Source organism: Pseudarthrobacter sp. 05T312 (genome assembly GCF_056396685.1).
Map to the genome: position 1 here is coordinate 1 of NZ_JBFTLY010000025.1, position 46,562 is coordinate 46,562.

44 protein-coding genes are annotated in these 46,562 nt (G+C 65.6%); 25 read left to right on the top strand and 19 right to left on the bottom strand.

What is annotated here, in order from left to right:
- The 7 genes from AC1DIP_RS21280 to AC1DIP_RS21310 form a co-directional block, all read right to left on the bottom strand.
- A partial coding sequence (locus AC1DIP_RS21280) for an amino acid permease (protein ID WP_477734996.1) occupies positions 1 to 828 on the bottom strand: 828 nt, incomplete at its 3' end.
- A gap of 45 nt (positions 829 to 873) precedes the next feature.
- Positions 874 to 1,827 (bottom strand): glutaminase, encoded by a 954-nt coding sequence (locus AC1DIP_RS21285; protein ID WP_477734997.1) that lies wholly within the window; start codon positions 1,825 to 1,827, stop codon positions 874 to 876.
- Positions 1,824 to 3,419: a PucR family transcriptional regulator gene (locus tag AC1DIP_RS21290; RefSeq protein ID WP_477734998.1), complete on the bottom strand. Its 1,596-nt coding sequence runs from the start codon at positions 3,417 to 3,419 to the stop codon at positions 1,824 to 1,826. The genes AC1DIP_RS21285 and AC1DIP_RS21290 overlap by 4 nt, the downstream gene beginning before the upstream one ends.
- Before the next feature lie 244 nt (positions 3,420 to 3,663).
- The gene (locus AC1DIP_RS21295) at positions 3,664 to 4,422 is read right to left on the bottom strand and encodes a maleylpyruvate isomerase family mycothiol-dependent enzyme (RefSeq protein WP_477734999.1); all 759 of its coding nucleotides are present in this window, start codon (positions 4,420 to 4,422) and stop codon (positions 3,664 to 3,666) included.
- Positions 4,422 to 5,246 carry a fumarylacetoacetate hydrolase family protein gene (locus AC1DIP_RS21300; RefSeq protein ID WP_476209162.1) on the bottom strand — a complete coding sequence of 275 codons (825 nt, stop codon included), beginning with the start codon at positions 5,244 to 5,246 and terminating at the stop codon, positions 4,422 to 4,424. The genes AC1DIP_RS21295 and AC1DIP_RS21300 overlap by 1 nt, the downstream gene beginning before the upstream one ends.
- Positions 5,246 to 6,376 (bottom strand): cupin domain-containing protein, encoded by a 1,131-nt coding sequence (locus AC1DIP_RS21305; RefSeq protein WP_476209164.1) that lies wholly within the window; start codon positions 6,374 to 6,376, stop codon positions 5,246 to 5,248. Before AC1DIP_RS21305 ends, AC1DIP_RS21300 begins: the two co-directional genes overlap by 1 nt.
- A gap of 120 nt (positions 6,377 to 6,496) precedes the next feature.
- Positions 6,497 to 7,303: an IclR family transcriptional regulator domain-containing protein gene (locus AC1DIP_RS21310; protein WP_476209166.1), complete on the bottom strand. Its 807-nt coding sequence runs from the start codon at positions 7,301 to 7,303 to the stop codon at positions 6,497 to 6,499.
- 48 nt (positions 7,304 to 7,351) lie between these two features.
- Between AC1DIP_RS21310 and AC1DIP_RS21315 the strand changes: the two genes are divergently transcribed.
- The 4 genes from AC1DIP_RS21315 (at position 7,352) to AC1DIP_RS21330 (ending at position 11,709) form a co-directional block, all read left to right on the top strand.
- The gene (locus AC1DIP_RS21315) at positions 7,352 to 8,647 is read left to right on the top strand and encodes an MFS transporter (RefSeq protein ID WP_477735000.1); all 1,296 of its coding nucleotides are present in this window, start codon (positions 7,352 to 7,354) and stop codon (positions 8,645 to 8,647) included.
- Positions 8,640 to 9,887 (top strand): FAD-dependent oxidoreductase, encoded by a 1,248-nt coding sequence (locus AC1DIP_RS21320; protein ID WP_477735001.1) that lies wholly within the window; start codon positions 8,640 to 8,642, stop codon positions 9,885 to 9,887. Before AC1DIP_RS21315 ends, AC1DIP_RS21320 begins: the two co-directional genes overlap by 8 nt.
- A 117-nt stretch (positions 9,888 to 10,004) precedes the next feature.
- The gene (locus tag AC1DIP_RS21325; RefSeq protein WP_477735002.1) at positions 10,005 to 11,045 is read left to right on the top strand and encodes an LLM class flavin-dependent oxidoreductase; all 1,041 of its coding nucleotides are present in this window, start codon (positions 10,005 to 10,007) and stop codon (positions 11,043 to 11,045) included.
- A 37-nt stretch (positions 11,046 to 11,082) separates the two neighbouring features.
- The gene (locus AC1DIP_RS21330; protein WP_477735003.1) at positions 11,083 to 11,709 is read left to right on the top strand and encodes an alpha/beta hydrolase; all 627 of its coding nucleotides are present in this window, start codon (positions 11,083 to 11,085) and stop codon (positions 11,707 to 11,709) included.
- Positions 11,710 to 11,724: 15 nt separating this feature from the next.
- Here AC1DIP_RS21330 and AC1DIP_RS21335 read toward each other — a convergent pair whose 3' ends face one another.
- The 5 genes from AC1DIP_RS21335 to AC1DIP_RS21355 are packed head-to-tail and all read right to left on the bottom strand — an operon-like array spanning position 11,725 to position 16,698.
- Positions 11,725 to 12,339: a TetR/AcrR family transcriptional regulator gene (locus tag AC1DIP_RS21335; RefSeq protein ID WP_477735004.1), complete on the bottom strand. Its 615-nt coding sequence runs from the start codon at positions 12,337 to 12,339 to the stop codon at positions 11,725 to 11,727.
- Between the two features lie 50 nt (positions 12,340 to 12,389).
- Entirely contained in the window at positions 12,390 to 13,571 is a 1,182-nt protein-coding gene (locus AC1DIP_RS21340; protein ID WP_477735005.1) for an NAD(P)/FAD-dependent oxidoreductase, read from the bottom strand.
- Entirely contained in the window at positions 13,568 to 13,765 is a 198-nt protein-coding gene (locus AC1DIP_RS21345) for a ferredoxin (RefSeq protein WP_440170081.1), read from the bottom strand. Before AC1DIP_RS21345 ends, AC1DIP_RS21340 begins: the two co-directional genes overlap by 4 nt.
- Positions 13,762 to 14,931, bottom strand: coding sequence for a cytochrome P450 (locus AC1DIP_RS21350; RefSeq protein WP_477735006.1), 1,170 nt, complete (start codon positions 14,929 to 14,931; stop codon positions 13,762 to 13,764). The genes AC1DIP_RS21345 and AC1DIP_RS21350 overlap by 4 nt, the downstream gene beginning before the upstream one ends.
- A 42-nt stretch (positions 14,932 to 14,973) precedes the next feature.
- Positions 14,974 to 16,698 carry an MFS transporter gene (locus tag AC1DIP_RS21355; protein WP_477735007.1) on the bottom strand — a complete coding sequence of 575 codons (1,725 nt, stop codon included), beginning with the start codon at positions 16,696 to 16,698 and terminating at the stop codon, positions 14,974 to 14,976.
- 201 nt (positions 16,699 to 16,899) lie between these two features.
- On the opposite strand from AC1DIP_RS21355, the gene AC1DIP_RS21360 reads away from it, so the two are divergent.
- The 6 genes from AC1DIP_RS21360 (at position 16,900) to AC1DIP_RS21385 (ending at position 23,740) form a co-directional block, all read left to right on the top strand.
- Positions 16,900 to 17,913, top strand: coding sequence for a phosphotriesterase family protein (locus tag AC1DIP_RS21360; protein ID WP_477735008.1), 1,014 nt, complete (start codon positions 16,900 to 16,902; stop codon positions 17,911 to 17,913).
- A gap of 38 nt (positions 17,914 to 17,951) precedes the next feature.
- Complete coding sequence (locus AC1DIP_RS21365) at positions 17,952 to 18,905, top strand: phosphotriesterase family protein (RefSeq protein ID WP_477735009.1); 954 nt, start codon at positions 17,952 to 17,954, stop codon at positions 18,903 to 18,905.
- A gap of 67 nt (positions 18,906 to 18,972) precedes the next feature.
- A complete protein-coding gene (locus AC1DIP_RS21370; RefSeq protein WP_477735010.1) occupies positions 18,973 to 20,100 on the top strand; it encodes an FAD-dependent oxidoreductase in 1,128 nt (375 codons plus the stop codon).
- Positions 20,101 to 20,104: 4 nt separating this feature from the next.
- The gene (locus AC1DIP_RS21375; RefSeq protein WP_477735011.1) at positions 20,105 to 21,052 is read left to right on the top strand and encodes an alpha/beta hydrolase; all 948 of its coding nucleotides are present in this window, start codon (positions 20,105 to 20,107) and stop codon (positions 21,050 to 21,052) included.
- Positions 21,049 to 22,017: an MBL fold metallo-hydrolase gene (locus AC1DIP_RS21380; protein ID WP_477735012.1), complete on the top strand. Its 969-nt coding sequence runs from the start codon at positions 21,049 to 21,051 to the stop codon at positions 22,015 to 22,017. Before AC1DIP_RS21375 ends, AC1DIP_RS21380 begins: the two co-directional genes overlap by 4 nt.
- Entirely contained in the window at positions 22,010 to 23,740 is a 1,731-nt protein-coding gene (locus AC1DIP_RS21385) for a CocE/NonD family hydrolase (RefSeq protein WP_477735013.1), read from the top strand. The genes AC1DIP_RS21380 and AC1DIP_RS21385 overlap by 8 nt, the downstream gene beginning before the upstream one ends.
- A gap of 3 nt (positions 23,741 to 23,743) precedes the next feature.
- Here AC1DIP_RS21385 and AC1DIP_RS21390 read toward each other — a convergent pair whose 3' ends face one another.
- On the bottom strand, positions 23,744 to 24,796 hold the full coding sequence (locus AC1DIP_RS21390; protein WP_477735033.1) for a LacI family DNA-binding transcriptional regulator: 1,053 nt from the start codon (positions 24,794 to 24,796) through the stop codon (positions 23,744 to 23,746).
- Between the two features lie 216 nt (positions 24,797 to 25,012).
- Here AC1DIP_RS21390 and AC1DIP_RS21395 point away from each other — a divergent pair, with 216 nt between their 5' ends.
- From AC1DIP_RS21395 to AC1DIP_RS21445, 11 genes are all read left to right on the top strand, one after another.
- Entirely contained in the window at positions 25,013 to 26,371 is a 1,359-nt protein-coding gene (locus AC1DIP_RS21395) for an ABC transporter substrate-binding protein (RefSeq protein WP_477735014.1), read from the top strand.
- A gap of 6 nt (positions 26,372 to 26,377) precedes the next feature.
- A complete protein-coding gene (locus AC1DIP_RS21400) occupies positions 26,378 to 27,388 on the top strand; it encodes a carbohydrate ABC transporter permease (RefSeq protein WP_477735015.1) in 1,011 nt (336 codons plus the stop codon).
- Positions 27,385 to 28,308: a carbohydrate ABC transporter permease gene (locus tag AC1DIP_RS21405; protein WP_477735016.1), complete on the top strand. Its 924-nt coding sequence runs from the start codon at positions 27,385 to 27,387 to the stop codon at positions 28,306 to 28,308. The genes AC1DIP_RS21400 and AC1DIP_RS21405 overlap by 4 nt, the downstream gene beginning before the upstream one ends.
- Before the next feature lie 2 nt (positions 28,309 to 28,310).
- Positions 28,311 to 29,159 carry a sugar phosphate isomerase/epimerase family protein gene (locus AC1DIP_RS21410; protein ID WP_477735017.1) on the top strand — a complete coding sequence of 283 codons (849 nt, stop codon included), beginning with the start codon at positions 28,311 to 28,313 and terminating at the stop codon, positions 29,157 to 29,159.
- Positions 29,156 to 30,319 (top strand): Gfo/Idh/MocA family protein, encoded by a 1,164-nt coding sequence (locus AC1DIP_RS21415; protein ID WP_477735018.1) that lies wholly within the window; start codon positions 29,156 to 29,158, stop codon positions 30,317 to 30,319. Before AC1DIP_RS21410 ends, AC1DIP_RS21415 begins: the two co-directional genes overlap by 4 nt.
- A 4-nt stretch (positions 30,320 to 30,323) precedes the next feature.
- On the top strand, positions 30,324 to 31,229 hold the full coding sequence (locus AC1DIP_RS21420) for a sugar phosphate isomerase/epimerase family protein (protein ID WP_477735019.1): 906 nt from the start codon (positions 30,324 to 30,326) through the stop codon (positions 31,227 to 31,229).
- Positions 31,230 to 31,231: 2 nt separating this feature from the next.
- Positions 31,232 to 32,635, top strand: a complete 1,404-nt coding sequence (gene uxaC, locus AC1DIP_RS21425) for a glucuronate isomerase (RefSeq protein ID WP_477735020.1) — start codon at positions 31,232 to 31,234, stop codon at positions 32,633 to 32,635.
- On the top strand, positions 32,632 to 34,074 hold the full coding sequence (locus AC1DIP_RS21430; protein WP_477735021.1) for a mannitol dehydrogenase family protein: 1,443 nt from the start codon (positions 32,632 to 32,634) through the stop codon (positions 34,072 to 34,074). The genes uxaC and AC1DIP_RS21430 overlap by 4 nt, the downstream gene beginning before the upstream one ends.
- 36 nt (positions 34,075 to 34,110) lie before the next feature.
- Complete coding sequence (gene manD / locus AC1DIP_RS21435; RefSeq protein ID WP_477735022.1) at positions 34,111 to 35,340, top strand: D-mannonate dehydratase ManD; 1,230 nt, start codon at positions 34,111 to 34,113, stop codon at positions 35,338 to 35,340.
- A 38-nt stretch (positions 35,341 to 35,378) separates the two neighbouring features.
- Positions 35,379 to 37,658 carry a gluconokinase, GntK/IdnK-type gene (locus AC1DIP_RS21440; protein ID WP_477735023.1) on the top strand — a complete coding sequence of 760 codons (2,280 nt, stop codon included), beginning with the start codon at positions 35,379 to 35,381 and terminating at the stop codon, positions 37,656 to 37,658.
- Between the two features lie 304 nt (positions 37,659 to 37,962).
- The gene (locus AC1DIP_RS21445; protein ID WP_477735024.1) at positions 37,963 to 38,475 is read left to right on the top strand and encodes an SRPBCC family protein; all 513 of its coding nucleotides are present in this window, start codon (positions 37,963 to 37,965) and stop codon (positions 38,473 to 38,475) included.
- Positions 38,476 to 38,487: 12 nt separating this feature from the next.
- Here AC1DIP_RS21445 and AC1DIP_RS21450 read toward each other — a convergent pair whose 3' ends face one another.
- On the bottom strand, positions 38,488 to 38,874 hold the full coding sequence (locus tag AC1DIP_RS21450) for a DUF7793 family protein (protein ID WP_476209221.1): 387 nt from the start codon (positions 38,872 to 38,874) through the stop codon (positions 38,488 to 38,490).
- A gap of 146 nt (positions 38,875 to 39,020) precedes the next feature.
- On the opposite strand from AC1DIP_RS21450, the gene AC1DIP_RS21455 reads away from it, so the two are divergent.
- Together AC1DIP_RS21455 and AC1DIP_RS21460 are read left to right on the top strand one after the other, a co-directional pair.
- Positions 39,021 to 39,557, top strand: coding sequence for a GNAT family N-acetyltransferase (locus tag AC1DIP_RS21455; RefSeq protein ID WP_477735025.1), 537 nt, complete (start codon positions 39,021 to 39,023; stop codon positions 39,555 to 39,557).
- A gap of 144 nt (positions 39,558 to 39,701) precedes the next feature.
- Positions 39,702 to 40,736 (top strand): zinc-binding dehydrogenase, encoded by a 1,035-nt coding sequence (locus tag AC1DIP_RS21460; protein WP_477735026.1) that lies wholly within the window; start codon positions 39,702 to 39,704, stop codon positions 40,734 to 40,736.
- A 367-nt stretch (positions 40,737 to 41,103) separates the two neighbouring features.
- Here AC1DIP_RS21460 and AC1DIP_RS21465 read toward each other — a convergent pair whose 3' ends face one another.
- The 5 genes from AC1DIP_RS21465 to AC1DIP_RS21485 form a co-directional block, all read right to left on the bottom strand.
- Positions 41,104 to 41,307: a hypothetical protein gene (locus tag AC1DIP_RS21465; protein WP_477735027.1), complete on the bottom strand. Its 204-nt coding sequence runs from the start codon at positions 41,305 to 41,307 to the stop codon at positions 41,104 to 41,106.
- A gap of 46 nt (positions 41,308 to 41,353) precedes the next feature.
- On the bottom strand, positions 41,354 to 41,707 hold the full coding sequence (locus AC1DIP_RS21470) for a hypothetical protein (protein ID WP_477735028.1): 354 nt from the start codon (positions 41,705 to 41,707) through the stop codon (positions 41,354 to 41,356).
- A gap of 269 nt (positions 41,708 to 41,976) precedes the next feature.
- The gene (locus AC1DIP_RS21475; protein ID WP_477735029.1) at positions 41,977 to 42,414 is read right to left on the bottom strand and encodes a hypothetical protein; all 438 of its coding nucleotides are present in this window, start codon (positions 42,412 to 42,414) and stop codon (positions 41,977 to 41,979) included.
- A gap of 164 nt (positions 42,415 to 42,578) precedes the next feature.
- The gene (locus tag AC1DIP_RS21480) at positions 42,579 to 43,529 is read right to left on the bottom strand and encodes a hypothetical protein (protein ID WP_477735030.1); all 951 of its coding nucleotides are present in this window, start codon (positions 43,527 to 43,529) and stop codon (positions 42,579 to 42,581) included.
- A 230-nt stretch (positions 43,530 to 43,759) separates the two neighbouring features.
- The gene (locus tag AC1DIP_RS21485) at positions 43,760 to 44,143 is read right to left on the bottom strand and encodes a HesB/IscA family protein (RefSeq protein ID WP_477735031.1); all 384 of its coding nucleotides are present in this window, start codon (positions 44,141 to 44,143) and stop codon (positions 43,760 to 43,762) included.
- A 957-nt stretch (positions 44,144 to 45,100) separates the two neighbouring features.
- Between AC1DIP_RS21485 and AC1DIP_RS21490 the strand changes: the two genes are divergently transcribed.
- Together AC1DIP_RS21490 and AC1DIP_RS21495 are read left to right on the top strand one after the other, a co-directional pair.
- Positions 45,101 to 45,808: an HIRAN domain-containing protein gene (locus tag AC1DIP_RS21490; RefSeq protein WP_477735032.1), complete on the top strand. Its 708-nt coding sequence runs from the start codon at positions 45,101 to 45,103 to the stop codon at positions 45,806 to 45,808.
- A 176-nt stretch (positions 45,809 to 45,984) separates the two neighbouring features.
- A complete protein-coding gene (locus tag AC1DIP_RS21495; protein WP_476881457.1) occupies positions 45,985 to 46,311 on the top strand; it encodes a histone-like nucleoid-structuring protein Lsr2 in 327 nt (108 codons plus the stop codon).
- The last annotated feature ends 251 nt before the right edge of the window (positions 46,312 to 46,562 follow it).

Here is a 46,562-nt window from a genome sequence, read left to right on the forward strand (position 1 = left end):
GATGCGGAAGACTACGGAGTTGATGGCCTTGGGCATGATTTTTTCGGGGTTTTCGGTTTCGCCGGCGGCGGTGCCGACGAGTTCGATGGAGGCGTAGGCGAACAGGACGCCCTGCATGAGGATGATCATGGGCAGCAGTCCGTTGGGGAAGATCCCGCCGTTATCGGACAGGAGGCTGATGCCGACCTGCTGGCCGTCGACGGGGGTGCCGAAGATGACGAAGTAGGTGCCGATGAGCAGGAAGGCGACGAGGGCGGCGACCTTGATCAGGGCGAACCAGAATTCCATTTCGCCGAAGACTTTCACGGAGACCAGGTTCAGGGCCAGGACCACGATGAGGGCGGTCAGTGCCCAGGCCCACTGCGGGACCTCGGCCATCCAGGGGACGTAGTTGCCGAAGAAGTGCATGTAGAGGGCGGCGGCGGTGATGTCCACGATGGTGGTGGTGGCCCAGTTGATCCAGTAGAACCAGCCGGAGACGAACGCGGCTTTTTCGCCGAAGAATTCACGGGCGTAGGAGACGAACGAGCCCGAGGAGGGCCGGTGGAGGACCAGTTCGCCCAGGGCGCGCAGGATCAGGAACGCGAAGAACCCGCACACCGCGTACGCGATGACTAGGGACGGGCCGGCCGCGTTGAGCCGGCCGCCGGCGCCCAGGAACAGGCCGGTACCGATCGCACCGCCAATCGCGATCATCTGGATCTGCCGGGGCTTGAGGTTCTTGTGGTAGCCCTTGTCCTCCGCGTGCAGGGAGGTCTCGGACGCATGCGCGTGACCACCATCAATAACGTGGTCGAACTCAACCTCTTCATTGGGGTTGTTGGGCATGGGTATTCCTTTCGATCCGGGGAAGATCTTGCTGGATGGGGAAACTTAGAAGACTGACCAGCCGGTGCGGTCGGAGAGGTCGGCCAGGGCGGCGGTGCCGGCAAGGGAGTTGCCTTTGGCGTCCAGGCGCGGGCTCCAGACGCAGATGGCGCACTGGCCCGGGACGATCACCAGGATCCCGCCGCCTACTCCGCTCTTGCCGGGCAGGCCCACTCGGTACGCGAACTCGCCGGCGGCGTCATACATGCCGCAGGTCAGCATGATGGAGCCGATCCGCTTGGCCTCGCTGGGAGACAGCACCCTGCCGGTTGTTCCCTGGCCGTCGTTGGCGAGGAACAGGCCGGCCCTGGCCAGCTGGACGCAGGTCATCATGATGGAGCACTGGCGGACGTAGTTCTCCACCACTGCCGCGGCCGGCTGGGTGAGGTTGCCAAAATCCTTGAGGAAGTGCGCCAGGGCCAGGTTGCGGCTGCTGCTGGCCAGCTCGCCGGCAGCAGCGGCTTCATCGATGAACGGTGCGTGGGAGCCTCGCTCCGCCTCATGGCTCCCCGCTTGTTCGGTGAGGAACCGCAGGAGCTGCGTGGCGGCGTCGGGCGTCTCTTCCAGCAGGTGGTCGGTGACCACCAGGGCGCCGGCGTTGATGAACGGATTGCGGGGGATGCCCTTCTCGGCTTCCAGCTGGACCAGCGAGTTGAAGGACGTTCCGGAGGGTTCGCGCAGCACCCGGGACCAAAGAGCGGTGGATCTGCCGCCCTGCAGGGCCATGGCCAGGGTGAACACCTTGGAAATGCTTTGGATGGAAAAGGGAACGCCGGCGTCCCCGGAGCTGAAGACCTCGCCGGAGGTGGTGGCGACAGCGATGCCGAAGCGGTCGAACGGGACCGTGGCAAGGAAAGGGATGTTTCCGGGAACGCTGCCGGCGTTCTGCCTGGGCCGGTGGCGCCGGACGATGTCCTCAAGGAGGACGCCCAGGGGCGGTGCGCTGAGTATGGTGCTCATTTCCTGCCTGAATTGTCGGTGGAGGCGGCCCACTCCTGGAGATGGAGCAGGGCCACCAGTGAGTCGCGGGGGTTGCCGAAGTCCAGGCCGGTGACCCTGGCCGCCTTGGCAACGCGGTAGTAGACGGTGTTTTTGTGCAGGTTCATGTGTTTGGCGCATTTGGAGACGTCGAAGCAGGCGTCGAAGTAGGCCTGCAGGGTTGCTGCGAGTTCGGCATCCTCCTGGAGCAGCGCCGCCATGCTGCGGTGCCGGAAGGGTGAGCTGTGGAAGTTACGTACGGCCTCGCGGTAGAGGATTTCCGCCTCGAAATCGTCAACGGTGGCCACCGTGCCCGGTGTGGCGTTCCGCACGCAGGCCAGCAGCGCTTCAGTGATGCCGGTGACCCCGTGGATGGACAGCAGGTCCGGCGCCAGCGGTCCGACGGCGGCGAAGGGAATGATGCCCAGGTGCTTGCGGGCATCCTTGACTACCGCTTCGGCAAGTGCCCTCAGCCCCGCCTCCGCCGTGCTGGACTGCAGGTCCGGCAGGATGAGGGCCGTGTCACCGTTGAACTGGCCGACGACGGCGGATGCCTTGTACGCGGCGGCGTGAATGGAGGCCAGGTTGGCCAGTTCGCCGTGTTTAAGCGCGGCGTCGTCAGCCCGGGAGTCCGCGTCGGACATACCGATCAGGAGAAGCGCCGCGGGACGCTCCGAGGGGATCTTTCCGCTGTGGGCGCTGGCGGCGGCCTCGGCGGGCCCAGACAGGATCCGTGCCACCCGGTCCTCCCGCATGTGAACGGACTGCTGGTTGCGGTAACGGATCAGTTCGGCGGAAACCCTTGCTGCGGATCCTGTGAGGACGTACTCGACGTCCGCGCCGAAGCCTTCTCCGGTCTCCTGGAGCCAGATGTAGCCCATGATCCGCTCCCCGGCGAAAAGCGCGATGGCCACCCGTTCGCGCAGCCCGTCCTGGGGCCGGGCAGGCACGCGGACCGGCTGCCGGGTGCGGTGGAGTTCGCGGTAGGCACCCAGGTCCTTGAGCAGCAGCTCGTACTTCCGCGGGCCGCGGCGGGACAGGATGGACGCTTTGCGGAGTTCGTCGATGTCGTTGGTGACCGTGGAGTACGCCAGGACCTTGTTGGCCGCGTCCTCGATCAGCACGTGGCTGGAGGTGAGCCTGGCCGTGGTCTGGGCGATGGCGAACAGGTCTTCCTCGAGCAGGGTGAGGACTTCGCTCTCGTAGCTGCGCGGCTGGATCCGGTCTTTTGCGATGGAGAGCAGGCGGTCCCAGTCGGCGGCCGGATCAACCAGCAGCAGGCCCGAGCCCGCTGCCTGCAGGAGTTCTTCCGCTTCGGCGAGGTCTTCGCGGTTGCCCTTGACGGCTACCACCGGGGGCGGCTCCTTCAGGAGCCGCCGGAGGGCCGGCAGGGCCGAACGGCCGCGGACACCGATGAGCAGGACAAACGCGCCGGCAGCCTCGACCGACTCGTCGTCGGCGTCGACAATAAGGAACCGTTCAATGGCCGGCGCCGAGGGGGCTGGACGGAGGATGAGGCTGGCGAAGCCAAGGGGAAGATCCGAGAGGATGTCATCCACCGTAACCGCGGCCATGGGTTTTCCTTTTGCGTCGATCCCGCCGGACGGCTCTGTCCGGTCACCTCATGCTATCCAGCGGCCGCCGTCCTGATTATGGGCCCGGCCCCAAACGCGGGGACGGATTTTTGGTTTCCAGCCCGAGGCGTCGGCCCGCTGCGCGGGAGGATCCCGGGCAGCAACGGCAAAAGGCGGGCCAGCGGATGCTGGCCCGCCTTGGGTGCGGTGTGGCAGATGGCTTGCCCGGGCACTCGATCTGCAGCTAGATCCAGGCTGGGGCCGGGGGCGCTGGGGTGACCGATCCGCCGTCGTGCTGTGCCGTGGTGCCGTCGGTGCCGCGGCCGGTGGCCCACTGGGTGATGGCGGCCAGGGAGCCGGACACCACGGTGGGGGAGGCGGCGGCCGTGTCACCGAAGACCAGCGCGGAGGGTTGCCCGGTGACCTTGACCACGAGGTCCTTATCGGTGCCGCGGGTGTGCCAGGCGCCGGTGATGTCCGTGAGGAGCCGTTCCAGGACGGGTGCGGGGATGTCCTTGAACGTGGCTCCGTTGGCGAGGTCCACGGCGTGCACCCACACTTCCCTGGTGCGCATCCAGACGGTTTCTTCGGCCGGGACGGTCCTGCCCTGGACGGTTTTGACCTTGTGGTGCCAGTTGTCGGCGGGCAGGTCGCGCCATTCGACGTTCAGGTGCACGGCGGAGTGGTCGAACAGGTTCCGCAGCGCGATGGGACTGAGCGTGGCGCCGAAGTCGATCTCGTGGTTGCGGATCTCCACCGAGGGGTACATGGGGGTCTCCACGCCGGTGGCTGCCCATTCGACCAGCCGTGCCACGGCCCGCGCGTTGTAGCCCACGTGGGCCACAACGTGCCGGCGGGTCCAGCCCGGCAGGAGCGAGTCCCCGTCCAGTTCCGCGTCCGTGAGCTCGTTGAGCTTGCGGGCGAAGAACGCGGTGCCGCGCCGGGCCTGCAGGAGCCCGTCGAGCAGGACGGGATCGGTGGTCTGGTCGTGCCGGGCGACCATCAGGCTTCCTTGACCACGCGGTTGGTCAGCTGGCCCAGGCCCTCGATGGTGGTGACCAGGACCTGGCCCTCCTGCAGGTAGCGCTTGGGGTCCTGTGCGTGGCCCACGCCGCCGGGGGTGCCGGTGGCGATCACGTCGCCCGGGTTCAGGGTGATGATGGTGGAGATGTAGGAGACCAGGAACTCCGGGGTGAACACCAGGTCCGAGGTGGGGGTGGACTGCTGGACTTCGCCGTCCACGGCGGAGGTCATCAGCGGGCCGGCGGTGAACTCGTCCTTGGTGACCAGGGCCGGGCCGAACGGGGTGGACTTCTCCCAGGTCTTGCCCTGCAGCCACTGGATGGTGCGGAACTGGTAGTCGCGCATGGAGACATCGTTGAGTACGGAGTACCCGGCGATGTGGTCTGCGGCTTCGGCTTCGGGGATGCGGCGGCCTGCCTTGCCGATGACGACGGCGAGTTCGGCTTCCCAGTCCACGGTGTCCGATTCCTGCGGCAGGGCCAGGTCATCGTTGGGGCCGATCAGGGATTCGGCGTACTTGGCGAACAGGGTGGGGTGCTCGGGGACTTCCCGGCCCATTTCCTTGATGTGGTTGCGGTAGTTGTGGCCCACGCAGATGATCTTGCCGGGGGCGGGCACGACGGCGGCGAGGTCGGCGCCGTCCAGGGCGTGGGTGGCGCCGTTGGCCGCCTTCGCGGTGGTTTCCCAGGCGGGGTCCTTCAGCAGGGCCCCGACGTCGGAGAAGCCCGGGATCTCGGTGAGGGTGTCGCCGTCCTGGCGGACCGCCCTGGTGCCGTCAGCGGTGCGGAGGGTGAGGAGTTTCATTACTTGGTGCGTCCTTCGATGTAGGTGCGGTTGAAGTTCAGGCGCTCAAAGATGGGTGCGTCGCTGAACCGGAACAAATCAAATTCGGATTCGGCCTGCAGGGACCAGGCGGCCCAGGAGGGGACCACGAACAGGTCGCCCTTGGCCAGGACCCTGGTTTCGCCATTGAGGGTCACCGTGCCGGTGCCGTCGAAGACCTGCCAGACACTGGAGCCCACCTCGCGGACGGTCTCGGTCCAGGCTCCGGCGCGCAGGCGGTGGAACTCGGCGCGGATGGTGGGCATGACATCCCCGCCGGTGGTGGGGTTGGTGTAGCGGACCGCGGCGTGGCCCTGGGACACGGTGGCGGGGTGGCCCTCGTCTTCGAGGAGCAGCTGCTCGCGGAGCGCGGCGTCGGTGTACTTCCACCGGTACGCGGCGATGGGGGAGTTGGTGGTCTGGTCCAGGCCGGAGAGCGGGCGCAGGCCGGGGTGGGCCCAGAGCCGCTCGGAGCGGGAGATGTCCGGGGTGGCCTCGTCGGTGACGCGCTCAGTACCGAACTCGAAGAACCCGGCATCGGCGTAGTGGACGAACGGGATGTCCAAGCCATCGATCCAGGCCATGGGCTCATCGGTGTCGTTGTGGTGGCCGTGGAAGTTCCAGCCCGGGGTGAGCAGGAAGTCGCCGCGGGACATCCGGACGGGATCACCGTTCACCACGGTCCACACGCCCTCGCCTTCGACGACGAAACGGAAGGCGTTCTGGGAGTGGCGGTGCTCGGGGGCGGTTTCGCGGCCGCCCAGGTACTGGATCGCTGCCCACAGGGTGGGGGTCGCGTACGGGGTCCCGGCCAGGCCGGGATTGGCCAGCGCGATCGCCCGGCGCTCCCCGCCGCGGCCCACAGGCACCAGGTCCCCGGCGCGGGCGGCCAGCGGGTACAGGTCATCCCACCGCCACACGTGCGGAACTGCCTTGGGGGACGGAACCATGGGCATCAGGTCCGCGATCTCCGTCCACAGCGGAATCAGGTTTTCCTTGTCGAAATCCTTGTAGAGCTGCTCCAGCTGGGCAGCCTCCTCCGGGGTGGGCTCGGGAACATGGTGTTCCTGCGCCACGGATTCGTGCGTTTGGTTTTCAGCGCTGATGGACACTGGCCTTCTCCTTGCGTGCGGACTGAGTGCGACGTGGATTCGACCCTAGGTAAGGCTGGCTGTGATCTCCAACATATTCTGTCTGCCAGAATTACGCCCCCAGACCCTCTGCCGGGAGTCTCAGCCGCTTCCCGCCCCGTCCACGGGATTGGCTGCGATGTCCAGCTCCAGCTGGCGGCGGGTTTCCATCATGACGCCCACCAGCCCGGCGTCGAACAGCGGCCGGAACCTGGCCACCGGAGTCGCCACGCTCAACGCGCCCACCACCATGCCCCTGCCGTTGTGCAGGGCCATCCCAAAAGCGCTGATGCCCTCCTCGGTGCCCTCGAAGTTGGCGGCGAATCCGTTGCTCCGCACGGACTCAAGCTCACGCAGGAACGCCGGGTACTCGGCGTCGGAGATGTAGTCTCCGGCGAGCTCCGCGTTGGGCCCACGGAACAGCTGCTCCACCACCGCGGGATCCAGTTCGGCCAGGATGGCCTTCCCGCCGGATGCCTTGTGGGCGGGAAGCAATGTTCCCTGCCGGTCACCCACCCGCAGGATGTTCGAGCTTTCCACGGTGTCCAGGAAGCGGACCTTGGTACCCACCCGGATCATCAGGTTGACGGTCTCGTTGGTTCGCGCGCACAGCACTTCCATGTGGGGCCGCGAGATGTCGCGCAGCTGCCTGGTCCAGCTGAACCCGGCAGGGCCGGCGCCCATGGCCGGGCCCGGCACGTAACGGCGCGTCTCATCCTGGACGGCAAACCCGCGGTACACCAGCATGGCCAGCAGGCGGTGCGCCGTGGACGGGGCCACGCCGAGTTCCGCCGCGGCGTCCTTGAGCCGCAGGCTGCCCACGTCCCGCAGGAGCTGCAGGAGCTGCAGGGCGTTGTCCACCGCCTCGATGGAGTAGGTGGGCTTCCGCCGGGCCGGAAGATTCTGCATGACAGAATCTTATGTGCGTGGCGGTATGACTGCCAGCACAGTGGTGGGATGAATCACACAACTTCCGCTGCAGCGCCGCAGCGCATGGCCGCCCCCGCCCCGGGCGCAGGCCTTTCCGGGTTTCCCCGGCGTTCCGTGCTCGCCGTCCTGGTGTGCTGGCTGCTGGTCGTTTTCGACGGCTATGACCTGATTGTCTATGGCACCGTACAGGGCTCGCTCATCAGCGACACGGGCTGGGGCCTGACGAAGGCTACCGCGGGCACCATCGGCTCGATGGCCTTCATCGGCATGATGATCGGGGCGGTCTTCGCCGGCCGCATGTCCGATACCTGGGGCCGCCGGCGCACCATCATCGGCTGCGCCGTCGTCTTCTCCCTCTTCACCATCCTCTGCGCCTTCGCGCCCAACGCCCCGGTCTTCGGCGGCCTGCGGCTCCTGGCAGGCATTGGCCTGGGCGGCCTGGTTCCCTCGGCCAACGCCCTGGTGGCAGAGCTGGTCCCCGAAAAGTGGCGGTCCACCATCGCCACCCTGATGATGTCCGGCGTCCCCATCGGCGGTTCCATCGCCGCCCTCGTCGGCATCCCGCTGATCCCGGCCTTCGGCTGGCCCGTCATGTTCCTGGTGGCCGTCGTCGCCCTGTTGGTTGTCATCCCGCTGGGCATCCGCTACCTGCCGGAGACGCTGGCGCCGGGCCACAAGGGCGCAGCCCAGGGCCAGGCCGCCAAGGAAGCCGTCGGGTTCGGGTCCCTGCTCCGCGCGCCCTACCTCGGCACCAGCCTGCTGTTCGCCATCGGCACCCTGGTGACCCTCTTTGCCTGGTACGGGTTGGGCACCTGGCTGCCCAACCTCATGCAGCTGGCAGGCTACAACCTCGGCTCCGCCTTGACGTTCGCCCTGGCCCTCAACCTTGGTGCGGTGGCCGGTTCGGTGCTCACCGCCTGGGCCGGGACCCGGTTCGGCCCCATTCCCACCGCAATCGCGGCAGCGGCCGTGGCCGCCGTCGGATTGCTGGTCCTGGTCACCGGGCCGCCCGTCGCCGTCGTCTACCTCATGCTGGTGCTTGCCGGCGTGGGCACGCACGGCACCCAGTGCCTCATCATCGCCGCCGTGGCAAGCCACTACCCGGCGCACCTGCGCGGCACCGCCCTTGGCTGGGCGCTCGGCGTGGGCCGGATCGGGGCCGTGGCAGCGCCCCAGGCCGGCGGGCTCCTGCTCGCAGCTGGCCTGGGCGTCAACTCAAACTTCCTGGCATTTGCCGGAGCAGCCGCCGCAGCAGCAGTCCTGCTCGCGGCCGTCGGTACCAAAATCAAGAAATCAACAGCAGTAGGAGTTCCCAATGTCTAACGTCAAAGATTCCACCGATGTCCTGGTGGTGGGTGGGGGCATGGCCGGACTGGCCGGAGCGCTGGCCCTGCGCGAAAACGGCGCCGACGTCACGCTCGTTGAGGTGGCACCGGCCTTCGGTGAAGTTGGTGCCGGACTGCAAATGGCCCCCAATGCCTCCCGCGTCCTCAAGCGGTGGGGCCTGCTGGAAAAGGCCCTGGAAATCGGCGTCCAGCCCAAGCACCTGGTGTTCCGCGACGCGGTCACGGGGGAGGAACTGACCCGCCAGACGCTGGGCGGCGAGTTCGAGGAACGCTACGGCGCCCCCTATGTGGTGATCCACCGCAGCGACCTGCACCGAATCCTGCTCGAAGCCTGCCAGGAAGCCGGCGTCACCCTGGTGAACGACGTCCTGGTGCAGAAGGTGGAAACCGACGGCCGCCGGGCCCGGGCCTACAGCGCCAAGGGCGAGGTGTTCGAAGCCGACGCCATCCTGGCTGCAGACGGGCTGAAGTCCACCCTCCGCGCCACCGTTGCCAATGACGGACCCGTCAACTCCGCCTACGTGGCGTACCGCGGCACCGTGCCCATCACCGAGGACACCCCCGCCGCGGACCTGGAGGACGTCATCGTCTACCTTGGCCCGAACTGCCACCTGGTCCAGTACCCGCTCCGCAAGGGCCAGCTGCTCAACACGGTGGCAGTGTTCAAGTCGCCTTCTTTTGAACGCGGCGAAGAGCAGTACGGCGGCGTGGACGAACTCCAGGCGGCCTACAAGGACTGCGTCCCCGCCGTGCAGGAAGCCCTGAAGAACCTGGCCACCGGCATCCGCTGGCCCATGTACGACCGCAACCCGATCGAGACCTGGGTTTCGGGCCGGATGGCGCTAATCGGCGACGCTGCACACCCCATGCTGCAGTACTTGGCCCAGGGCGCCTGCCAGGCGCTCGAGGATGCTGCCGTGCTGCAGGACGCCGCCAGCAACCGCGTCTTCACGGCCGAAGGCATCGACGCCGGTGCGTGGGAGGACGCCTTCCGCGAGTTCAACGAAACCCGCGCAGCCCGTACCGCCCGTGTCCAGCGCACCGCCCGGATCTGGGGCGAGTCCTGGCACGTGGACGGCGTGGCCCGCGTCCTGCGGAACATGCTGTTCAAGGGCCGCGGCGACAACAACTTCCAGTACAACGACTGGCTGTACGGCCGCAACGAGCCCGGCGCACCGGCCGAGGTTCCGGCCGGAGCCAAGCTGGTGGAAGCCTAAGCACCGCGAGCCAAGGCGGGCGTACGACGGCGGGTGGCTCCCGGCGTCGTGCGCCCGCCTTTTTGGATGCAAGGGAAGGTGCAGGAATAGATCTACAAAGTTGAATGTTCAACCAATATGGACTTTGGCATTTTTACTTTTGGTGAACTGTCCCGCAACGGACAAACCGGGCTGGCCCAGTCGCCGCACCAGCGGCTGGAAGAAATCATTGCGCTGGCCAAGCTGGCCGACCAGGCGGGCCTCAGCTTCCTGGGCCTGGGCGAGCACCACCGCAGCGACTTCGCCCTGTCCGCCCCCGAGATGGTGCTGGCCGCGGTTGCCCGCGAGACCACCAACCTGAGGCTGGGCACCGCCGTGACGGTGCTCTCCACCCACGACCCGGTGCGGCTCTTCGAACAGTTCGCCACCCTGGACCTCATATCCGGCGGCCGCGCCGAGATCATCGCCGGGCGCGGCGCCTTCATCGAGTCCTACCCGCTGTTCGGCTACGACACCGCCGATTACGACGCCCTCTTCGACGAAAAGCTGCGCATGCTGCTGGAACTGCGGGACAACGCCACCCTGACGTGGCAGGGCACATTGACCCAAAACATCCCCGGCATGGACATTGCCCCGCGGCCGCTGCAGGAAAAGCTTCCCGTCTGGGTGGGAGTGGGCGGGACGCCGGCGAGCTTTGCCCGGGCAGGACGCCTGGGCTTGCCCCTGTTTGTTGCGCTGCTGTCCGGACCCGAAAGGTTCCGCCGGCTGGTGGAACTGTACCGGCACGCCGCTGCCGAAGCCGGGCATGGCGCCGCCACCCTGCCGGTGGGTGCCGGCGGCCACTTCTACGTGGCGCCCACCTCGCAACAGGCACGCGATACCTTCTATCCCTATTACCGGGCCTACTTCGAACAGAACATGCCCCGGCCCGTGGACCATTTCCCGCGCTCAACCTTCGATGACTGGTCCGAACCGGGCGGCGGCCTGCTGGTGGGGAGCCCGCAGCAGGTGGTGGAGAAGATCCTGGCCATCCATGAGGCCCTGGGCACCAGCCGGTACATGGCCCAGATCGGACTGGGCGGGCTTCCGTTCGCCGAAACAGCGCGTTCCATCGAGCTGCTCGCCACCGAGATCATGCCCGCCGTCAACCGGGAAATCGGGGCCCCGGCCCCTGCCTGACCCAAGCCATTTCCACCACCAACACCGAGGACACGATATGCACGCACCGTTCGCCGAACCCACCGTCGCCTGGCAGAGCCCCGACGATCCCCACCGTCCGCTCGTGGTGCTGCTGCACGGGCGCGGATCGGATGAATCGGGAATCATCGGACTGGCCAACCACCTTCCCGCGGGCCCCTCCTACGCAGCTGTCCGGGCGCCGATCCCGGCAGGGGGCGGGTTCGCCTGGTTCGCGAACCGGGGGACAGGCCGGCCCGTCGCCGAGTCGCTGGCCCAAACTATGGAATGGTTCCGGACCTGGCTGGAGCCGATCGCGCCGGAAGGACGGCCCGTGATCCTGGTTGGCTTCAGTGGCGGTGCGGCGTTCGCGGGCGGGCTGCTGCTGGCTGATCCGCAGCGTTTCGCGGGCACCGCCGTCCTTTACGGGACGCTGCCGTTCGAGGCTGGCGTCCCGACGTCGCCCGACCGGCTTGCCGGCGCCCCGGTGTTCCTGGCCCACGGTGAAGCCGACACCGTCATCCCGGCTGACCTGCTGGCCCGCACGTGGGACTACCTCCTGGGGGCCTCCGGGGCAGACACCCACGCCCGCAAGGACCCGGGCGGACACGCCCTCACCGCGGAAACTGCCGCCGAGCTTGGTGCGTGGATCTCCGAACGGGCCTAGCCTCCGCTGCCTTGGTCAGCCTTCGTCGCAGAGCAGGTGGTACCAGCTGTCCGCCAGTACTTCCAAGGCGTGCTCACGGTTTGGCTCCATCTTGCGGCGGGTCCACAGCGTGGCCACGTAGTCGAGCTGCGTGAAGGCCAGGGTGCCGCGGATGTGGCGGGTTTCCCCGGCGAAGCGCCCGGCGGACTGCATGCCCCGGACCATGTCCGTGATGACTTCCTCATGCCAGTGCTCCACCATGGTGCGCACCTCCGGGTCAACCGCTGCCGCCTCGTCCAGGACATCCAGGTAGGGGCGGAAGACCGGCCACAGGGCTGCCCGGGACTCCAGCCAGGACAGGATGCCGGCCAGCTTGCCGTCCCGCACCACCTGCACCAGGTCCGGGGCGGTGGATCCGCTGCCGGGGCCGTCGGCGCGCTCCAGGACCGCGTTCACCCGCGCCATGAAATCCCGCATAAGGTCTGCGCGCGTGGGGTAGTACGCGTAAAAGGTCACACGGGTGGTTCCGGCTGACGCGGCGATCTCATCAATGGTGGTGGCGGCGTAGCCCTTTTTGGTGAAAAGCTCCAGCGCCCGTTCCACGATGGTGTCCCGCGTGAGCTGCTTCTGGGCTTCGCGCAGCGATGGCATAGCGTCAATCCTAACGTGGAGTCCGGGCGCTGGAACCGGAGATGGTGGCCTCAGGCCGTCACGGGTTCGGCGGCCCGGGCCACCTGTGATCCCGTGTTGGCCAGCCGCCGCAGCTTGGGGATGGGGATGCGGTAGTTGATGGCCGCGGCTGTTCCGGAACCATCCGCGTGCTCCCACCGAAGCAGCGCCGAATCGGCGCCGGCGCCCTGTTCCAGGAAGTGCGGAGTTCCGTCCACGGGCGTGAAGCCCACCGATTTGAGCGACAGTCCAAAGGCTTCCGTCCAGAAATAGGGCTGGAATTCCAGCGGCGGAGCCTCATCCCCCAGGAGGAGGCCGACGGCGGCGGCCTTGGCCTGGTCGATCGCACTGGTCCACAGCGGTACCCGGCTCAGTCCCCGCTGGGTGGGAAAGAATGCCACGTCGCCGGCTGCGACAATGTCTGGGCGCACACGGCCGCGGGAATCGACCCGCAGGACGCCGTCCGTGAGCAGGCCGGAGCCTTCCAGCCATTCAATGTTCGGCACGTCGCCGACCGCGCTGACCAGCACGTCCGCCTCCAGGACCGTTCCGTCGGCCATTGCCACCTGCGGGGTGGGCCCTGACCGGAGGAGCCGGGCCTTGGAGCCATTGACGATCCGGAGTCCATTCGTGCGGGCCGCCGTGGTGAAGATGCCGGACAGGTAGGTGCCCAGCTGCCGCACCAGCGGTTCGCCATCGGTGACCAGGGTGACGTCGCAGCCGCTGTGCAGGCAGCCGGACGCCACCTCCATGCCGAGCGGACCACCGCCCACCACGATCACCGACGGCCGGCCGGCCACCAGTTCCTTCAGCCGGACGGCGTCCTCCAGGGTGCGCAGGGTCAGCTCGCCGTCGCAGCCTGCCTCTGCGCTCCCGGCCAGCCGCCTGGCGCGGGAACCCGAAGCGATCACCAACTTGTCGTACGGCAGGCTCCCGCCGCCGTCGAGCTTCACCACGCGTGCCCCGGCATCGAGACCTGTGGCGCTGACCCCCAGCAATTCGTCCGCGCCGTGCGTCGGCGCCGGCAGCTCGTGCGCCGCCAGCCCGTCGCCGCCGTGGAGCAGCGCCTTGGACAGGGCGGGCCGGCTGTAAGGGGAGTGGCGCTCGGCGCCCACCACGGTCAGCTCGCCGTCGAAGCCGGCTGCCCGCAGCGAGTCGCAGGCAGTCAGGCCGGCGATGCCGTTGCCGACGACGACGATCCGGCGTGCCGTCACGCCGCCACCAGTTTCAGGGCTGCCACGGGGCAAACGCGGACCGCGGCCTTCGCTGCCGCTTCGGCCTGGTCCCCCTCCACGTCCGGGACGTCGATGACCAGTTCGCCGTCGTCGTCCAGGTGCATCAGCGCCGGCGCTGCTTCCTCGCAGAGGCCGTGGCCCTCACAGCGCGGCCGGTCCAGTTCGATCCTCATGCTGCTTCCACCTCCAGTACCTGGAGCTGTTCGAAGCTCCTGGTGATATTGCTCGGAACCCGGTACCCCTCGCCCAGGGACAGTGATTTCACCCGCCGGGCCAGGGCTTCAACGATGGCGTGCCCTTCCAGGCGTGCCAGTCCCTGGCCGGCGCAGCCGTGCGGACCGTAGCCGAAGGACAGGTGGTCCACTGGGTTCCGCTTGACGTCGAAGGTGTCCGGGTTGTCGTAGTGCCGGTGGTCCCTGTTGCCGGCACCCAGGAGGATGCCGAGCTGGGCGCCTGCCGGAACGGTCACGCCGTCGAGCTCCACCTCGCGCGTGGTTGTGCGGCCCCAGATGTGCAGTGGGGTCCAGTAGCGGAGCACCTCGGCGAAAGCCGCGGGAACCAGTTCGGGGTTGTTGCGGACCAGCTCAAGCTGCTCCGGGTGCCGGCCAAACAGGGCGACGATGTTGCCGATGGAGGCGATGGTGGTGTCGACGCCGGCACCCAGGTATTGGTGGATGATGTGGCCTGCCGAGCCCTCGGGGATCTCCCCGCGGGCTTCGGCGTCGAAGATGCCGCGGCCGATGGAGCCGGGAGCCAGGTCCTCCGCGGTGACCGACGAGCACCAGCCGTAGAGTTCGCCGGCGACGGGGAAGCTCTCCTGGGTGCGGTGGTTCAGCGGGCCGATCACTTGCATGGCGGCCTGCCCCCAGCGCAGCATGTTTTCCTTGACGTGGCCGCCGAAGCCGATCAGGTCCGCCACGATGTCCAGCGGGAAAGCGCGGGCCAGGGAATCGATGGCCTCAAACGAGCCGGTGGACACCAGTTCGGCCACCAGCTTGTCCGCCTTCTCGTCAATGGTTACCTTGAGACCGCGAAGGGCCCGGGGTGTGAGGTTTGCGGACAGAGTCGCCCGCAGTTGGGTGTGCATGGGCGGATCCGAGGCCAGCGACGTGCCCTGCAGTGCCTCGTTCACCATCGGGTTGAAACCAAGCGAGGTGGAGGAGAAGGACTCCGGGTCCGCCAGGACGTCCCGGATGAGGTTGTACCGGGTGACGGCGTACAGGTTGTTCTTTGGCAGGTGGACCACGCCGCCCAGCTCACGCAGCGCAGCGTAGGTGGGGTAGGGGTCCACCGTGATGTCGTCATCCCAGATGTCGATATCGGATTCGATGGGGTTCACAGTTGTCTCCTCGCGGATAGTTGGGGGTTTTTGGCCGGGCATTTATGCCTGGACGGCCTCGGCGTTGGCTTCTGTGGTTTCGGCGATGGCATCGGCCGTGGGGGCCGATGAGCGCGAGTTGATGAAAAGGGTGAGGACGGCCGACAGGACGGCGGCGATGCCCGCCGCGAGGTAGACCGCCTGGAAGCCCTGGCCCAGGGACGTCCCCGCGGCGCCCTTGATCTGGGGCTGGACGGAGGCCAGGGCCTTGGCCATGCCGTCCACCGCCTGGGCGGGGGCGCCGCCCGCAGCGGCCTGGCCGGAGAACTGGGCAACGACGCCGTCCCAGCCGGACAGGTAACCCAGCGGCGGTACGTGCGAGAGTCCGGCCACGGCCTCGGCGGGAAGGCCGGCTCCGCCCAGGATCCCCGCGAGCGGGCCGGCGAAGGCGGTTGCACCGACGCCGAACGCGATGGCCGATCCGATCACCGGGCCCAGGGCGAAGCCCAGGTCGCGCAGCAGGTTGGTGGTGGCTGACGCCATGCCGATGTGCTGCGGCGGCACGGTGTTGATGGCCACGGCGGTGATGGAGCCCACCGTGAGCGCGAAACCGATGCCCAGCAGGAGCAGGGGTGGGATGAACGCGGTCCACGGTGTCCCGCCGAACGCTTCCGGAGTACCCAGCGGGATAGTGGACAGCCAGAAGGCGGAGGCCGCCATGAAGGCGAAACCGGCCGTGAGCACCCACCGTGGTGCCACATGGTGGATCAGCCAGCCCACCACCGGAATGAACGCAAACGCCGGGCCCTGGATAAAGACGAACAGCACGCCCACCTTCCAGGCCTCAGCCAGGGCAAGGCCGCCCACGGCGACGCTGGTGCTGTAGCAGACGGCCAGGAAGGCGAACATGCCGGTGACGGCCACGATTCCGGTGATGGAGTAGGCGCTGTTCCGGAACAGGGACAGGTGGACCAGGGGCTGGTGCGTCCGTGTCTCGATCACCACGAAGGCAACCAGGAGGGCAGCACCCACAACGTAGCTGGCGATGACCTCGGCGCTGCCAAATCCGGCGTCGACCGCCTGCACGGTGGCAAAGAGCACCGCAATCAGGCCCAGCGCCAGGGTGGCCTGGCCGGGCACGTCGAGCTTCCGCCCTTCAGCAGCAGCGGAGTCCTTCGCCCGGGTGGCCATGACCAGCACCACGACGGCGATCACGGCCGCGATGTAGTAGGCCACCCGCCAGCCACTAAAGGCGTTAGGTGCGCCCGCCGCGGGCCCCGGGACAGTGAACGCCTGGGACGTCAGGCCCGCCAGCATGGGCGAGATGACCGCGCCCAGCGACAGGAAGCCGGCCCAGGTGGCGATGACCTTGGCCCGCGCCCGGTGGTCCGGGGTGATGGCCGCGATCATGGAGAGCGAAATGGGAAACAGGATGCCGGCGCCGATGCCGCCCACGGCCTGGGCCGCGATCATCATTTCCGTGTTGACTGCCAGTGCCGCCAGGACGGATCCCGCGATGCTCACGGCCGCGCCGGCGTACAGCAGCTTGCGGCGGCCGAACAGGTCACCCAGCAGGCCCCAGCTGAGCTCGAACACAACGATGCCCATCATGAACATGCCGGCGATCCAGGTCAGCCCGGCGCCGGAGGTCCGGAATTCGACGGCGAAGGTTCCGTTGAGTGCGCCGGGGAGGGCATTGGTGATTTGCGCCAGGGCCACGGCGCTGTAGGCCGCGATAAAGGTGGCACGTACCGAGCCGCGGCTCGAAACGGTGGGGGTCAGGCTCATCGATGAAACTCCCTTGTTCCATTGTGAATTTAAGTGTTGTTCCCACCAGTCTGTAGTGATCTATTACACAGTGTCAAGGAAAATTCGCAATAAAAGTTTCCTTGACACCATGTAAAGCAATGTGTGATGCTGGCTACACCGCAACGGAGCGAGGGCTCGGCGGGACCCCTACTCAAGCACCCGGATTCAAGGGAGAACTTCGTGAGCATCCATCCGGCCGCCAATTCTTATGGCGCCCCCGTCCCCACCCAGGAACAGGGCACGGTCAACACGGTCCTGGGACCGGTTCCCGCTTCTGAACTGGGCGTGGTCGCCGTTCATGAAGCGCTGCTGTCAGTGCTTCCGGGAGCCCAGTATGCCCCCGATATTTCAATGGACCGGGCGGAAATCTTTGCGGCGCTCGCCGAAAAGCTCAGCGACTTCCGCCGGCACGGCGGCCGGGCGATCGTCGACAGCACCGGCATGTTCCACGGCAGGGACCTCAAGCTGTACGAGGCACTGTCCCGCTCCACCGGCGTGCACATCATCGCCTCCACCGGCCTTGGGCCCGAGGAGGAGCTCGGTGGCTACTTCCTGACGCCGCAGACCAACCCGCCCACCCCGTGGCCGGCCGAAAAGTTCAGCGATCTCTTTGGCAAGGAAGTCACCGACGGGATGGTGGTCCCCAGGGTTGAACGCCGCGCGGCTGCCGGAATGATCGCCACAACCGCTGACCGGGCCGGCATGACCCCCACCGAGGAAAGCCTCTTCCGCGGATCCGCGCGGGCTGCCCGGGAGACCGGCGTGCCCGTGTCCATCCGCTTCGGCGCCGACGCCCTCCATGACCTGGACATCGTCCTGGACGAGCAGCTTCCAGCGGACCGCGTGCTGGTTGGCGGCCTTGACCGCATTGACGCCGCCGGTGCGGCAGGCAAGGTGGCCGAGCGCGGCGCCTTCGTGGGCATTGACCACGTGGGCCTCAACGACCACCCCGACTACCTGACCGATCACGGCCGGGCCGAACTGGTCCTTGAACTGGTCGCTGCCGGCCACGGGGACAGGATCCTCCTCTCCGGGAATTCCATCGGAGTGGCGAAGGGGCTGCCCGAATACAACCTTCCCTACAGCCACGTCCTGGCCACGTTCGTTCCGTTCCTTAAGGCCCGCGGCCTGGCGGACGACGACGCCCGGCGCATCCTCGTGGACAACCCCCGCACCCTACTGGCCGTCCGCTGACCACGCTTCCATCAGCTTTCCAAACCCGAGGTAGAACAATGACCAAGGTCAACACAGTGCTGGGAACCATTCCGGCCGAAGAACTTGAAATCGTGGCCGTCCACGAACACATCGGCTACGGCATGCCCGGATCCGAGCTGGACACCAAATGGTGGAAGACGCCGGAACAGGCCTACGGGGAAACCGTGCCCAAACTCCGGAAGTTCCGTGAATACGGCGGCGGCACCATGGTGGACGCCACCGGCATCTGCAACGGCCGCGACATCGATTACTACAAGTCCCTGTCACGGAAGACCGGCGTCAACATCGTGGCCTGCACGGGCTTCGTGGGCGGCGACACCGCGCTGCCCCACTTTTCCCGCGCCACGGTTGACTACCTGGCCAAGGTCTTCATCCACGAAATCACCGTCGGCATCGGCGACACCGGCGCCAAGGCCGGCGTCATCAAGGTGGGTGTCAGCCGCGGCGGACGCATGACGGACCTGGACAAGCGGATTTACCGGGCCGCGGCCCGTGCCGCCGTCGTCACCGGAGCCCCGATCCTTACCCACCTGGCCATCGACCCGGAACCGGCCGTGGCCATCTTCAAGGAAGAGGGCCTGCCGCTGGACCGGGTGCTGTTCGGCCACGCCGACGACGGCCTGAACGCGCCCATCACGCCGCACGACTGGATCTACGAACAGGGCGGCCGGATCGGCTTCGACACCTTCGGGTACGACCTCGAACTTCCCGACCCGCCCTTCTGGGGCCGTAAACGTGCCGAGCGCATGGAGCACTTCGTCAAGCTGGTCAACAAGGGCTACGCGGACAAGCTCCTCGTCTCGGCCGACGCAAACTGCAGCCCCCTGGGCTGGCCCGGCGTGAAGGGCCACACCATCAACTACATCTTCGAGGACATGATCCCGGACATGCGCGCCGCCGGCATCGACGACGCCACCCTCAAACTCCTGCTCCAGGACAACCCGGCCGACTTCCTGTCCCTCCACGCCTGACCCGTACAGGCCACCACTTCCTCCCAATTCCCCAGGCCCTGCCTGGCACACGAAAGAGACTTATCCAATGAAGGCTGAAGACCTCAAGAACCTCAAGATCGCCATCATCGGCGCAGGCTTCGGCGGCGCTGCCGCGGCCAAGGCACTGAGCCTGCTTGGCGCAGATGTCACGGCTTATGAGCAGGCTCCCCAGATGGGCGAGGTCGGCGCCGGCATCGGCCTGCGCCCGGCCACCATGGCCCGGTTCCGCCAGTGGGGCATCTTCGACGCGATCGCCAAGGTAAGTACGGCAAGCGACTACTTCGAAATCCTGTCAGCCACCGGTGATCCGATCATGAAGGATACCTGGCCGGAATTCGGCGAAGAGAAGCACACGTACCTCATCCACCGCCGCGACTTCATCGATGCCCTTCTCGGTGTCCTCCCCGAGGGCATGGTGCAGTTGGGCCACAGGCTGGAGAGCATAGAGGACAAGGGCGGCAGCTCCGTCCTGACCTTTGCCAACGGCGAGACCGCCGAGGCAGACCTGGTGGTCGGCGCCGACGGCATCAAGTCTTCGGTGCGCGAGCAGCTTTTCGGCGACAAGGGCCCGGTGTTCTCCGGCGAGCATGCCTACCGCGTGGTGATCTCGGCCGACGACGCCCATGGCATGGTGACTGACGACAACCTGCGCATGTACATCGGCAAGGGCACCAAGGTCTACCTGCTGCCGCTGCGCCACCGCAACCAGATGTCGTTCGACATCACCGCCCTCAACCCGGACGGCACCTGGGCGCCCAGCATCACCAAGGAAGACCTCCTGAAGACGGTGGAAGGCTTCGACGAGCGCATCGTCGGCATTGCCCGCGGCCTGGACATGGACAGTGTGAACATCCGCGCCGTCTATGACATCGACCCCGTGGACACCTGGCACACCGACTCGGTGGTGCTGATGGGCGACGCCGCCCACTCGATGCTCCACCACCAGGGCCAGGGCGCCAACTCAGCCATTGAAGACGCCGGAGCGCTGGCCGACGCACTGGCCCAGGCCGGCTCGGTCAAGGAGGCATTGGCCTTGTTCCAGGCAACCCGCAAGCCCGTCACCGACGAGCTGCAGCGCATCTCCCGCCAGGGCTGGAGCGAAGAAGAGGTCAACGACGTCTTCCCGGGCCAGAAGCCAAAGTCCCAGCAGCCCGCCGCCGTGGCACAGGCCTGAGCAGATGTCCCTGCATCCCGAAATTGCCAGGATCCTCGGCACCCTCCCGCCGCCGCCACCGGGTCCGTTGAACCCTGAGGCCATGCGTGCCGGCGAAGCAGCGCAGGTTCCGCCGCTGGAGGACCGGCTGCCGCTGCACGCCGTCGAAGACGCCACTGCCGTGACTCCGGCCGGCGACGTTCCCGTTCGGATCTATACACCAGTCGACGCCGACGCCTACGGCCTGCTGGTCTACTTCCACGGCGGCGCCTTCTTCCTGGGCAGTCTGGACACCCACGACCACGTGGCCCGGGCCCTGGCCAAGGAAACCGGCCACAAGGTCATCTCCGTTGGCTACCGGCTTGCCCCCGAGTCCGCCTTTCCGGCGGGCCTCGAGGACTGCTACGGCGTTGTCCGCTGGGCCGCCGGGCACGGCGACACCCTGGACTGGGACGGAAAGAACCTCGCCATCGCTGGCGACAGCTCGGGCGGAACCTTCGTGGCCGCCGTCGCTGCCAAGGCCCACGACGCCGGGTTCGACTGGATCACCCACCAGGTCATGTTCTACCCGTCCCTTGACCTGGACTTTGACGAAGACCGGTACCCCTCGATGCGGGAGAACGCCGTGGGGTATGGACTCGAAACTGCGGGTTTGAAGCCTTTCAACTCCTTCTACCTTGAGAACGGCGCGGATCCGGCCGATCCCCTGGTCTCGCCCATCAAACGCGGGGACCTCACCGGGCTTCCAGCGGCGCTTATCATCACCGCGGAGCACGACCCCCTGCGGGATGAAGGCGAACTGTACGGCACGCGGCTGGAAGAGGCCGGCGTGCCCGTCACCGTCAGCCGGTATGCCGGGGCCGGACATGGCTTCGTCCAGCACTTCTCCTGGCTCCCGGAATACCACCGGGCCTTCGAAGAGACGGCGGCGTTCCTGAACGGCTCACCAGTAAAAACGGAGGCCGCGCGATGACCACACCTGTCGCTGTCCATCCGCTGGTTTCACCGTGGGGCCGCTTCGGCCTGTACAGCTTCTTCATTGATGCTCCGGAGCCGGCCATCGTGGATACCGGAATCGCGTCCTCTCCCGTGGAGGGCATGGCGCCGGCGCTGGAGGCGATCGGCCGCCGCATCGAGGACGTCCGCTGGATCCTGCTCACCCATGGGCACATCGACCATATTGGCGGCGCGCATGCGCTGTGGGAGCTCACCGGGCGGCGCGCCAAGGTGGTCATCCACGAGGCCGATGCTCCGATGCTCCGCTCACGCCGGGCGCACGTGGACGAGTATCTATCCGGCCGGGGACAGTATCTGCAGGACCCCGACGGCGAAGCGAAGCAGATTGGCGCCGCCAACGCCGTCATCTCGGGGGAGATGGAACCGTCCATGCTGGTGCGCGGCGGTGAAACCCTCTCCCTGGGCGGTGACGTCACGGTGTCGGTGCATTCGATTCCCGGCCACACACCCGGGTCGGTGGCCTACGTCATCGACGGGCAGGATGACGTCTTCGTCGGAGACGCCGTGCAGGTCCACGGTGCGGCCAACGGATTCCCCGGCTACGTGGACCCGTCCGGCTACCGTTGCAGCCTGGAGTACCTGCGGGACGAGGTACGCCCGCGGCACCTGTACCTGGGGCACCCGTACCGCCGTTCGGACGGTACACCCTACGGTGTGGAACTGGGTGAAGACCAGGCACGCGAGGCCCTTACGGAAAGCCTGGCCATCGAGGCGCGCGTCGGCGGGGCCGCCTGCGGCTGCCTGTCTGCCGGCCTCCAGGAAACGCAGTCCCCGTACTCGCCGTTCGCCCCGGTTGCCCGCGAGCTTGATTACGACGGCGATCCCACCCTTGAGCCCTCGCCGTTCTTCACCACCATGAACGGCTACCACACCCAGTCCACCACCACGCCTTTCCAGAGGAGCGTTCGCAACCATGGCTGAGTACCAGACGATCGACGCCGGCGGGCAGAAAATTGCCGTCCGCAAAGACCTGCGCGTCCCGATGCGGGACGGGGTTGAACTTGCCGCCGACGCCTACCAGGGCACCGACGACAAGCCGCGCCCCGCACTGGTGGCATTGAGCCCGTACGGCAAGGAGCTCCAGGCCCTGGCTCTGACCACCCCGCCGCAGCGCCGGCCCAGCCCCATGTGGGACGGCTGCATCGAGGCCGGTGACATCGCCCGGATCGTCAAGGAGGACTACGTCCACGTCATCGGCGACCTGCGCGGTTCCGGACATTCCGGCGGCGAGCACATCGGCAACTACAACGCCGGGGGAGTGTCCCTGGGCCAGGACGCGTACGACTTCATCGAGTGGGTGGCGGAGCAGCCCTGGTGCGACGGCAACGTGGGCATGGTGGGCATCTCCTACTTCGGGTCCATGCAGGTCCTCGCCGCCGCCGAACGGCCGCCGCATTTGAAAGCCGTCTTCGTCTCCGGCGGACACTATGACTTCTACGAGACCACCTACCACGGCGGCGTCATGTGGTTCATGCCCCGCGCTGCCCGTGAAGGCAGGGGAGGGGACTCGGGCTGGGCCTTCACGGACCGGGTGAAGTCCCGGATGATGGAGAAGTACTCCCCGGAGGAACTCAAGGAGCTCGTGGCCAAGCGGCTGCAGGACCCGGACGTAGCGGCGTGGCCCAACCTGGTCCATGTCCTGAACTACCCCACGAACCATGAGGCGTGGTTCGACATCGTCATGAACGAGCTCGACGGCGACTGGTACGAAGAGCGCAATCCCATCACGCTGGCCCCGAACATCGACATCCCCGTGTGGCTGCAGCTGGATCAAGGCCGCGGCTGGACGCTGGATGGCACCATCGAGCTGTTCAACGCGCTCCAGGGGCCGAAGAAACTGGACATCGGTCCGTACCCGCCCATGCAGTCCCGGCCCTTCATCGAAGAGCACGACAAGATGTTCCGGTGGTATGACTACTGGATCAAGGGCATCGACAACGGCGTGATGGACGAACCCGCCGTGTCCGTCTTCGTGGAAGGCTCCCGGGACGTGGTTACCGCCGAAGCGTGGCCGCCCAAGGACGTTGACTACCGGGCCCTCTACCTGCGCCCCCGGCACAAGCTCGCCACCGAACCCGAGCTGATGGGCACCGAACATGCGGCCCCCGACGGTTTCTACCAGGCGCCGCTGACGGTCACCGACAAGGTGCAGATCATCAGCTGGAGCACCGAAACGTTCGAAGAACCCACCGAGATGATTGGTACCGGGGCGGCGCACATCTTCGCCGAGATCGACCAGCCGGACACCAACTTCATCCTGCGCCTGTGGGATGCCGCGCCGAACGGGAAGCGCCAGCTCATCACCACCGGCTACCTGAAGGCTTCCCACCGCGAACTCGATGACCGCACCACCGAGGGCAACCCTTACCACCCGCACACCCGCGCAGTTCCCGTGGAGCCCGGGAGGATCGAGGAATACGTGGTGCGCCTCTACCCGTTCGCCAACACCTTCAACCCCGGGCACCGGCTGGTAGTGGAGCTGTCCAACGGCGAGCCGCTCGCGGACGAACACAACTCGCTGCTCCCGCCCGACGCCTTCCACCTCCCGGTGGGCAGGCCGGTCACCCACAAGATCTACCGCGACGCGCACCACCAGTCCCGCCTGGTCCTGCCGTTCACCGCGAAGAAGACGGTGGAGGACTAGCCTCTACCGGGGCGCCGGTCCCGTGGACTCGCGGATGGTCAGGTGCGTGGGCATCACCGCCAACTGGCGGGTGGCGCTGCCCGACAGCGGGTTGAGCTGGGCCAGCAGCATGGACACCGCCACCCTTCCGGCCTGCTCAATGGGGCTGGAGATGGTAGTCAGGGGCGGGTTGCAGAAATCCGCGCCGAAGATGTCATCCGACCCGACGATGCTTATGTCCTCCGGAACCCTGATGCCGCGTGCCTTGAGCCGCTGGAGCATGCCAATGGCCAGCAGGTCATTGAAGACAATGCAGGCTGTTGCCCCCGTCCTGACGGCAGCGTCGGCAGCAGCAGCCCCCGACGTCGTCTTGGGGGTGTAGGGGCCGATCCGGTGGACCTCCATGCCGCGCTTGGTGGCGTCCTCTTCAAATACCTTCCACCGCATTTGGTTGGACCACGACGTAGGTGGCCCGGCCACGTAGCAGACCTTATGGTGGCCCAGCGATGCCAGGTGCTCCAGGGCCTGGATGATTGCCGACGGCGTATCGATCATCACCGTGGGGGCGCTGGTGGAGGCGCGGTTGAACGTCACCAGCGGCTGGGACTGGGAGACCTCCGCCAGCTGGGCATCGGTGAGGCGTGACGCGGCGAGGATAAAGCCGTCAGCGGACTTGCGCATCTTATGCAGCGCATCCAGTTCCATTTCGCTGGACTCTTCGGTGTCCACCAGAAGCTGGGTGACGCCGGCAGCCTTGAGTTGATGCTGGGTGCCGCGGATGATGTCGAAGTAGAACGGATTGGTGATATCGGGCACCAGCACGGCAACGGCGTTGGTCCGTCCTGAGCTCAGCCCGCGGGCCTGGGAACTGGGAACGTAATTCAGCTCTGCCGCCGCTTCCTCGATCCGGAGCCGTGTCCGCGGATTCACCCGGTCGGGGCGGGCGAGCGCCCGGGACACGGTGGATGTGGCGACGCCCGCCAGTTCAGCCACGTCGCGGATGGTGGGCGGGCGGTCCCGGTGGGCCGCTGTGCCGGACGTCCCCCTGGTGGTGCCCTGTGTCCCTGTTTCGGCCATGGCGGTGGACCTTTCCTTGGTGGCCGGACCAACCGCCACGGCATTTTTCCGCCGGCGTGCCCGTGACTTCAATGCAACAATCTGAGCACTTATGGCAACTTTTGGCAACCGCTTGCCATTTGCGTTGCCATCTTCCTAGACTGACTTTCGAGTCGCCTGCAGTGATCTCCGCCACAGACGGATGTGGCCATGCGGGTGTCCTAGAGGAGAAAAACAATGAGGTTTAAATCGACTACTGGGTTTGCGGCGATAGTCACGGCTGCAGCGCTCGCCTTGACCGGGTGTGGATCGAGCTCCGGAAACGGCGGCGGCTCAACCAGCTCGGACGGCAAAGTGGATGGCACGGGTAAAACGCTGAGCGTACTGGTGAACGTCTCCAGCCAGTACCCGGAACAGCAGAAGCAGTGGCAATCCGATATCGCCGCGAAGTTCAAGGCCGAGACCGGCGCCGACGTAAAGTTTGAAACCTTCGCCTCGGCGAACGACGAGCTCACACGGATCCAAACGTCTGTGGTCTCGGGGCAGGGCCCGGACGTCTACAGCCTCGGAACCACATTTACCCCCACAGCTTTTGCCACGAAAGCCTTTGTGACCCTCTCGGACGACGACTGGAACAAGGTGGGTGGCAAGGACCGCTTCAACCCGGCAACCCTGGGAATCTCCGGACCGGACAAGGACCACCTCGCCGGCATCCCGTTCGTCAGCCGCCCGTTCGTCATGGCATACAACAAGGACCTGCTGGCTGCCGCGGGCATCGACAAGCCAGCGACCAGCTGGGATGACCTGGCCGCCCAGGCGAAGAAAATGACCAAGGACGGCACCTACGGAATTGCCACCGGATACAAGGACAGCTTTGATCCCTGGAAGTTCATCTGGGCCATGTCCGTCCAGGCCGGCAACCCGCTGGTTGACGGCAACAAGCTGAAGATGGATGACCCCACGGTCAAGAAGGCCTACGAAACCTACTTCGGCTGGCTCACCAATGACAAAGTGGTGGACCCCGCTTCCGTGGGCTGGAGCAACAGTAACGCCGTGGCCGCCTTCGCCAGCGGCAAGGCGGGCTACCTGATGATGACCACGTCCAGCTCCATTCCTACGTTGGACAAGTCCGCCATGGCCGGCAAGTACGAGTACGCCCTGATGCCCACGATCGCACCGGGTGAGACCTCGTCCAAGTCCGACGCCGACGCTGCCAGCATCCTCTCCGGCGACAACCTGGTGGTGGCCGACTACTCCAAGCAGAAAGACCTGGCCTTCGCCTACATCAAGCTGATCACGTCCAAGGACGAACAGCTGAACTACCAGAAGACCTTCGGTGACCTGCCGGCAAACGCAGAAGCCCTGGCCAGCCTGACCGACGCCAAGCTCAAGCCTCTGGCCGATGCCGCCGCCAAGTCAAAGGCCACGCCGTTCACGGGCGCCTGGGGCGACATCCAGCTGGGCCTGCTAAACGTCACTGTCCAGTCGATTCCGGACCTGGCTGCCGGCAAGGTGGACGAATCCGCCCTCGATTCCCGGATCAAAGACGCCCAAAACAAGGGCCAGGCTTCCCTGGACCGGGCCTCCAAAGGATAAGTTCTGATGTCAACCGACGCCTCACATGAAGTACGGCCTGCGGTGGATGCCGCCGCAGGCCGGGCGCCCCGGACCGCCAATGACGCCGGGCAGCAGCCCGGCCCCCAGGACGGCCTGCGGCGCAAGGGCCTGAGCGAGCGGAACCGCCCGCTCTGGATGCTGATCCCCGGTGGGGTCCTGATGATCATCATCATCGTGGTCCCCCTGCTATTGGGCATTTACATGTCCATCCTTAACCTGGACCAGTACACGCTGCGGAAATGGGTCAGCGCACCGGTCATCGGAGTGGAAAACTTCGTTGAAGCCGTCACCAACTCTCCCCTCCTGCACGCCGTGTGGCTCAGCGTGAGCTACTCGCTGCTGGCCATGGTCGTGACGCTGCCTCTGGGCATCGCCGCTGCTGTGGCAACGCAGAACGCCTTCAAGGGCCGTGCCGTGATCCGCTCAATTTTCCTCATTCCGTACGTCCTGCCGTCGTTCGTGGTGGCAACGGTCTGGCGGACCATGCTGCAGCCTGGCGGCATCGTGGACGAGGCCCTTTCCACCGTCGGAATCCACGTGGGGCTCTGGCTAAACGGGCCACAAACATTCTGGACGCTGGTCCTGGTCCAGATCTGGGCATCGTGGCCGTTCATCTACCTGCTGGCGCTGTCCGGCCTGCAGTCCGTGGACCACGAGGTGCACGAGGCCTCAGCCCTCGACGGTGCCCTGTGGTGGAACAAGCTCCGGTACGTGGTCTTCCCGTACCTGAAGGGCCCGCTGGCCCTGGCGTTCCTGATCGGGATGCTGCACCACATCAACAACTTCACGTTGCCGTTCGTGCTGTTCGGCGTCCCCGCACCGACGGACGTGGAAGTGCTCCCCATCCTGACCTACGTCACCAGCTTCCAGAGCTTCCGCTTCGGCCTGAGTGCGGCGATGGCCTTCATCTCCCTGGTGCTCATCGCCATCCCCTTGTTCGTGTACCTCCGCGCCGTGAAGCTTGACGACGCCGACACCCCAGGAGCGAAGAAATGAGCGCCACCACAGCCACGCGTCGCAGCCCGGGCACCGTCGCCGTCGAACGTCCAGGTTCGCACCGCCAGCACGAGGTCCTGAGGCTTCTGCCCACGCCTTTGCTGATCTTCGTCCTGGTCTTCCTGGGCGCCCTGGTCCTGGTCCCGGTGCTGTACATCTTCCTGGCCTCGGTGAACTCGGACATCGGGGTTGCCAACGGCGAGTTCTGGCCGTCCTCGGTCACGTTCGAGAACTACTCGAAGATTTGGACCAGCGTGGGCCTGACCACCGGCCTCACCAACAGCGTGCTGGTGGCCGGCGCAACCGCCGTGGTTTCCGCGGCTCTTTCCGTCTCCACCGCGTTCGTCCTGGTCCGCTACACCTTCCGCGGCCGGCTGACCATTCTGCGGGGGCTCCTGGCACTGCAGTCCGTGCCCGGAACACTGATGGTTCTGCCCGTGTTCGTCCTGTTTTCCTCGGCTGCCACCTACCTGGGCATCCAGGTCATTGGAACCCAGTGGGGGCTGTTCGTCACCTACCTGACGTTCGCCATGCCGTTCTCCACCTGGGTGATGGTGACCTACCTCCGCGGGCTTCCCAAGGAACTGGAGGAGGCCGCCAAAATCGACGGCGCGTCCAATCTCGGCGTCCTGTTCCGCATTGTCCTGCCCCTGAGCTGGCCCGGCATCGTCGTCTCCGGCATCTTCGCCTTCCTGCTCGGCTGGAACGACGTGCTCTTTGCCTCGGTGATGACGCGCCCGGAAAGCCAGACCGCCGCCGTCGCCCTCCAAATCTTTGGTGCCTCCCAGGAAGGTGGCGCCATCCCGTACTACGGCCAGATGATGGCGGCGGCACTGGTGTGCGCCGCACCGGTGGTCATTCTCTACCTGATTTTCCAGCGTTACCTAGTAGGCGGGCTGACCGCCGGAGGAGTTAAATAACCATGGTTTCGACCACGCAGGTCACCTGGCAGCTGTCAGGCTTTGGCGATGAAATCGACGACGACCCCGCAGTCCAGGTTGCTGTGCTCCAGGCCCTCGGCGCCAACCACATCGAAGTCCGCAGCGCGTGGGGCACCAACATCGTGGACCTCAGCGATGAGCAGCTCCAGGCGCTCGCCGCACTGCTCGCCGAGAAGGACATGAAGGTTTCAGCCATCGCTTCCCCCATCGGAAAGGTGGATGTCAGCCTGCCCGTGGAGCACGAGGTGGAGCGGCTCCGGCGGGCAGTGAACGCTGCCAAGGTCCTTGGCGCCAAGTACATCCGCATCTTTTCCTTCTACTACGGAGAGTCCGTGCAGGTGGACAGCATCCGCGGCGCCGTCATGGAACGCATGCGGGCGCTCGCCGATATTGCCGAGGAAGGCGGCGTGGTCCTCCTGCACGAGAACGAGAAGGACATTTTCGGAGACGTTCCGGACCGGGTCCTGGACATCATCGAGACCGTGGACTCGCCGGCCCTGAAGGTCGCCTGGGACGCCGCGAACTTTGTCCAGGTGGGCGTCAAACCCTTCGACGAGGGCTACGCCAAGCTGCGCCCACACCTTGAGTACCTGCAGGTCAAGGACGCCCTCTTCGCCAATGGCCATGTTGTTCCGGCCGGTGAAGGGGACGGCGACGTGCTCCGCACCGTCGAAGCCCTTAAAGCCGACGGCTACGAAGGCTTCGCCTCCCTGGAACCGCACCTGGCAGGTGCGCACGGCCTGGGCGGCTTCTCCGGGCCCACCGCCTTCGGCATCGCAGCACGCGCCTTCGCAAAAGTCACCGCAGAAGCAGGAGTCCAGACCGCATGAGCACCTTGAACGTAGCCATCACCGGATGCGGCGTCATTGGGCGCACCCACGCCGTAGCCCTCCAGTCCTTCCCGGAAGCCCGGATTGTTGCGCTCGTCGACGCCATTCCGGCGGCATCCGAAGCGCTCGCCGACTTTATCGAGAAGCAGGGCGGCCAGCGGCCGCAGCAATTCCGCACCCTGGCGGACGCCTTCGCGGCGGAGGACATTGACCTCGTTGCCCTGGCAACCCCCAGCGGCCTCCACATCCAGCAGGGCCTGGAAGTCCTGGCCGCCGGCAAGCACGTGGTCATTGAAAAGCCCCTGGATGTCGACCTCACGCGGGCCCAGGAAATCGAAGCCGCGGCGAAGGAGGCCGCCGGCAAGGGGATTGTTGCCTCCGTCATCAGCCAGCACCGGTTCGACCAGTCCAGCGTGGCTGTTGCCGGGGCCATCGCGAAAGGCCGCTTCGGCAGGCTGACCTCTGCCATCGCTTCCGTGGCCTGGTGGCGCAGCCAGGGGTACTACGATTCCGGGGACTGGCGCGGCACGTGGGCCATGGACGGTGGCGGCTCCTTCATGAACCAGGGCGTCCACACCGTGGACCTGCTGCTGTGGTTCATGGGGCGTCCCGTGGAAATCCATGCCCATACCGCCCGGCTGGCCCACGAACGCATTGAGGTGGAAGACACCGCCGTTGCCACCGTCACTTTCGAAAACGGGGGACTGGCGGTACTGCATGCCACCACTGCCGCCTACCCCGGGCTGACCGTCCGCGTCCAGCTGATGGGGTCCGAGGGATCAGCCGTAGTGGACAACGACCGGCTGCAGTACTTCCACACCAAGGACGCCGGCGGGGAATCGGCGGACATGGGCCTGCAGGGCGGCGGCAACCAGGCGGAGGAGGAACTGGCCAAGTACCCGGAGGAGGACTACAAAGCCGCGGACCCCACCACCTACCCTGCCGGACACGTCCGCCAGTACCGGGACATCCTGGCCGCCATCGCCGGCGGAGGGCAGCCGGGCGTGACGGTCAGCGACGCCGTCAATGCGCTCGCGGCAGTGCGCGCCGTGTACGTCTCGGCGACCCTGGGCCAGCCCGTCCTTTTCGACGACGTGCTGGCGGGCAAGTACAACGACCTCGAAGTCCGCACCGGCAACACCGCGGCAGAAAGCGCCTGAGGCTATGAAGTTTTCAGTATTTACGGCATCAACCCCGGAATGGACACCGGAAGAGGCCGTCCAGCACCTCGCGGACCAGGGCTGGGACGGCATCGAATGGCGCATCACCGACCAGGCCGACGCGGCGGATCCCGGCTTCTGGGCCGGCAACAGGGCCACGGTTCCGCTCACCGGAATGGAGGAGCACCTGGACCGCATCGCGGCCATCACCAGCGGCGCGGGACTGCAGTTCTCCGGCATCGGCGGGTACGCACGGTGTGACAACCACGCCGACGTTGACCGGATGCTCGCAGCCACCGCCCGGCTCGGCGCCGGGAAGGTCAGGGTGACAACGCTCCCGCTGGGAACTGCTGCGTGGGGAAACGAGCCCGCAAGCGGTACGCCCTACCCTGAGCTCTTCAGCCGTGCCCGCCGTGATTTCGAATGGATCGCCGAACGCGCTGCGCACCATGGCGTGAAGGCCCTCGTGGAACTGCACCACCGGACCATCACAGCATCGGCGTCATCGGCGCTGCGGCTGCTGGACGGCTTGGACCCGCGGCACGTGGGCGTCATCCACGACCTTGGGAACCTGCTGATCGAAGGGCAGGAAGACTACCTGCCCGCCTTTGAGCTCCTGGGTGACTACCTGGCCCACGTCCACGTAAAGAACGCGGCCTGGGTCAACAGCGGCGAAACCGACGAGTCCGGCGCGGCCGTGTTCCGGAACGAGTGGGCTCCACTCCGTTCCGGCCAGGGCAGCGTCCTGGAGTATTTCAGGGCGCTTGCGGCCTTCGGCTATGACGGGTGGGTCACCGTGGAGGACTTCTCCACGGACCTTCCGTTGGCCGAGCGGACGGCGGACAACCTCGACTACATCCGCTCCACGGCCGCCCTGGCCGGGCTCTCCATCCCGGCAGGGAGGCGCTGAGCATGGGCCACTCCATGGCGGACCATCCGGACCGGCTGCTGCCCGCCGATCCCGGCGTCCGGGACATTGCCCGGTCACTCTTCACAAAAGTGGAGGGGCTGCCGATCATTTCGCCGCACGGGCACGTGGACGCGGCGGTCATCGAGCAGAACACGCCCTTCCCCGACCCCGCGGCGCTGCTGGTCACGCCGGACCACTACGTCACCAGGCTGATCCACGCCGGCGGGGTGCCCCTGGACCAGCTGGGCCTGGGCAGCCGTCCTGCCGATTCGCGCCAGGTATGGCGCCATTTCTGCGAGGCGTGGCCCCAGTTCGAGGGAACGGCGTCCGGATACTGGATCCGGCAGGAATTCGCCCACGTCTTCGGCCTCCCTGAAGAACCGTCGGCGGAGAATGCGGACCGGCTCTACGATGCGCTGCAGGCCAAACTTAGTGAGCCTGGTTTCCGGCCGCGGGAGCTGTTCAAGGAATTCAACATCGAGGTGCTCGCCACCACCGATGACCCCCTGGACTCGCTGGACAGCCACGCAGCCCTGCAGGCAGACCCCTCGTTCGCCGCCAGGGTGCTGCCCACCTTCCGGCCGGACCAGTACCTGAACATGGCGCATCCGTCGTGGCCGGACAACGTGGAACGCCTCATCGGCTCCGCCGGGGACGGCGCCTCCGGCTACGCGGGCTACATCAAGGCCCTCGAGTCACGCCGGCGCCACTTCGTGGAACGCGGTGCCGTGTCCGCGGATCACGGCGTGTTCACGCCCGCAACGCTGAAGCTGGACGACGCCGAGGCGGAGCGGCTTTTCGAGCGCGGCAGGTCCGGGCAGGCCAGTGCGGCTGACAGGAGTGCCTTCGAAGCCCACATGATCTACCAGATGGCCCGGATGTCCGTGGAGGACGGACTGGTCATGACCATCCACCCTGGTTCGTTCCGTAACCACCACACGCCCACGTTCGAGGCCTTTGGCGCGGACACCGGCCATGACATCCCGGTGGCAGTCAACTACACCGAGGCAGTCCGGCCCCTGCTGCAGGACTTCGGCACGGCCAAGGATTTCCACCTGGTCCTGTTCACACTTGACGAGACGGTGTTCTCCCGGGAGCTGGCACCGCTCGCGGGCTTCTATCCGTCCGTGTACTTGGGTGCGCCGTGGTGGTTCCTGGATGCACCGGACGCCATGCTCCGGTTCCGGTCCGCCGTTACGGAGACGGCAGGCTTCTCCCGGTCCTCCGGCTTCATCGATGACACCCGCGCCTTCTGCTCCATCCCCGCCCGCCACGACACCGCCCGCCGGATCGAGGCGTCTTTCCTGGCCCGGCTGGTGGCTGAGCACCGGATCGCCGAGGAACGTGCCCACGAACTGATCGTGGAAATCATCGACGCCTCACCACGGAGGGTCTTCAAACTATGAATGCTGTGCAGCCCGGCAGGGACCCCGTGCCCGTCCTGGACCGCAACCTGAAGGCACTGCCCAAGGCGCCGGTGCGGATCGTGCACCTGGGCCTCGGTGCGTTCCACCGCTCCCACCAGGCCTGGTATACGCAGCACGCGTCGGATGCAGCGGAGTGGGGAATAGCGGCGTTCACCGGGCGCCGTCCCGATGCCGCGGAAGCTCTGACAGCCCAGGACTGCCTGTACACGCTGGTGGAACGGTCGGCCGACGGTGACGGCTTCGAGATCATCGGCAGCATCGTGGAGGCGGTGGACGGTGCTGACACCGGCCGGCTGTGCGGGCTTGTTGCGGCCAGGGAAACGGCCGTGGTCACCCTGACCATCACGGAGGCAGCCTACGGGCTAGCCGCGGATGGAACGTTCGACGCCGACGCGACAGGCGTTGCGGATGACCTCCGCGCGTTGTCCGCAGCGGCGTCCGGCGCACCTAGTGCGGATGGCAACGCCGTCCCGCAGACGTCGTTGGGACGCCTGGTCCTGGCCCTCGCGGCGCGCATGGACAGCGGCGCCGGGCCACTCGCCGTCGTCAGTTGCGACAACCTCTCCGCCAATGGCGAGGTTGCCCGCCGCGCTGTCATGGGCCGCGCGGCAGGATGGGGCCCCGGGCTGGAGGAATGGATCGCGGCGAACATCTCCTTTGTCAGCACCTCCGTGGACAGGATCACGCCGCGGACCACGGCGGAGGACATCGCGGAAGTGGCAGAACAGTGCGGCTACTCGGACAGCTCGCCGGTGGTGGCCGAACCGTTCCGGAACTGGGTGCTCAGCGGTGGGTTTCCCGCCGGGAGGCCGCGCTGGGAGGACGCCGGCGCCGTCATGGTCGAGGACATCGAGCCGTACGAAAACCGCAAACTGTGGCTCCTCAACGGCTCGCATTCCATCCTGGCCTACGCCGGACAGCTCCGTGGGCACGCCACCGTGGCCGATGCCCTGGCCGACCCTGCGTGCCGGAAAGCCGTGGAGGACTTTTGGGACGAGGCAGCCCGCCACCTGGAAGGGGAAGGGCTGGACATCCCTGCGTACCGGCAGGCCCTGCTTGACCGCTTCGGAAACGCGCGCATCGCCCACCGGCTGGCCCAGATCGCCTCCGATGCCACCACCAAACTGCGGATGCGCGCCGTACCCGTGATGACGGCCGAACGTGCCGCCGGCCGCAGCGGCAGCGGCGCCGCCCTGATGCTTGCCGCGTGGATCGACTACGTCGGCGCGGCAAACGACATCCAGGATCCGCTGGTTGCGGACATCCGCGCGGCGAACGCGCTCGAGGGAGCCGGACGGGTGCAGGCACTGCTCCGCCTGGTCAGCGCGGGCATTGCCGACGACCCCGGGGTTGTTGCCCTGGTGTCCGGCCTGTGCGGCTCAGTTGCTTCCAGGACCGCCACCCCCACACCCCTGTAGACCCTGCTTTTATTTCCGGAAGGAACAGTAAGTCCCATGAAAATCGTTGCCGCCGATGTGTTTGTCACCAGCCCGTCCCGGAACTTCGTCACCCTTCGGATCACCACCGAGGATGGTGTGACCGGGATTGGTGATGCCACGCTGAACGGCCGTGAGCTGGCTGTCGCCGCCTATTTGAAGGAGCACGTCGCGCAGCTGCTGATCGGGAAGGATCCGCACCGGATCGAGGACACCTGGCAGTTCCTGTACCGGTCCTCGTACTGGCGGCGCGGCCCCGTCACCATGGCGGCCATCGCCGCGGTGGACATGGCCCTGTGGGACATCAAGGGCAAGCTCGCCGGGATGCCTGTCTACCAGCTCCTCGGTGGTGCGTCCCGGAACGGGCTCCGGGCGTACGGGCACGCCTCGGGGTCCGATATCGAGTCGCTGTTCGACTCGGTCCGGGAACACCTGGAGCTGGGCTACAAGTCGATCCGCATCCAGACCGCTATCCCCGGAATCAAGGCCGTTTATGGTGTTGCCGCGCAGGCGCAGGCGTCGGGGGAGCGGTATGACTACGAACCGGCCGGCCGCGGTGCGTTCCCGCAGGAAGAGGACTGGGACACCCGCGCCTACCTGCGGCACCTGCCCACCGTCTTCGAAGCCGTGCGGAACGAGTTCGGCCCGGAGCTGCCGCTGCTGCACGACGGGCACCACCGGATGACCCCGATCCAGGCCGCGAAGCTGGGCAAGGCGCTGGAACCGTATGATCTGTTCTGGCTCGAGGACTGCACCCCGGCCGAGAACCAGGAGGGCCTGCGCCTGGTCCGGCAGCACACCACCACGCCGCTGGCGATCGGGGAAATCTTCAATACCGTTTGGGACTACCAGACGCTGATCAAGGAACAGCTCATCGACTACGTCCGGGCCGCGTCCACGCACTTCGGCGGAATATCGCCGCTGAAGAAGGTTATGGACTTCGCCGCGCAGTACCAGATCAAGTCCGGCTTCCACGGACCGACGGACATTTCCCCGGTGGGTTTCGCAGCACAGCTGCACGTGGGCCTGGCGATCCACAACTACGGGATCCAGGAATACATGCAGCACTCGGACAAGACCAACGAGGTCTTCGAGCAGTCCATGACCTTCGTGGATGGCTACCTGCACCCCGGCGACAAGCCAGGCATCGGCGTCGAATTTAACGAAGAAGCCGCCGCAGCCTACCCCTACCAGCAGGCCTACCTGCCCTACAACCGCCTCGTCGACGGCACCGTCCACGACTGGTAGAACAAGCCACGACTGGAAAACCGGTAAGGAAATAAGTAATGACAAAGCACCGCATCATCGTCATGGGCGTCTCCGGCTGCGGGAAGACCACCATTGGTGACCTCGTGGCCCGCGAACTGGGCGTCCCGTTCCTCGACGGCGATTCACTCCACCCCGTGGAAAACGTCGCCAAGATGGCGGCCGGAACCCCGCTGACCGACGAGGACCGCTGGCCCTGGCTCGCAACCGTGGGCGCCGAACTGGCCAAGGCCGGCGATGGCGGACTTGTCCTGGCCTGCTCGGCCTTGCGCCGCAGCTACCGCGACGCGATCCGGGCGCAGGCACCGGACACCGTCTTCCTGCACCTGCACGGAACGAAGGAGGTCCTGAAGGCCCGCACCGAGGGCCGGACGGGGCACTTCATGCCGCCCGCACTGCTCGACTCCCAGCTCGCCACCCTGGAACCACTCGACGCTGACGAAGCCGGGTTCGTCGTCGACATCGCCGCGCCTGTTCCGGACGTCGTGGCCCAGGCACTCAAGGGGATCGGCGCCGTCGTACCTTCACCTAAGAAAGAGCAGGGCACTGCTCCCCGGGAGTTCGACGTCGACCTTGCCGCCGCCCCGTTCAACCTCGACGCCGGCGCCATCGCCTGGGTGGAGGGAACCTTGGGTGCCATGACGCTCGAGGAAAAGATCGGGCAGCTGTTCATCAACCACAACAACGATTACTCACCTGAGTACCTCGACGGCGTGCTGGACACCTACCACGTGGGCGGCATGCGGTACCGCCCGGGCCCTTCAGCTGCGGTGCAGGAACACATCCGCTACGCGCAGTCCAGGACCCGGATTCCGCTGCTGATCGCGTCCAACCCTGAAATGGGCGGTGCGGGCAGCTGTGACGATGGCACGTTCGTGTCCACGCACCTCCAGGCCGGCTCGCACCCGGACAAGAACATAGCCCGCCAAATGGGGCAGGTGGCCGGGGCGGAAACCGCGGCGTTGGGCTGCAACTGGGCCTTCGCGCCGATCGTGGACATCCACTACAACTGGCGGAACACCGTCATTTCCACACGTTCTTTCGGCAACACCCCGGAAATCGTGGTGGAGCGCGCCAAGGAATACTTCGACGGCATCAGCGAATCGCCCACGGCCTGCGCCATGAAGCACTTCCCGGGCGACGGTATCGACGAGCGCGACCAGCACGTGGTCACGTCCTACAACACCCTCCCCTATGAGGAATGGGACCGGACCTACGGGCACGTATACAGGGAAATGATTGCCCACGGCGTTCAGTCCATCATGGTGGGCCACATCGGGGCGCCGGAGGTTTCCCGGCATTTCCGGCCGGAACTGGCCGACGCGGAGATCCTCCCGGCCACACTCTCGCCTGAACTGCTGCAGGACCTGCTGCGCGGGGAACTCGGCTTCAACGGACTGGTGCTGACGGACGCCTCCCAGATGGTGGGCCTGACGCAGGCGAAGAAACGCAAGGACCTGGTGCCGGCCACCATTGCGGCCGGCTGCGACATGTTCCTGTTCTTCCGGAACCCGGCAGAGGACTTCCAGTACATGCTGGACGGGTACAAGTCCGGGATCATCACCGAGCAGCGGCTCCACGATGCGCTGCGGCGGATCCTCGGGCTGAAGGCGTCGCTGGGCCTGCACCTCAAAGCCGCGGACCAATTGGTGCCGCCCGCCGAGGCGCTTGCCGTCATTGGATCTGCTGCGCACCGTTCGGTGGCCGCCGAGATCGCGGACAAGACGGTCACCCTGGTCAAGGACACCGCCGGCAACCTGCCCATCACTCCGCAGACCCATCCCCGGATCCGCCTGTACGGAATCTCCGGCGGCGCCGACTTCACCCGCGCCGACCCGCTGGCCTACCTTGAGGTGGTCAAGGAGGAACTCGAAGCTGCCGGATTCGAGGTGCACCTTTTCCGCACCGCTGAACAGCGTGAGGCTGCCGGGGAGGCGGGCGTGAACTTCATGTCCATCATTTCGGAGGAAGCCACGGGGGACTACGCGGAGAAGTACGACGCTGCGTTTGTCTTCGCCAACGTGAAGGGTTTCGCGCAGGAGGCTGCCATCCGGATCAAGTGGTCATCGCCCATGGCAGCGGAAATTCCCTGGTACGTCACGGAAGTGCCCACCGTGTTCGTGTCCCTCAACCAGCCGAACCATTTGATCGACGTGCCCATGGTCAAAACAGCCATCCACGCCCACGCGGGCACCCGGGAAGCGATCCGGGCTGCCGTCGAAAAGATCCAGGGGAAGTCCGAGTTCCAGGGCACGTTCAACGAGAACGTGTTCTGCGGGTCCTTCGATACCCGGCTGTAGGGGGCTTTGGACTCTGGGGCCTCGGGGCGTTTGTTCGTAGCCTCGAGGCATCCCCAGAGCCAGCAGGAGGAGTGCCATGGACCGCACGACGTCGCATTTCGTTGCACTGGCTGGTCCTGGCTCCGGGCATCCGTCGAGGCGCAAGTTCCGCCGGTTTGGCGGCGTCCTAGCAGCCGCCGCCACCGGTGCGTTCACCCATGGTCTCCTGCCCCGTGCACTGGGGACATGGGGGACAACGGAGCCGGAGCGTTCCATGGCTCTTCCAGGCGACCAACTGATACCCCGACCGGATGAGGTGCAGACCATGGCGGTAACTGTCTCCGCCCGTCCGGACGAAGTCTGGCCATGGCTGGTGCAGATGGGGGTGGACCGTGCGGGCCTGTACTCCTACACCTGGGTGGAAAACGGGTTGCTCCGCCTGAACGTCAGCAAAGCGGACCGAGTGCATCCAGAGTGGCAGGACCTGAAGGTGGATGACATCATCGCCTTCACACCTGTTGGTTACCCGGGCGGCCGGCGCGGGCCGCGTGTAGTGGAGATTCAAAGCGGGAGCCACCTGGTTCTCGATTCAAGCCCCGGCGCGCCACCCGGGACTGTCACGGGGACGTGGCAGTTCGTGCTCCGCGATGCCGGCGACGCGGGGACCAGGCTGCTGCTCCGGACGCTGACGGGACCTGGACGGCCACTCAGTCTTCGCGTGACGGATTTCCTGCTTCGGCCTGGCTACCTTGTCATGGACCGCGCCATGCTGCTTGGTATTAAGAAGCGCGCCGAAGGCCACGCGCGAAGGAAGCCGCCGCCGTCGGCACTGCTCTGACCGCAGCGGCCCTCAATGCTCCGCTTGGGCGGCCCTACCCGGCATCCCGGTTGGGGCGGCCTGCTCCGACAGCCAATGCATGGCCTCGCTCCGGTCCGTGAAGTACGCCGTGGGAGTCAACGACCGCTGGGAAAATGCGGCCACCACTTTGCCCATGGGTCCGTCCCCGACCAGGGCGACGGCGGAAAACCCGCGGTAGGCGTTCATGCCGGCCCTGGCCTCCGGCGTCAGCCCGGCAACTCCCGCGAGATCCACCAGAAGGGGCAGCATCAGGCCGGCGCTGATCCCTTCCAGGACCCGGGCAGCCCGCACCGCAAGGTCGTACGTTATATGGACGTCGGGGTTCCACTCCAACTGCAGCACGCCCCTATCGCAAGAGGCAGCAAAGTATTCGTTCATTCCCGTCCTGGATTCTCGTTTAGCGCTTGCTTTCCAGACACCTGACTAGTTGAGCCTTATTCTGCCTGATGGCTGCGACAATCGGTCCACCGGCGGTGATACCTGACGTGGGTGCTGTCCGCATCGCTGCTGTGTAGTTTGGACCAGTGGACTTTTCCCTCGAACTCGCTGATGGCATCATCCTTCGTCCCGTCCGGGTTGGGGACGCGGGCCCGCTCGCTGCCGCCTTCCAAGCGAACCGGTCCCACCTTGCACCCTGGGAGCCGGTCAGGGCGGAGGAGTTCTACACGGTAGAAGGCCAGCGCGAGGTGATCAGGAGAAGGCAAGCCGATCTTGAAGCAGGGGCGGCACTGTCCATGGTGTTGTGCAGTGATGAAGGCATCCAGGGCCTCCTGACGCTGAGCTCGATCGTCCGGGGTGCCTTCCAGAACGCCCACGTCGGCTATTGGATCTCCCAGGCTTTCCAGGGCAGGGGACTCATGACGGCGGCAGTGGCCTCGGCCGTGGACATTGCGAAAAATGGCCTCGGGCTCCACCGACTCGAAGCAGCCACTCTGGTGCACAACGCTGCCTCGCAACGGGTGCTGGAAAAGAACGGCTTTGAGGCCTACGGTACGGCGCGCGCATACCTGCGGATAGCTGGCCGGTGGCAGGACCACCGCATGTACCAGCGGCTTCTCTGACTGCCACGAAATCTCTGACCTCAGGCTCCGTCCGGCCGCTGGGCAGCCTTCGGGTGGCTTTTTATCGTGGCGACGCCACGTGCGAAGATGTCGGCCGGACCCGCGAACGGATGTGAACGGGCGACGTCGATGAGTGGAGGCCATGTGCGCGCAATTGTCTTGGACCAAATAGCAGGGCCGCTGGCCGTCCGTGAGGTTGGGGAGCCGCAGGTGCCGGCGGGCGGCGTTGTCATCCGTGTGGTCGCCACCGGACTGTGCCGCAGCGACTGGCATGCCTGGGCCGGTCACGACGATATAGCGCTGCCGCACGTCCCGGGCCACGAGTTCGCCGGTGTAGTGGTCAGTGTCGGTCCGGGCGTTACGAAGTGGAGGGCCGGCGACCGCGTCACCGCCCCCTTTGTGGAAGGATGTGGCGCCTGCGAGTGGTGCCTGGCCGGCAATGCCCAGGTTTGCCCTCAGCAGCAACAGCCCGGCTTCACGCACTGGGGTTCCTTCGCCGAGCAGGTAGTAATCCACGCTGCTGACACCAACCTCGTGGCCGTTCCCGACGGCGTCAGCTTCGAAGCGGCCGCCAGCCTGGGCTGCCGGTTTGCCACCGCTTACCGGGCTCTGACCGGACGGGCGGGCCTCAATGCCGATGAATGGGTCACCGTCATTGGGGCAGGCGGCGTCGGGCTCAGCACCGTCATGATCGCCAAGGCGCTCGGAGCCAAGGTCATTGCCGTCGACCGGAACCAGGCTGCCCTCGAGGTTGCGGCGTCCCTCGGCGCGGACCACGTTGTGGCTGCTGACGGGTCAGACATTCCGGCTCAGGTGCACGCGCTGACCGGAGGAAGCCATGTCGCCATCGACGCCGTCGGCAGTGAGCAGACCTGCGCGGATGCGCTCCTGAGCCTGCGCCGCCGGGGCCGGCACGTCCAAATCGGGCTCCTGCCGCCGGTGGAAGGCCACCCCCGCGTGCCCATGGCCCGCGTGATCGCCTGGGAACTGGACGTCTTTGGAAGCCACGGAATGGCCGCAGCGGACTACCCCGGCATGCTCGCGCTCATCGAGTCTGGGGCACTTGAACCGCAGAAGTTGATCGAACGCGTCATCGGGCTGGAGGAGGCTGCCGAAACGCTGCCCCGGCTGGATACTGCCAACCTTGCGGGCATGACGATGATCGATCCGACCCGCTGACTCATCCGGCCCGGACCGGGCGGTAGCGCTCTTCGTGGGGTCACCCTGGGCAACTTTTCACTGAAATGAAGAAAGGCCCCGCTTCCCTTGCAAGGGAAGCGGGGCCTTTCTATCTGGCGGTGACGGTGGGATTTGAACCCATTTCATCATCCCCGCAGTTTCGCGGAAAATCCTCAAAAGCCCTGATTTTCCAGCTAAACGGGGGATTTTTGGTCACACTCTCCAACAGTTGAAAACACCACTTCACAGCGATTCCTTTGCCAATTATTTGCCAAGGAACCGATCCGGTCGGGCCAGGTCGAGCCCGCTGGCCACGGTGTCCAGGTCCGTCCTTGAACAGATGTGGGGGCGGAATCGGGTGACGCGTTCAGGACCGAGCTGGGCCGCCCCTCGTTCTCCCTTTTTGCCAGCCCGGGACCGCGGCGTCAAGTTGGGCTGCCTTGTCAGAGGAGAGGGTGTCTTCCCTTAGCTTCTGCCTTAGACCGTGGATCCACACTCCGAGGGTGTGTTCCTGTTCGGTGTCGTATTCGCGGTGGCGGGGCCAGTCGTTGCCCTCGGCGCGGTACCGCACAAGCTCTGCCAGCCGCGTGTGCCAGCGGGCTTCGTCGGCAGCTGTCCTAGCGTTGGTGTCCCAGCCGGCGATCCGGGCCAGTCCGTCCCGGTAGGAGGGATGAAGTGTCCCGGCGGCTGCCTCCCTGCGACGCTGCCTGATCCAGGCGTTCCGTGGAACGCTCTGCCTGGTCAGTGGCGCGGCCGCGCGGCAGCCGGCCCGCGCCGGCGACCCAGGCGATGACTTCCTCCATCCGCGCCACAGCGGCCGGGGACAATGGCGCCCCGGCGGCGATGTGCGCTGCTTCAAGCTCGGGGTCCTGGCGGCGCGCAATGCCCAAGTGGTAGCCCACGGTCGCCGGCGCGGCGCGCACCACAGCGGCGATGCGGTCCCGGCCCAGGCCGAGACGGTACATCAGCACCCACTCGGCATACGGGGCCTTCGCAGCAGTCCATCCATGATGGGGCTCATCCTGCCACGAGGTTCACCGTCGAAAAAGTGATCCGGGCGTATGTCGCGGGATCGGGGGGAGTGACTGGTTTCCGCTGCGCTCCAACCAGTTATCGGTGGTCCGCTGGCGCGGCCGGCTGTTGGGCATTTTTAGTTGGCCAGCGGACTAAACGCAAATTCTGGGAATCCAATAGCCACTGACCGGAGTCAGGAGAAGAAGGGGGCAAACTTCTGTGGTCGCTAGACCACAGTCACAGCTCCGTGCCGGTTTACTAAGAAAATCGTTATACCGAGGCTGACTAGGGCCGGCTGAATGGTGCTCAAAGTTCGGCGATGCAACAGGTTGTCGGGTAGAGCGATGCCAGCTTCATGCCCTTGCGACACAGCTTGCAGAGCTTTGTAGGACGCCATTGCGACGTGGGTGGTCACTTGGCTGCTGTTGAATGTCAGACCAAATTTCCTCGACCCGGAGTTGGAACTGCCCTCTCCTTTGACCTCAACGACGAGCTTTCTGCCCTTTAGTTCAGCAGCAATGTCGTCTCCGCGAACCCGACCGATGGCCGGAGCCCAACTCGTGATCGTCCAACCTTCCTTCTCTAGGTGGCTGCGCACGGCCGAGGAGACCTCGTCCTCCGCCAGGATCTGATCCGAGTCCCGTCCCATCGGTTTCTGTCGCATGACACATCCTCTCAGCGCCTGTTCTGACGGCGCACGCTCGCCCCGCCGGATGGTTTAGTGGTCGGCAATGACAGTGCAGTCTGACCCTTCTAGCCACCTTGAGACCAGTAGGCTAGCTGGTGTTCGTCACTGTGAGCCGGGTGTGGATTAGTCGGTTGCGGCGACTAGTCCTCCTTGATCGCATTGATCTTAAGTAGTTCGACGCCCTTAGCTGAGCTCTCGGCATTACCCAGTTCATCTTCAACGAGGAACTGGGGTTTTACTCGCCCCTCAGTCCGGCCGGATTCGACTTTCCAGACCGGCCCATTGGGGACGAGTCTGCCCATAGTCGCGCTCGTGGAGGCCCACCTAACGGTGAGCGATCCATCACTGATATTTTTGCTAGTAATGAGGTCGCCATAGCTGACCTCGTGTGGGCCAGTCCGCACTCCCTTCAGCGGTTGATCGCTGGCCGGGACATGGTAGAAATCCCATCGAGGATAGTTGTCCGGGTCTTTCCATGAAACCCTGAAGTCGATACCTGTCTGGTACCCCTGATCGGTCACGCGACCGCAGAAATGATAAGGATCGTCGAGATCTTTGTCGGGGATCGTTGGGCCGTCGTGCTCTTTCATCGCTATCTGGTGCTTGGGCCCGGTGATGCGAATGTCCTTCATGGGGCCGCTGCCGCTCAGGCCTGAGTAGTCCGTCAAGAGGAACCAATCGACCCCGTTCACCGGGGATGCGGGCGTGTAGGCAACGGTGAATGCTTCCGGTTTTGAATTTCGTCGTGATACTTCCGCGAGAGCTTCATTGCGTTCCTCGGCAAGGTTCAGGCTCCGCCGTCGCTCATCGGTGATCCGAAGGCCGCGAATCCATAGAACAGGCTTCTTCAGCGGTCGGATCATGCCGAGGATAAAACGCCGTGTGGCCCTTATCCCAAAAAGGACGAGCAGCACCACGATGATGCCGAGGGGCGCCAGATCCTGCCAAAATCTCGGATTGGTTGGGCCTGAAATGGTTCCGGTCCAAATGGCGGCCAAGTAGACAAGGAATGGAGTGCTTACGCATGCACCTATGGCGCCCGCCAGGGAGTTCGAACCTAGATCGCTCTTTTTCTTATCTTGATCAGCCACTAAGAAATCCTAACGGTGCCTCACCCAGATCAGCGGTTCGATACAAATACTTAGCTTCCTATGTCCTGCCCGGGTTGCCCCGTGACGAGGGAAGAGATGCCGCGCACTGCTCGAAAGTTGCACGGTGGAACTGGTCCTCGGAGGAGCGGTCAAAAACGACGGTATGCGCCGACCGACTGGCGCTGTCCTGTGTGTTTACAGTTGATGGCGCCCGCGACCGAAACCGAAACTCATGTCTCCCAAGGCATTGGGGTGCGGGCAGCGCATGCAGGCTGTCCCTTTCCTGGCCAGTCGCGTCCGAAGGAGCGGTTGCAGGAACACCGCTTGGGAGTGTTCGGGTTTTTTAGCACCCGAAAGCGCGCAGGTTTGACCGTGGGACTGTAGTCGAGGGTTGCTCCGACCAGCACGGCCCGTGCAGCGTCGCTGACAAACAGTTCCGCACCGGGACATCCGTATTTGGTATCCGAGTCATTGCCTGGGCCCTGGGTGAACACATATGTGTTTCCACAGCAGCCTCCGTTTTGGATGTCCACCCGCGCATGCCCTCCAATCAATTCCAGCTGACGAATGGCTGCGGCGGTGACGATTAGTGGTGGAAACACGATCTCTGCCATGGCGGACACTCTAATCGAGGCCGAAGCGGGGATTGGTGACATTCGATGTATTCAGTGCCGCTAGATCGGCGCCACTAGGCGGTCGTCAAAACGACCCTTATTGCCGCGCCCAGGAAGGCATCCTTGAGTGTGGCGGTTTGTCGGTCAGCGACTGCGATGAAACACTCTCGCCATGAGTCCTTGGTTCGAACGCCGGTCGGGCATGCAGCCAGTGGCTGAAGCTTCCGTGCATTACGTATCTGCTTCCGCCACCATCTACGCTTCACCACGGCAGGTGTGGGACTTCATCCAACCACCGGAGAACAGCGTGCTCTTATTCCCGGACGTGGTTCGAGGATTCCGAGCTCCGCCGGTGGAGGGAGCCGGGGAAATCCAGGTATTTATCTCGGTCCGAGATGGTGTGGAGCAAGTTTCGGCACTCGAGGTCCTGGAAGAGATTCCGCAGCAACTGGCTATCACCAGGAGCTTGGGAGCAGAAGACCCTGCGGCGCGTACGCGGACTTTCCTACGCCCGGGGGAGGGCGGAGCCACGGTCCTCGAAGTCGGGCAGTACTTCAGCCTGCCGGCCGAGGCGGGAGGCTATGTTTTCCAACATGAACAGCACTACAGGCTCTACTTTCGAGAGTATGTCGAACGCGTTAAGGCATTCCTCGAGCAATCCTCCGTGGCTGCCCCAGGATACCGGGAGCAGAGTCCTCCGGGTCGCTAGTAGTTTCCTCAAGTCTGCGAGTGGTTGAGCGGACGCAACTGCAGGACGGGAGTGGTCGTGCGCGGTTGGTCAGAACTCACGACCGATACCAAAGTAGGTCAATAGCTCTCTTGGGCCGTTTTTGATTGAACGATTCGGGCACAGCACAATCGGACGTCAGGCACCTGTCCCCGTTCGCGTCAAGCCAGGGTCCTGTACCTCCAGCGATTCACACACCCTTCATCCGCCGCTCTCGATAGAGTCAGCACATGGGGGTTTGGGACAAAGTAAAGGCAATTTTTGGCGGGACCACAGCGGCAGCTCCGGGCGCTCAGGAACCGGCGAGCTTGTCAGCGGAGTCCCCTGAACCAGCTCGCCTGCCGCCGGTGACTCCGGTCCCGCTGCGCGGGGACTCCGGGGGATCGCCTCGCCGTTCGCCTGCACGGCGAAACTACGAGGCAGAAAAGGCTAAGGCTGCGGCCGCCGGTCAAAGCGTCAAGAGCTACCGCGCGGGTTATGTTCCGCCGGCAGAAGCCAAGAGCGAACTGGTGGCCGGCCCTGACGGTATGCCGCCACTTCGCCTCGTATCGTCCAGCAACGGCTTGGACTTGGCCCTCCACAACGGGCAGTTGGTCGATTACAAAATCCTTGCGTTGCGACATTTTCAGATTTTCGCGTTCCGCGTCGTTGGCATGGGCTTCTATGAGGATCCGAACAAACCGTTCAAGTTCCGGAACGGCCAACGCGTTCAGGCTGTCCGCGAACCCAACAACGAACACGACGCTAACGCTGTCGCGATCACGACGGGCCGCCCAGCGAAGAAGATCGGCTACGTGAACAAACAGCGAGCCACGTGGGTCGCCAAGCTCTTGGACGCCGGTCAGGAATTGGATGGCATCGTAATTCAGAGCAAGGCGGCTTCGCCCCGTGTCCTCCTGACCACCCCGGAGATGCTTGCCTACCTTCAGAGGGACTGAAAGAGGGACGACGACCGGCTTTGCCGGTTCGAAATCCGGGCGGTGCTGTCATCTGATACGCAGCGATATCCGGCGGCCATTTCACGGTGGTAGATGGCGGGCTTGGGTAGTGTTGAGCTCAAAGATGGGCGTTGGCATGGGGGAGCTGCACCGTTAATCCGAGCAAAGGAACCCCATTGGCCCGCAAAGTTCATGTTCAGCTGATTGATGACATTTCAGGCGAGGAAGCCCAAGAATCGGTCAGGTTTGCCCTCGATGGTGTCGAGTACGAAATCGACCTGGCAGAAGAGAATGCAGCCGGGCTGCGCAAGGCGCTGGGACCCTATATTGCTCGTGGTCGGCGTGTTCGTGGATCCTCAACCGGCCAGAGAGGCAGGGCCACGACGTCGAACCGGGAACAGACTCAGCGAATCAGGGAATGGGCCGAGGCCAACGGGTACAGCCCCAGCTCCCGGGGCCGGATTAGTCGAGACATCATGAAAGCGTATGAAGAGGCCCACTGAAAAGGCCGGCCTGGCTAAGACTTGGCTGAGCTGCAGCCGACGGGGCTAAAGCCCCAGGGCCGGATCGAGTCGCTGGAGGTAGGGGAGCGGCGGCTGTGGTTCTCTAGGTGTAATTCCCAGGGACGTTGTGAACAGCGTGGCGTGATGTAAGAGGCGAGGGCCTCCGGTATCGATTTGGGTTACCACACTCATCTCGACGCCAGGAGGCCCTCGTGTCCTACGTTACCCACGCCAACGCCGACCTCACACCT

Coding starts and splice junctions, on each gene's coding strand:
- AC1DIP_RS21285 (WP_477734997.1), bottom strand. CDS start 1,827: ATGAGCACCATACTCAGCGCACCGCCCCTGGGCGTCCTCCTTGAGGAC.
- AC1DIP_RS21290 (WP_477734998.1), bottom strand. CDS start 3,419: ATGGCCGCGGTTACGGTGGATGACATCCTCTCGGATCTTCCCCTTGGC.
- AC1DIP_RS21295 (WP_477734999.1), bottom strand. CDS start 4,422: ATGGTCGCCCGGCACGACCAGACCACCGATCCCGTCCTGCTCGACGGG.
- AC1DIP_RS21300 (WP_476209162.1), bottom strand. CDS start 5,246: ATGAAACTCCTCACCCTCCGCACCGCTGACGGCACCAGGGCGGTCCGC.
- AC1DIP_RS21310 (WP_476209166.1), bottom strand. CDS start 7,303: ATGCAGAATCTTCCGGCCCGGCGGAAGCCCACCTACTCCATCGAGGCG.
- AC1DIP_RS21315 (WP_477735000.1), top strand. CDS start 7,352: ATGAATCACACAACTTCCGCTGCAGCGCCGCAGCGCATGGCCGCCCCC.
- AC1DIP_RS21320 (WP_477735001.1), top strand. CDS start 8,640: ATGTCTAACGTCAAAGATTCCACCGATGTCCTGGTGGTGGGTGGGGGC.
- AC1DIP_RS21325 (WP_477735002.1), top strand. CDS start 10,005: ATGGACTTTGGCATTTTTACTTTTGGTGAACTGTCCCGCAACGGACAA.
- AC1DIP_RS21330 (WP_477735003.1), top strand. CDS start 11,083: ATGCACGCACCGTTCGCCGAACCCACCGTCGCCTGGCAGAGCCCCGAC.
- AC1DIP_RS21335 (WP_477735004.1), bottom strand. CDS start 12,339: ATGCCATCGCTGCGCGAAGCCCAGAAGCAGCTCACGCGGGACACCATC.
- AC1DIP_RS21345 (WP_440170081.1), bottom strand. CDS start 13,765: ATGAGGATCGAACTGGACCGGCCGCGCTGTGAGGGCCACGGCCTCTGC.
- AC1DIP_RS21355 (WP_477735007.1), bottom strand. CDS start 16,698: ATGAGCCTGACCCCCACCGTTTCGAGCCGCGGCTCGGTACGTGCCACC.
- AC1DIP_RS21365 (WP_477735009.1), top strand. CDS start 17,952: ATGACCAAGGTCAACACAGTGCTGGGAACCATTCCGGCCGAAGAACTT.
- AC1DIP_RS21370 (WP_477735010.1), top strand. CDS start 18,973: ATGAAGGCTGAAGACCTCAAGAACCTCAAGATCGCCATCATCGGCGCA.
- AC1DIP_RS21375 (WP_477735011.1), top strand. CDS start 20,105: ATGTCCCTGCATCCCGAAATTGCCAGGATCCTCGGCACCCTCCCGCCG.
- AC1DIP_RS21380 (WP_477735012.1), top strand. CDS start 21,049: ATGACCACACCTGTCGCTGTCCATCCGCTGGTTTCACCGTGGGGCCGC.
- AC1DIP_RS21385 (WP_477735013.1), top strand. CDS start 22,010: ATGGCTGAGTACCAGACGATCGACGCCGGCGGGCAGAAAATTGCCGTC.
- AC1DIP_RS21390 (WP_477735033.1), bottom strand. CDS start 24,796: ATGGCCGAAACAGGGACACAGGGCACCACCAGGGGGACGTCCGGCACA.
- AC1DIP_RS21395 (WP_477735014.1), top strand. CDS start 25,013: ATGAGGTTTAAATCGACTACTGGGTTTGCGGCGATAGTCACGGCTGCA.
- AC1DIP_RS21400 (WP_477735015.1), top strand. CDS start 26,378: ATGTCAACCGACGCCTCACATGAAGTACGGCCTGCGGTGGATGCCGCC.
- AC1DIP_RS21405 (WP_477735016.1), top strand. CDS start 27,385: ATGAGCGCCACCACAGCCACGCGTCGCAGCCCGGGCACCGTCGCCGTC.
- AC1DIP_RS21410 (WP_477735017.1), top strand. CDS start 28,311: ATGGTTTCGACCACGCAGGTCACCTGGCAGCTGTCAGGCTTTGGCGAT.
- AC1DIP_RS21415 (WP_477735018.1), top strand. CDS start 29,156: ATGAGCACCTTGAACGTAGCCATCACCGGATGCGGCGTCATTGGGCGC.
- AC1DIP_RS21420 (WP_477735019.1), top strand. CDS start 30,324: ATGAAGTTTTCAGTATTTACGGCATCAACCCCGGAATGGACACCGGAA.
- uxaC (WP_477735020.1), top strand. CDS start 31,232: ATGGGCCACTCCATGGCGGACCATCCGGACCGGCTGCTGCCCGCCGAT.
- AC1DIP_RS21430 (WP_477735021.1), top strand. CDS start 32,632: ATGAATGCTGTGCAGCCCGGCAGGGACCCCGTGCCCGTCCTGGACCGC.
- manD (WP_477735022.1), top strand. CDS start 34,111: ATGAAAATCGTTGCCGCCGATGTGTTTGTCACCAGCCCGTCCCGGAAC.
- AC1DIP_RS21440 (WP_477735023.1), top strand. CDS start 35,379: ATGACAAAGCACCGCATCATCGTCATGGGCGTCTCCGGCTGCGGGAAG.
- AC1DIP_RS21445 (WP_477735024.1), top strand. CDS start 37,963: ATGGCGGTAACTGTCTCCGCCCGTCCGGACGAAGTCTGGCCATGGCTG.
- AC1DIP_RS21450 (WP_476209221.1), bottom strand. CDS start 38,874: ATGAACGAATACTTTGCTGCCTCTTGCGATAGGGGCGTGCTGCAGTTG.
- AC1DIP_RS21475 (WP_477735029.1), bottom strand. CDS start 42,414: ATGCGACAGAAACCGATGGGACGGGACTCGGATCAGATCCTGGCGGAG.
- AC1DIP_RS21485 (WP_477735031.1), bottom strand. CDS start 44,143: ATGGCAGAGATCGTGTTTCCACCACTAATCGTCACCGCCGCAGCCATT.
- AC1DIP_RS21490 (WP_477735032.1), top strand. CDS start 45,101: ATGGGGGTTTGGGACAAAGTAAAGGCAATTTTTGGCGGGACCACAGCG.